Origin of the sequence: Bradyrhizobium sp. i1.15.2, from assembly GCF_040548425.1 — a bacterium.
In the GTDB taxonomy this organism is placed as follows: domain Bacteria; phylum Pseudomonadota; class Alphaproteobacteria; order Rhizobiales; family Xanthobacteraceae; genus Bradyrhizobium; species Bradyrhizobium canariense.
This window is the reverse complement of record NZ_JBEPRQ010000010.1, coordinates 53337-108292: the sequence shown is the minus strand read 5'-3', so window position 1 is coordinate 108292 and position 54956 is coordinate 53337. Positions and strand designations below refer to the sequence as shown.

Annotated in this window: 55 protein-coding genes (2 of these 55 cut by a window edge); 32 read left to right on the top strand and 23 right to left on the bottom strand. The window is 64.4% G+C overall.

The annotated features are described in order from the left end of the window. Nucleotides 1-1148, top strand: partial view of an MFS transporter gene (locus ABIB80_RS19825; protein ID WP_007591597.1) — the 3' portion only. Its footprint begins 79 nt before the window's first position; only the last 1148 of its 1227 coding nucleotides appear in the window; its start codon lies beyond the left edge, outside the window; the stop codon is at nt 1146-1148. Nucleotides 1149-1165: 17 nt separating this feature from the next. After that, nucleotides 1166-2398, top strand: a complete 1233-nt coding sequence (locus ABIB80_RS19820; RefSeq protein WP_007591598.1) for an NAD(P)/FAD-dependent oxidoreductase — start codon at nt 1166-1168, stop codon at nt 2396-2398. A 71-nt stretch (nt 2399-2469) separates the two neighbouring features. Here the strand turns inward: ABIB80_RS19820 and ABIB80_RS19815 are convergent, their stop codons facing one another. Continuing rightward, complete coding sequence (locus ABIB80_RS19815) at nt 2470-3306, bottom strand: helix-turn-helix transcriptional regulator (RefSeq protein ID WP_007591599.1); 837 nt, start codon at nt 3304-3306, stop codon at nt 2470-2472. A gap of 89 nt (nt 3307-3395) precedes the next feature. Here ABIB80_RS19815 and ABIB80_RS19810 point away from each other — a divergent pair, with 89 nt between their 5' ends. Continuing rightward, nucleotides 3396-4274, top strand: a complete 879-nt coding sequence (locus tag ABIB80_RS19810) for an SDR family oxidoreductase (protein ID WP_007591600.1) — start codon at nt 3396-3398, stop codon at nt 4272-4274. Between the two features lie 26 nt (nt 4275-4300). On the opposite strand, the gene ABIB80_RS19805 is transcribed toward ABIB80_RS19810, so the two are convergent. From ABIB80_RS19805 to ABIB80_RS19795, 3 genes are all read right to left on the bottom strand, one after another. Then, nucleotides 4301-5635, bottom strand: a complete 1335-nt coding sequence (locus ABIB80_RS19805; RefSeq protein WP_007591601.1) for a dicarboxylate/amino acid:cation symporter — start codon at nt 5633-5635, stop codon at nt 4301-4303. 84 nt (nt 5636-5719) lie between these two features. Next, entirely contained in the window at nt 5720-6274 is a 555-nt protein-coding gene (locus tag ABIB80_RS19800; RefSeq protein ID WP_063992558.1) for a biotin transporter BioY, read from the bottom strand. Nucleotides 6275-6361: 87 nt separating this feature from the next. Next, on the bottom strand, nt 6362-7549 hold the full coding sequence (locus ABIB80_RS19795) for a pyridoxal phosphate-dependent aminotransferase (RefSeq protein WP_007591605.1): 1188 nt from the start codon (nt 7547-7549) through the stop codon (nt 6362-6364). 216 nt (nt 7550-7765) lie between these two features. Here ABIB80_RS19795 and ABIB80_RS19790 point away from each other — a divergent pair, with 216 nt between their 5' ends. The 10 genes from ABIB80_RS19790 (at nt 7766) to aat (ending at nt 17714) form a co-directional block, all read left to right on the top strand. Beyond that, nucleotides 7766-9169 carry a M48 family metalloprotease gene (locus ABIB80_RS19790; RefSeq protein WP_007591606.1) on the top strand — a complete coding sequence of 468 codons (1404 nt, stop codon included), beginning with the start codon at nt 7766-7768 and terminating at the stop codon, nt 9167-9169. A 108-nt stretch (nt 9170-9277) separates the two neighbouring features. Further along, complete coding sequence (locus ABIB80_RS19785; RefSeq protein WP_007591607.1) at nt 9278-10045, top strand: DsbA family protein; 768 nt, start codon at nt 9278-9280, stop codon at nt 10043-10045. A gap of 248 nt (nt 10046-10293) precedes the next feature. Continuing rightward, complete coding sequence (locus ABIB80_RS19780; protein WP_007591608.1) at nt 10294-11169, top strand: DUF1236 domain-containing protein; 876 nt, start codon at nt 10294-10296, stop codon at nt 11167-11169. A gap of 228 nt (nt 11170-11397) precedes the next feature. Continuing rightward, nucleotides 11398-11865, top strand: a complete 468-nt coding sequence (aroQ, locus tag ABIB80_RS19775) for a type II 3-dehydroquinate dehydratase (RefSeq protein WP_007591609.1) — start codon at nt 11398-11400, stop codon at nt 11863-11865. A gap of 37 nt (nt 11866-11902) precedes the next feature. Continuing rightward, nucleotides 11903-12391: an acetyl-CoA carboxylase biotin carboxyl carrier protein gene (gene accB, locus ABIB80_RS19770; protein WP_007591611.1), complete on the top strand. Its 489-nt coding sequence runs from the start codon at nt 11903-11905 to the stop codon at nt 12389-12391. Between the two features lie 60 nt (nt 12392-12451). Continuing rightward, nucleotides 12452-13810 (top strand): acetyl-CoA carboxylase biotin carboxylase subunit, encoded by a 1359-nt coding sequence (accC, locus tag ABIB80_RS19765; RefSeq protein WP_007591613.1) that lies wholly within the window; start codon nt 12452-12454, stop codon nt 13808-13810. 105 nt (nt 13811-13915) lie between these two features. Continuing rightward, on the top strand, nt 13916-15433 hold the full coding sequence (locus ABIB80_RS19760) for a sensor histidine kinase (RefSeq protein ID WP_007591615.1): 1518 nt from the start codon (nt 13916-13918) through the stop codon (nt 15431-15433). Continuing rightward, on the top strand, nt 15430-15870 hold the full coding sequence (locus tag ABIB80_RS19755) for a response regulator (protein WP_007591617.1): 441 nt from the start codon (nt 15430-15432) through the stop codon (nt 15868-15870). Before ABIB80_RS19760 ends, ABIB80_RS19755 begins: the two co-directional genes overlap by 4 nt. Beyond that, nucleotides 15867-16982: a sensor histidine kinase gene (locus tag ABIB80_RS19750; RefSeq protein ID WP_007591619.1), complete on the top strand. Its 1116-nt coding sequence runs from the start codon at nt 15867-15869 to the stop codon at nt 16980-16982. Before ABIB80_RS19755 ends, ABIB80_RS19750 begins: the two co-directional genes overlap by 4 nt. Before the next feature lie 51 nt (nt 16983-17033). Further along, nucleotides 17034-17714: a leucyl/phenylalanyl-tRNA--protein transferase gene (gene aat / locus ABIB80_RS19745; RefSeq protein WP_007591620.1), complete on the top strand. Its 681-nt coding sequence runs from the start codon at nt 17034-17036 to the stop codon at nt 17712-17714. A gap of 61 nt (nt 17715-17775) precedes the next feature. Here aat and ABIB80_RS19740 read toward each other — a convergent pair whose 3' ends face one another. Next, a complete protein-coding gene (locus ABIB80_RS19740) occupies nt 17776-18822 on the bottom strand; it encodes a DUF2155 domain-containing protein (RefSeq protein WP_007591621.1) in 1047 nt (348 codons plus the stop codon). A 206-nt stretch (nt 18823-19028) separates the two neighbouring features. Between ABIB80_RS19740 and lipP1 the strand changes: the two genes are divergently transcribed. After that, a complete protein-coding gene (gene lipP1 / locus ABIB80_RS19735) occupies nt 19029-19976 on the top strand; it encodes a LipP1 family hormone-sensitive lipase (RefSeq protein ID WP_354128153.1) in 948 nt (315 codons plus the stop codon). 13 nt (nt 19977-19989) lie between these two features. Beyond that, nucleotides 19990-21006 carry a hypothetical protein gene (locus ABIB80_RS19730; RefSeq protein ID WP_007591623.1) on the top strand — a complete coding sequence of 339 codons (1017 nt, stop codon included), beginning with the start codon at nt 19990-19992 and terminating at the stop codon, nt 21004-21006. 78 nt (nt 21007-21084) lie between these two features. On the opposite strand, the gene ABIB80_RS19725 is transcribed toward ABIB80_RS19730, so the two are convergent. Beyond that, nucleotides 21085-21261, bottom strand: coding sequence for a hypothetical protein (locus ABIB80_RS19725; RefSeq protein ID WP_007591624.1), 177 nt, complete (start codon nt 21259-21261; stop codon nt 21085-21087). 164 nt (nt 21262-21425) lie between these two features. Then, the gene (locus ABIB80_RS19720) at nt 21426-22367 is read right to left on the bottom strand and encodes a GlxA family transcriptional regulator (protein ID WP_007591632.1); all 942 of its coding nucleotides are present in this window, start codon (nt 22365-22367) and stop codon (nt 21426-21428) included. A 91-nt stretch (nt 22368-22458) separates the two neighbouring features. On the opposite strand from ABIB80_RS19720, the gene ABIB80_RS19715 reads away from it, so the two are divergent. Next, nucleotides 22459-23145: a DJ-1/PfpI family protein gene (locus tag ABIB80_RS19715; RefSeq protein ID WP_007591634.1), complete on the top strand. Its 687-nt coding sequence runs from the start codon at nt 22459-22461 to the stop codon at nt 23143-23145. 493 nt (nt 23146-23638) lie between these two features. Here the strand turns inward: ABIB80_RS19715 and ABIB80_RS19710 are convergent, their stop codons facing one another. Then, nucleotides 23639-24046 carry an NADH:ubiquinone oxidoreductase subunit NDUFA12 gene (locus ABIB80_RS19710; RefSeq protein ID WP_007591635.1) on the bottom strand — a complete coding sequence of 136 codons (408 nt, stop codon included), beginning with the start codon at nt 24044-24046 and terminating at the stop codon, nt 23639-23641. 247 nt (nt 24047-24293) lie between these two features. Between ABIB80_RS19710 and ABIB80_RS19705 the strand changes: the two genes are divergently transcribed. The 3 genes from ABIB80_RS19705 to ABIB80_RS19695 all read left to right on the top strand — a co-directional run bounded on the left by ABIB80_RS19705 (nt 24294) and on the right by ABIB80_RS19695 (nt 27876). Next, on the top strand, nt 24294-24965 hold the full coding sequence (locus ABIB80_RS19705; protein WP_007591636.1) for a BA14K family protein: 672 nt from the start codon (nt 24294-24296) through the stop codon (nt 24963-24965). Nucleotides 24966-25204: 239 nt separating this feature from the next. Further along, nucleotides 25205-25627 (top strand): response regulator, encoded by a 423-nt coding sequence (locus ABIB80_RS19700; protein ID WP_007591637.1) that lies wholly within the window; start codon nt 25205-25207, stop codon nt 25625-25627. After that, nucleotides 25624-27876 (top strand): CHASE3 domain-containing protein, encoded by a 2253-nt coding sequence (locus ABIB80_RS19695; RefSeq protein ID WP_007591638.1) that lies wholly within the window; start codon nt 25624-25626, stop codon nt 27874-27876. The genes ABIB80_RS19700 and ABIB80_RS19695 overlap by 4 nt, the downstream gene beginning before the upstream one ends. Here the strand turns inward: ABIB80_RS19695 and ABIB80_RS19690 are convergent. Continuing rightward, complete coding sequence (locus ABIB80_RS19690; RefSeq protein WP_007591639.1) at nt 27873-28808, bottom strand: arginase family protein; 936 nt, start codon at nt 28806-28808, stop codon at nt 27873-27875. The two genes, ABIB80_RS19695 and ABIB80_RS19690, sit on opposite strands and share 4 nt — an antisense overlap. Nucleotides 28809-29145: 337 nt before the next feature. Between ABIB80_RS19690 and ABIB80_RS19685 the strand changes: the two genes are divergently transcribed. Together ABIB80_RS19685 and ABIB80_RS19680 are read left to right on the top strand one after the other, a co-directional pair. Continuing rightward, the gene (locus tag ABIB80_RS19685; protein WP_007591641.1) at nt 29146-29373 is read left to right on the top strand and encodes a hypothetical protein; all 228 of its coding nucleotides are present in this window, start codon (nt 29146-29148) and stop codon (nt 29371-29373) included. 429 nt (nt 29374-29802) lie between these two features. Beyond that, nucleotides 29803-29997, top strand: coding sequence for a hypothetical protein (locus tag ABIB80_RS19680; RefSeq protein ID WP_007591646.1), 195 nt, complete (start codon nt 29803-29805; stop codon nt 29995-29997). 414 nt (nt 29998-30411) lie between these two features. On the opposite strand, the gene ABIB80_RS19675 is transcribed toward ABIB80_RS19680, so the two are convergent. Then, entirely contained in the window at nt 30412-31374 is a 963-nt protein-coding gene (locus ABIB80_RS19675; protein ID WP_007591648.1) for a LysR family transcriptional regulator, read from the bottom strand. 267 nt (nt 31375-31641) lie between these two features. On the opposite strand from ABIB80_RS19675, the gene ABIB80_RS19670 reads away from it, so the two are divergent. Then, on the top strand, nt 31642-32613 hold the full coding sequence (locus tag ABIB80_RS19670) for a Bug family tripartite tricarboxylate transporter substrate binding protein (protein ID WP_007591650.1): 972 nt from the start codon (nt 31642-31644) through the stop codon (nt 32611-32613). Nucleotides 32614-32833: 220 nt separating this feature from the next. Further along, a complete protein-coding gene (locus ABIB80_RS19665) occupies nt 32834-33316 on the top strand; it encodes a DoxX family protein (RefSeq protein WP_007591652.1) in 483 nt (160 codons plus the stop codon). A 43-nt stretch (nt 33317-33359) separates the two neighbouring features. Here ABIB80_RS19665 and ABIB80_RS19660 read toward each other — a convergent pair whose 3' ends face one another. From ABIB80_RS19660 to ABIB80_RS19640, 5 genes are all read right to left on the bottom strand, one after another. Further along, nucleotides 33360-36545 (bottom strand): efflux RND transporter permease subunit, encoded by a 3186-nt coding sequence (locus tag ABIB80_RS19660; RefSeq protein ID WP_007591654.1) that lies wholly within the window; start codon nt 36543-36545, stop codon nt 33360-33362. Further along, nucleotides 36542-37957 (bottom strand): efflux RND transporter periplasmic adaptor subunit, encoded by a 1416-nt coding sequence (locus tag ABIB80_RS19655; protein WP_007591656.1) that lies wholly within the window; start codon nt 37955-37957, stop codon nt 36542-36544. Before ABIB80_RS19655 ends, ABIB80_RS19660 begins: the two co-directional genes overlap by 4 nt. Further along, complete coding sequence (locus tag ABIB80_RS19650) at nt 37954-38361, bottom strand: FixH family protein (protein ID WP_007591658.1); 408 nt, start codon at nt 38359-38361, stop codon at nt 37954-37956. The genes ABIB80_RS19655 and ABIB80_RS19650 overlap by 4 nt, the downstream gene beginning before the upstream one ends. A gap of 92 nt (nt 38362-38453) precedes the next feature. Beyond that, the gene (locus tag ABIB80_RS19645; protein WP_007591660.1) at nt 38454-38807 is read right to left on the bottom strand and encodes a hypothetical protein; all 354 of its coding nucleotides are present in this window, start codon (nt 38805-38807) and stop codon (nt 38454-38456) included. Between the two features lie 161 nt (nt 38808-38968). Beyond that, a complete protein-coding gene (locus ABIB80_RS19640) occupies nt 38969-39865 on the bottom strand; it encodes a DMT family transporter (protein ID WP_007591662.1) in 897 nt (298 codons plus the stop codon). A gap of 504 nt (nt 39866-40369) precedes the next feature. Between ABIB80_RS19640 and ABIB80_RS19635 the strand changes: the two genes are divergently transcribed. From ABIB80_RS19635 to ABIB80_RS19615, 5 genes are all read left to right on the top strand, one after another. Continuing rightward, nucleotides 40370-40564: a hypothetical protein gene (locus tag ABIB80_RS19635; protein WP_007591663.1), complete on the top strand. Its 195-nt coding sequence runs from the start codon at nt 40370-40372 to the stop codon at nt 40562-40564. Nucleotides 40565-40625: 61 nt separating this feature from the next. Further along, complete coding sequence (locus ABIB80_RS19630) at nt 40626-44390, top strand: vitamin B12-dependent ribonucleotide reductase (protein ID WP_354128152.1); 3765 nt, start codon at nt 40626-40628, stop codon at nt 44388-44390. A 31-nt stretch (nt 44391-44421) separates the two neighbouring features. Next, on the top strand, nt 44422-44667 hold the full coding sequence (locus tag ABIB80_RS19625; RefSeq protein ID WP_007591667.1) for a DUF4160 domain-containing protein: 246 nt from the start codon (nt 44422-44424) through the stop codon (nt 44665-44667). Next, nucleotides 44648-44896: a DUF2442 domain-containing protein gene (locus ABIB80_RS19620; RefSeq protein ID WP_007591670.1), complete on the top strand. Its 249-nt coding sequence runs from the start codon at nt 44648-44650 to the stop codon at nt 44894-44896. Before ABIB80_RS19625 ends, ABIB80_RS19620 begins: the two co-directional genes overlap by 20 nt. A gap of 292 nt (nt 44897-45188) precedes the next feature. Next, nucleotides 45189-45704 (top strand): ParB N-terminal domain-containing protein, encoded by a 516-nt coding sequence (locus ABIB80_RS19615; RefSeq protein WP_007591672.1) that lies wholly within the window; start codon nt 45189-45191, stop codon nt 45702-45704. A gap of 135 nt (nt 45705-45839) precedes the next feature. On the opposite strand, the gene ABIB80_RS19610 is transcribed toward ABIB80_RS19615, so the two are convergent. Continuing rightward, nucleotides 45840-46346 (bottom strand): hypothetical protein, encoded by a 507-nt coding sequence (locus ABIB80_RS19610; RefSeq protein ID WP_007591674.1) that lies wholly within the window; start codon nt 46344-46346, stop codon nt 45840-45842. 380 nt (nt 46347-46726) lie between these two features. Further along, the gene (locus ABIB80_RS19605) at nt 46727-47017 is read right to left on the bottom strand and encodes a hypothetical protein (protein ID WP_007591676.1); all 291 of its coding nucleotides are present in this window, start codon (nt 47015-47017) and stop codon (nt 46727-46729) included. Between the two features lie 345 nt (nt 47018-47362). Here ABIB80_RS19605 and ABIB80_RS19600 point away from each other — a divergent pair, with 345 nt between their 5' ends. Further along, entirely contained in the window at nt 47363-48418 is a 1056-nt protein-coding gene (locus ABIB80_RS19600; RefSeq protein ID WP_354128151.1) for a hypothetical protein, read from the top strand. 102 nt (nt 48419-48520) lie between these two features. On the opposite strand, the gene ABIB80_RS19595 is transcribed toward ABIB80_RS19600, so the two are convergent. Both ABIB80_RS19595 and ABIB80_RS19590 read right to left on the bottom strand, forming a co-directional pair. After that, nucleotides 48521-48991, bottom strand: a complete 471-nt coding sequence (locus ABIB80_RS19595; protein WP_354128150.1) for an SMI1/KNR4 family protein — start codon at nt 48989-48991, stop codon at nt 48521-48523. Between the two features lie 177 nt (nt 48992-49168). Beyond that, nucleotides 49169-50179 carry an acyl-CoA desaturase gene (locus ABIB80_RS19590; protein WP_007591681.1) on the bottom strand — a complete coding sequence of 337 codons (1011 nt, stop codon included), beginning with the start codon at nt 50177-50179 and terminating at the stop codon, nt 49169-49171. Between the two features lie 204 nt (nt 50180-50383). Here ABIB80_RS19590 and ABIB80_RS19585 point away from each other — a divergent pair, with 204 nt between their 5' ends. Next, nucleotides 50384-51178: a transglycosylase SLT domain-containing protein gene (locus tag ABIB80_RS19585; RefSeq protein ID WP_007591683.1), complete on the top strand. Its 795-nt coding sequence runs from the start codon at nt 50384-50386 to the stop codon at nt 51176-51178. 107 nt (nt 51179-51285) lie between these two features. Here the strand turns inward: ABIB80_RS19585 and ABIB80_RS19580 are convergent, their stop codons facing one another. Beyond that, nucleotides 51286-51561 carry a hypothetical protein gene (locus ABIB80_RS19580; RefSeq protein ID WP_083869795.1) on the bottom strand — a complete coding sequence of 92 codons (276 nt, stop codon included), beginning with the start codon at nt 51559-51561 and terminating at the stop codon, nt 51286-51288. A gap of 284 nt (nt 51562-51845) precedes the next feature. On the opposite strand from ABIB80_RS19580, the gene ABIB80_RS19575 reads away from it, so the two are divergent. After that, entirely contained in the window at nt 51846-52091 is a 246-nt protein-coding gene (locus ABIB80_RS19575; RefSeq protein WP_007591687.1) for a hypothetical protein, read from the top strand. A gap of 3 nt (nt 52092-52094) precedes the next feature. Here ABIB80_RS19575 and ABIB80_RS19570 read toward each other — a convergent pair whose 3' ends face one another. Next, nucleotides 52095-52742, bottom strand: a complete 648-nt coding sequence (locus tag ABIB80_RS19570; RefSeq protein ID WP_007591689.1) for a hypothetical protein — start codon at nt 52740-52742, stop codon at nt 52095-52097. 301 nt (nt 52743-53043) lie between these two features. After that, nucleotides 53044-53580, bottom strand: coding sequence for a helix-turn-helix domain-containing protein (locus tag ABIB80_RS19565; protein ID WP_007591691.1), 537 nt, complete (start codon nt 53578-53580; stop codon nt 53044-53046). Between the two features lie 214 nt (nt 53581-53794). Here ABIB80_RS19565 and ABIB80_RS19560 point away from each other — a divergent pair, with 214 nt between their 5' ends. Beyond that, nucleotides 53795-54145: a zinc ribbon domain-containing protein YjdM gene (locus tag ABIB80_RS19560; protein WP_007591698.1), complete on the top strand. Its 351-nt coding sequence runs from the start codon at nt 53795-53797 to the stop codon at nt 54143-54145. A gap of 127 nt (nt 54146-54272) precedes the next feature. On the opposite strand, the gene ABIB80_RS19555 is transcribed toward ABIB80_RS19560, so the two are convergent. Next, nucleotides 54273-54956, bottom strand: the 3' portion of a protein-coding gene (locus tag ABIB80_RS19555; protein ID WP_007591700.1) for a DMT family transporter. It continues 234 nt past the right edge of the window; the window shows 684 of its 918 coding nt (coding positions 235-918); the start codon falls outside the window, past its right edge; its stop codon occupies nt 54273-54275.

The following is a 54956-nucleotide window of genomic DNA, read 5'->3' as shown; positions in this document are numbered from 1 at the left end:
GCGCGGCGATCTCGCTGGCGCTGGCGCAGATCGGCAAGGACTTCAACCTCCAGGCCGCAGATCTCGGCATTGTCATCAGCGCGTTCTTCCTCGGCTACGCCGCGATGCAGGTGCCGGGCGGATGGCTCTCCGACCGCTTCGGATCGAAATATGTGGTGATCATCACCATCGTGATGTGGTCGCTGTTCACGGCGTTCACGAGCCTTGCTTGGTCGCTCACCTCACTGATCGCGATCCGCTTCCTATTCGGTATCGCCGAGGGCGGCTTCCCGCCGGCGAGCATCCGCGCAGTCGCGGAGGTGTTCAACAAGGACAGCCGGCCGAAGATGTCGGCGCTGCTGCTGTCGTCCAACTATGCCGGCAGCATGATCGCGCCGCTGATCATGGCGCCGTTGATCCTCTGGCTCGGCTGGCGCCATGCCTTCAACGCGATCGGCATTGCAGGCATCGTCTTTGCGGTCGCCTATTTCGTCTTCGTCCCGTATCTGGGCCGCCTGGGCGCGAACGATCCGAACCTGTCGGGGGCGAAGGCCGAGAGCCGTGCGCCGATGCGCGAGCTCATGAAGAATCCGCTGCTGTGGCAGCTGATGGTGGTGTGGTTCGGCCTCAGCTGCGTCAACAAGGGCCTGGATTCCTGGATGCCGCTCTATCTGCTCCAGCAGCGCGGGCTCGACCTCAAGACCGTCGGCATCGTGGCGCCGATCCCGTTCGTGATGGCGACGATCGCGACCGCGATCGGCGGCTGGGTGATGACGACCTTCTTCGCCGAGCGCGAAAAATATCTGCTGATCGGCGCTTCCGCATTGACCGGCATCTTCCTCTACGCCATGTACAAGGCGGAGACGATCGCGATGCTGATCACCTACCAGTCGGTGGTCTATTTCTTCAAATCCTTCGTACTGGCCTCGGTGATTGCGCTTCCGACCAAGCTGCTCCGCGACGACCAGATCGGATCCGGCATCGGCATGGTCAATCTCGGCGGCCAGAGCGCGGGCTTCGTCGCACCCGTGGCCATCGGCTTCATCGTGACCGGAACCGGATCGTTCGATGCCGCCTTCGGCTTTCTCGTGGCGATGACGGCGTTATCAGTCGTGGTCGCCGCAACCATCAACACGGCCCAGCCGAAGCTCATGCCGCAGACGGCCTGACAGGAGAATTTCTTCCGATGCAAAGCGCGATCGTCCTCGGCGGCGGCATGATCGGCGTCAGCGCGGCGCTGCACCTCCAGCAGCGCGGCTGGTCCGTCACGCTGATCGACCGCAGGGAGCCGGGCCGTGAGACCAGCTACGGCAATGCCGGCATGATCCAGGCGGAAGCGGTGCGCCCCTATCCGATGCCGCGCGACCTCGCCACGCTCCTGAAGATCGCGACCGGCCGCACCAACGACGTGCGTTACAGCCTGTCATCTCTTCATCTTCATATCGAACCCCTGCTCCGCTATTGGTGGCATTCGGCGCCGAAGCGACATCGTGAGGCGATCGACGCCTGGGCACGGCTGATCGCCTACGCGACGGCGGAGCACGACATCCTCATTCGCGAAGCCCATGCCGACAATCTGATCCGCCGCGCGGGATACCGGCACCTGCATCGCGACGCTGCCTCGTTCGATCTTGCCGTCAAGGCGGCGGAAGAGGACCAGCGCGAATTCGGCGTGAGGTTTCGTGCGCTCTCGGGCGCCGAGCTCGCCAAGGCCGAACCTGTCCTGCGCGACGACCTGCCCGGCGCGATCCATTGGCTCGACACCTGGACCGTGTCTGATCCCGGCGCGCTGGTCACGGCCTATGCCAATCTGTTTGAGCGCCTCGGCGGCGCCATCGTGCTCGGTGATGCCCAAAGCCTGCAGCAGACCGCCACCGGCTGGTCGGTCAAGACAGACCATGGGCGGGTCGACGCCGCCAACGCCGTGGTGACGCTCGGGCCGTGGTCGCCCGATCTCCTGCTCAAATTCGGATATCGCATTCCGCTGGTGCGCAAGCGCGGCTACCACATGCATTACAGCGGTGGCGCCTCGCTCGATCTGCCGCTGGTCGACAAGGCCGGTGGCTACGCCATGGGTCCGATGGCGAAGGGTATCCGCATCACCACCGGCGCGGAGTTGACGGGCCTGGACGCGCTCGCAACGCCCGTGCAGCTCGCCAGCGCGGAAGCCTCCGCGCGCGAGCTGATCGACCTCGGCAAGCGGGTCGAGCCCGACCCATGGTTCGGCACCCGCCCCTGCACGCCCGATATGCTGCCGGTGCTCGGCCCCGCCCCACGCCATCCCGGCCTCTGGATGAACTTCGGCCACGGCCACCAGGGCTTTACGCTGGGACCCGCGACCGGGCGCCTCCTCGCCGAGATGATGAGCGGCGAAACACCGGCGATCGATCCGACGCCGTACCGGCCGGAGCGATTCTAGATCAGGGTTGACGGCAAGCACCGCGTGCGCGTCGCCAGATGCAGGTTGAACGCGCGAGTTCGCAACTTCCGTCAGTCGGCGCGCTCGGCGAGCAGTGTCCTGATGCGTTCGGCGTCGTCGGGAGTCGCGGGGTTGTAGACGATCATGCTGAGATCGGAGCGTCCCTCGACGATAAAGCTCGAATATTCGAACGACATCGTGCCGTGAACGGGGTGCCGCAGCCGCTTGGTGCCGTCGCCGTGGTAACGCACGTCATTGTCGCGCCAGAGCGCGGCGAATTCCGGGCTGGTCCGGCACAGCTCGTCGACAAAATTGGCGACATGCGAGACTGCGCCGGCCCGCGCGGCGTCCGCCCGGAAAGCCGCGACCACGAAGCGCGCCACGCTGTCCCAATCGTATTGCGCGGCGCGCACGCGCGGATCGCAGAAGATGAAGCGCAGGATGTTGCGCTGTCCCGGCGGGATCGCGCCGTAGTCGGTCAGCACGGCGCTTGCGGCACGATTCCAGGCGACGACGTCCCAGGTCGCGGTCCGCACCAGCGCCGGGCTGAACGCGAACGCATCGAGCACCCGCTGCAACCGCGGCGAGACGCCTTCGCTCGCCTGGTAGCGCACCTCGGGCGGACGGCCGAGGCCGATCAGGAACAGGTGCTCGCGCTCGACATCGGTCAGCATCAGCGCTCGCGCGATGCGGTCGAGCACATCGGGCGACGGCGCGCCGCCGCGGCCCTGCTCGAGCCAAGTGTACCAGGTCGGGCTGATATTGGCGCGCTGCGCCACCTCCTCGCGGCGGAGTCCCGGCGTACGCCTGCGGCTACCCGCGAAGCCGAACGCGGTGGCATCGAGCCGGGTGCGGCGGTCCTTGAGGTAGGCCCCGAGCAGGTTTTCGGCTGAAGCGGTCTCGCTCATCCTGTTAGCTATTATACCCCGATAACGTCACTACTTTACCCGGATAATCCTAGCGCGGATGGTCGTCTCCACCAACCCTGGAGATACTCATGCGTGTTTTCGTCACTGGCGCCACCGGCTTCGTCGGCTCCGCCGTCGTTCGCGACCTGATCGCTGCCGGCCACCGGGTCACGGGCCTCGCCCGCTCCGACGCGGGAGCCGCGACGCTCGCCGCGATGGGCGCCGAGATCCACCGCGGCTCGCTGGAGGATCACGCGTCCTTGCGCAGCGGCGCGGCCGCCTCCGACGGCGTCCTGCACCTCGGCTTCAACCACGACTTCTCGAAGTTTCTGGACAATTGCGAGCTCGACCGCCACGCGATCCTGGCGATCGGCGAGGAGCTCAAGGGCTCCGGTCGCCCTCTCATCGTCACCTCCGGCGTCGCGCTGCTTGCGCCCGGCCGCCTCGCCACCGAGGACGATGTGTCGGCGCAGCGCTTTCCGCGCGTGTCGGAAGCGACCGCGCTGTCGCTGGCCGGCGTCCGCGCCGCCGTTGTGCGTCTTCCGCCCTCCACGCATGGCGAGGGCGACCACGGCTTCGTTCCGATCCTGATCAACCTCGCGCGCCAGAAAGGCGTATCGGTCTATGTCGGCGATGGCAGCAACCGCTGGCCCGCCGCGCACCGCTTCGATGCCGCGCGCGTCTACCGGCTGGCGCTGGAGCAAGGCGCAACCGCGAAGCACTATCACGCGATCGCCGAGGAAGGCGTGCCGTTCAAGGCGATTGCGGAAGTGATCGGCCGGCGGCTCGGCGTGCCCGTGGTGTCCCAATCGCCCGAGGAAGCGACCGCGCATTTCGGCTGGTTCGCACAGTTCGCGGGCGCCGACGTTCCGACCTCGAGCGCGAAGACGCGTGCTGCTCTCGGCTGGTCGCCGCAAGAAAAAGGGCTGATCGAGGATCTCGACCAGCCCTATTACTTCAAGATCTGACGGCGCCCGGCACCGTCAAATGCAGATCAGTCCGTCGTGACAGCCGTTTCCATGTCGGTCGGATCGATCTGCCTGGCGAGGTTGGCGTTGAGCTTGTCGCGATCGAGTTCGCCCTCCCACCAGGCGACGATCACGCAGGCAACGCCGTTGCCGCACAGATTGGTCAGCGCGCGGCACTCACTCATGAACTTGTCGATGCCGAGCACGATCGCCATGCCCGGCACGAGGCGCGGATCGACCACGGCGAGCGTCGCCGCCAGCGTGATGAAGCCCGCGCCCGTGATACCGGAGGCGCCCTTCGAGGTCAGCATCGCCACCACCAGAATGGTGAGCTGCTGGCCGAAGGTGAGATCGAAGCCCAGCGCCTGCGCGATGAACAAGGTCGCCAGCGTCATGTAGATGTTGGTGCCGTCGAGATTGAACGAATAGCCCGTGGGCACCACGAGGCCGACCACCGATTTGGAGCAGCCCAGGCGCTCAAGCTTTTCCATCAAGGACGGCAACGCGCTTTCCGAGGACGAGGTGCCGAGCACAATCAGCAGCTCGTCCTTGATGTAGGCGAGGAACTTGAAGATGGAGAAGCCCGCGAAGCGCGCGATGATACCGAGCACGACGAACACGAACAGCGCCGCAGTCAGGTAGAATGTCGCTATCAGGCCGATCAGGTTGAGGATCGCCCCGGTGCCGAACTTGCCGATGGTGTAGGCCATCGCGCCGAAGGCGCCGATCGGCGCCGCGCGCATCACGATGGAGATGACGCCGAACACCGCATGCGCGGCGTCGTCGATGAAACTGCGGATGGTGTGGCCGCGTTCGCCGAGCCCCATGATGGCGAAGCCGAACAGCACCGAGAACAGCAGCACCTGCAGGATCTCGCCTTGCGCGAAAGCGCCGACGACGGTGTCCGGAATGATGTGCAGCACGAAGTCGACCGACCTCTGGCCTTCGGCCTGCTTGGCGTAGTTGGCGACGGCCTGCGCGTTGGCGGCGGCGCCGCCGAAGCCCGCACCCGGCTTCACCAGATTGCCGATGATGAGTCCGATCACCAGCGCGAAGGTCGAGACGATCTCGAAATAGACCAGCGCCTTGACGCCGATGCGGCCGACCTTCTTGGCATCCTGGATATGGGCGATGCCCGAGACCACGGTGCAGAAGATGATCGGCGCGATCACCATCTTGATCAGCTTGATGAAGCCATCGCCGAGTGCCTTGATCCACTCATTGGTGGCGACTGACGGCCAGAGCCAGCCGACGATGGCGCCGAGCACGATCGCGATCAGCACCTGGATATAAAGTACCTTGTACCACGGCTTGGCGGCGGGCGGCGCGACCGGCGCCCCCACCATCGTTGTCGTCGTCATTGTTTCACTCCCCCTCAAAACGCCGGGCCAGCCAAGATCAACTTGGCCGGCCCTGTCAATCGGAACTGCTCGTTATTGCGCGCTTTACCCGCGATCGACCACCCGGCGTATCGCCGGCATCAACGTCGCGCCCAGCGCGTTCTTGACCAACGACGCCGCAACGAACGGCATCAGGCCGACCTGCCAAGCCTTTGCGGCGCCAAGGCCGAGGCCAAAGGCCAGCCAGCCAAAGCCCGCGGCCAGAATGAGGATGTGGCCGACGGCCATGGCCGCAAACAGCAGCATGACGCTGCGATCCCAGCCGCGCTCGGCGAGCCAGCCGGTGACGAAGGCGGCGCCAATGAAGCCGAACAGATAGCCCGCGGTCGGGCCGACCAGCGGTGCGATTCCACCAACGGGACCGGCGAACACCGGCAGGCCCATTGCGCCCTCGGCGAGGTAGGCAATCATGGTTGCGCTGCCAAGCCGCCAGCCATAGGCGGCGCCGATCATCAACACGACCAGCGTCTGCAATGTCATGGGCACGTAAGGCAGCGGCAGGTTCACCTTGGCTGACAGCGCCATCAAGGCGGTGCCGAGCGCAATCAGCACGACGGCGCGCAAGGCGCCGACGGTTTCACCGGGCCGGACTGGCCACATCAATGCGGCGAGAGGAGAATGCGTGGCGGTAGACGGGACGGAACGGTCAGACAAGTTGCACTCCAGAAGGCTGTCGAAAACTGGCGGCTATTTAAGCCAGTGAGCGATCCGGTCAACTGCTTCCCGCATCTCCGCAGCCGAACGCGCATAAGAGAGCCGTATGAATGAACGGCCATGGATGGGATCGAAATCGAGCCCCGGCGTGACCGCGACATGGGCCTGTTCGAGCATCTGCTTGGCGAAGTCGAAACTGTCTGAGGTGAAATCCGAGACATCCGCATAGAGATAGAACGCGCCGTCGGCCGGCAGAAACCTGGTCAGGCCGGCCTTGGGCAATCCCTCGATCAGGATGCGCCGGTTTTCCTGATAGCCGTGCTTGATCTCCTCCATCTCGGCCGCGCCGTCGAAGGCCGCTTCGGCCGCGATCTGCGACAGCGACGGCACCGAGATCGACAGGTTCTGCTGCAGCCGCTCGATCGGCCGCACCAGAATCTCGGGCACGACCATCCAGCCGACGCGCCAGCCCGTCATGCAGAAATACTTCGAGAACGAGTTGATCACGAGCGCGTGGTCCGACAGCGCCGCAGCCGTCACCGCGGGAAACGCGTAGTCGAGCCCGTGATAGATCTCGTCCGAGATGAAACGGATGCCCGCGTCTTGCGCCGCAGCGATCAGGCCTGCGAGCGCCTCGCGGGACATCATGGTCCCGGTCGGATTGGCCGGGCTGCCGACCAGCACGCCCTTCAGCGGCGCCTTGCGATGGGCGACCAGCAGCGCCTCGCCGGTCAGCGCATGGCGCGTCTCGTTCGTAGTCTCGATCAGCACCGGCTCGCAGCCGAGCGCGGTGAGAATATGACGGTACGGCGGATAACCCGGCACCGTCACGGCGACGCGGTCGCCCGGCTCGAACATCGCCAGGAAAGCCAGAATGAACCCGCCGGAGGAGCCGGTGGTCACCACGATTCGCTCGGGGCTGACATCGCAGCCATAGGCATCGCGATAATGCCGCGCGATGCGCGCGCGCAAGGAGGGGATGCCCAGCGCGGAGGTATAATCGATCCGCCCTGCCTCGAGCGCCGCATGGGCGGCCGCAATCGCGGTCTTCGGCGCGCCGGCGGCGGGCTGGCCAACCTCCATGTGGATGACATGGCCCCCGGCCGCCTCGATCCGGGCCGCCGCGGCCATCACGTCCATCACCATGAACGGGGGAACATCGCTACGGCGGGAGGGCTCAAGCCACTGCCCCAACCGGTTCCTCAAGGTCGCATCGTGCATCGATTTCTGCTATTCGCTGGCGGACTGATCCGTCCGGCCTGAGAACGGGGTTCTTGCGCCCCAGACTGGCCGCATTGTACGGCTCATAAGGGGAACGGCTCAAAAGGGCATATCGCGTATCCGGTCCGCCGCCAATCGCCAAAACCAATCACTGAACTGCTCGACCAAGAATGCTTGACCAGCCTGCTGACAAGATCCTTTGACCCAGACCGCTTGATGTTGTTCCAGATCGCATTGCGCAAGAAGGCCACCGCCCTCATCTCCCTCCTCGCGGCGGCTGCGATCGCGCTGACGCCGTTCTCGGCCGCGCATGCGCAGGCCAAGGGGCCGCCGGTCCTGCGCGACACCGAGACCGAGCAGCTGCTGCGCGAATACACCCGCCCGATCCTGCGCGTCGCCGGTCTGGAGAAGCAGAACATCCAGATGGTGATCGTCAACGAGGGCTCGTTCAACGCGTTCGTCGCCGACGGCCGCCGCATCTTCGTCAATTACGGCGCGATCCTCCAGTCGGAGACGCCGAACCAGATCATCGGCGTGCTCGCGCACGAGACCGGGCATCTGGCCGGCGGACATCTGTCCAAGCTGCGCGAGCAGCTCGCCAATGCCCAGACCCAGATGATCATCGCCATGCTGCTCGGCGCCGGCGCGATGGCCGTGGGCAGCACCCGCGGCAGCGGCAGCGCCGGCAACAATGGCCTTGCCAATGCGGGAGCCGCCGCCCTCGCCGGCCCGCAGGAGATGATCCGCCGTACGTTGCTGTCCTACCAGCGGCAGCAGGAGGAGAACGCCGATCGCGCCGGCGTGAAATTCCTGACGGCGACCCAGCAGTCGCCGAAGGGCATGTACGAGACCTTCAAGCGCTTCACCAGCGAGAGCCTGTTCGCAGCACGGGGCGCCGATCCCTATCTCCAGTCGCACCCGATGCCCGCCGAGCGCGTCGCTTCACTGCAGGAGTTCGCCAGCGCCAGCCCCTATTGGGACAAGAAGGACGATCCCGCGCTTCAGCTGCGCCACGACATGGTGCGCGCCAAGATCTCCGCCTTCATGGAACGGCCGGAGACGGTGTACCGCCGCTATCCCCTGACCAACGACAGCCTGCCGGCGCGCTACGCCCGCGCCATCAGCACCTATTTGCATGGGGATTTGCGCAGCGCGCTCACCCAGATTGACGCGCTGATCCAGGTCCAGCCCAACAATGCGTATTTTTACGAGGTGCGCGGCCAGGCCCTGCTGGAGGGCGGCAAGCCGGCCGAGGCGATTCCGGCCCTGCGCAAGGCTGTCGCACTTTCGAACAACGCGCCCCTCATCGAGATGTTACTTGGGCAGGCTCTGGTTGGGTCCGATAATAAGGCCTACACCGATGACGCCGTTCGGATTCTCCGGGCCGCGGTGGCACGGGAACCGGAGGCCGTGCTCGGCTACATGCAGCTCGCGATGGCCTATGGCCGGAAGGGCGACTATGCCGAGGCCGATCTGGCGTCGGCGCAGGCCGCTTATCTGCGCGGCGACAACAAGACCGCCCGCGAGCTTGCGACGCGCGCGAAAACCCGTTTCGCCGTCGGCACACCCGGATGGGTCAAGGCCGACGACATCGTGGCGTCGAAACCGCCGCGCAACTGACCAGAACGACGCCTTACGCCACGACGCCTTACGAAACGACGTCACGACACCGAGCTTAAGTCCGCCGGGACGTTTTCCGAAACCTGCTTTGGATAAGAGGATTTGCCTATGCCTTCGCTGCGCCTGCTTGCTCCCGCGCTGTTTGCGCTCGCCATGTTCGGCGCAGCCGTGCCCGCGTCGGCCGACAGCTTCTCCGATGCCCAGCGCACGGATATCGAGGCGATCGTCAAGAACTATCTCGTCACCCATCCCGAGGTGCTCGAGGAAGCGATGACCGAGCTCACCAAGCGCCAGGCCGCGGCTGAGACGCAGAAGCACGAAGCCAGCGTCGCCCAGAATTCCGATGCGATCTTCAATTCGCCGCGCCAGGTCGTGCTCGGCAACAAGGACGGCGACGTCACCTTCGTCGAGTTCTTCGACTACAATTGCGGCTACTGCAAGCGCGCGATGGGCGACATGCTCGACCTCATGAAGGCCGATCCGAAGCTGAAGGTGGTGCTGAAGGAGTTTCCGGTGCTGAGCCAGGGCTCGGTCGAAGCAGCCCAGGTCGCCGTCGCGGTGCGCATGCAAGATCCCTCCGGCAAGAAGTATCTCGATTTCCACCAGAAGCTGCTCGGCGGTCGTGGGGCGGCCGACAAGGCGCGCGCACTTCAGGCGGCCAAGGAAGCCGGCCTCGACGTCGCGAAGATCGAGAAGGACATCGGCAGCGCCGAGGTACGCACCACCATCGAGGAGAACTTCAAACTCGCCGAAGCGATGGGGATGAACGGCACGCCGAGCTATGTCATCGGCAAGCAGATCGTTGTCGGCGCCGTCGGTGTCGAAAGCCTGAAGGAAAAGATCGCTGTGGCCCGCTGCGGCAAAGCGACTTGCTAATTAGCCGACTTGTTAACAAGGCGACCTGCTGACAAGGCGACTTGCTGATAAGCGATCTGCTCTACAACTCACGCATGCAAAAGGCCGGCTGAAACGCCGGCCTTTTCATTGCGCCGAAATCTGGCGCGCGCATTCATCTGGCATTCAACAAACAAAAGCCCCGGAACCACCGAAGTTCCGGAACAACTCAAATCTCCTTTCGTTGTCGGCGCGGGCAATGACGCAATTGAACACGTGAGGAGAATTCCATGTCTAACCGCTTTATGATCTCGGTTGCCACACTCGCGCTCGTCGCGGGCACCGGTCTGGCGAACGCACAGGGCACCATGAACCGCGACAGCGGTGGCGGCGCCGGTGGTGCGCAGATGCAGCATTCGCAGCCTTCCGGCGGCGCCGCCGAACGCGGCGGCTCGATGGGTAAGGAATCCGCCCATGAGAAGGGCACCGTCGGCCAGGCTGGTGGCTCCAGCAGCATGAAATCCGGCACGTCCGCCGAGGACAAATCCTCCGGCGCGACCAAGGACGAGCACTCCGGCCGCGAGATGAACAAGAACGCGGCTGAGGACAAGTCCGGCGCTACCAAGGGCCAGCGCACCGACGAACGCGCGCAGGGTCAGCAGGACAAGTCCAAGAGCATGAGTCAGGACACGAGCAAGGACTCGAGCAAGACCGGCGCCAAGGACCAGAAGGACATGAAGGCTGAGGGCGCCAAGAGCGGCACCAGCAGCACCAACAATGCCGAGAACCAGAAGGGTACCGAGACGCGCACCAACCAGAACGCTCAGGGCCAGACCGGCACCAGCACCAACCAGAATGCGCAGGGTCAGAGCAGCACCAACACGACGGTCGGTCAGGCCGGCGCGGGCGCCAAGCTCTCGACCGAGCAACGCACGCAGATCACCTCGGTGATCCGCGAGGAGCATGTGCGTCCGGTGACGAACGTGAACTTCTCGATCTCGGTCGGCACTCGCATTCCGCGCGAGGGCGTCGAGCTGCACACCCTGCCGTCCCGTGTCGTGACGATCTATCCGGAATGGCGGACCTATCGCTACGTCCTGGTCAAGGACGAGATCGTGATCGTCAATCCGGACACCTATGAGATCGTGGCTGTCCTGAACACGTAAGACGATACCCGGCAACCATCGGGGGCGGGCAGCAATGCCCGCCCCTTTGCCGTTCGGCCGGCAGCCATGCTTCGGACTGGTTAACAAGCAATTTCCGTAGCTTGCGCACAGATTTTTGCACCCCGGATGAGGCATCTGAAGCCACCTCGGAGGTCCTTCAAGGCTTCCCCTCACGCGCTTTGTTACCTATAACCCCCGCCACGCCGAAGCACCTCTTGCGGGATTGGAATGGCCGAACCAGCAACCGACACGATCCTTGTCCTGAACGGGCCGAACCTCAACATGTTGGGGACGCGCGAGCCCGAGAAGTACGGGCATGCGTCGCTGGCCGACGTTGAGGCGCTGTGCCGGGAGACGGCGGCCACGTTCGGCCTCAAGGCCGACTGCCGGCAATCCAACCGCGAAGGCGAGCTGATCGACTTCATCCACGAGGCACACGCCCGCAAGATGAAGGGCATCATCATCAATGCCGGCGGCTATTCGCACACATCGATCGCGCTGCACGACGCGCTCCTCGCGGTGCAGATCCCGACGGTCGAAGTGCACGTCACCAACATTCACGCCCGCGAGAATTTCCGTCATCACTCCTACACCGCGCGCGCGGCCTTCGCCTCGCTCTGCGGTTTCGGCATCGAGGGCTACCGCCTTGCCATTCAGGGCCTTGCCGCCAAGCTCGGCATCAAGCCCAAAGCCTGACGCTCCCCCTTCACACAGAACATTCGGATCAAACAACATGGCGCGCCAGCCAGACGACAAAGCAGCCGCAAAGTTTTCCAGCGAGGATTCCGCCCTCGTCCGCGAGCTCGCCTTGCTGCTCGATGAGACCAGCCTCACCGAAATCGAGATCGAGCGTGCCGGCCTGCGCCTGCGCGTCGCCCGCAACATCAGCGTCGCCGCGACCATGCCGATGCAGATGGCGGCCGCTCCCGCTGCCCTCCCGGCGGCCGCAGCTGCCGCCGCGCCTGCCGCTGCCGACCTGTCGAAGCATCCCGGCGCCGTGACCTCGCCGATGGTCGGCACCGCCTATTGGGCGCCGGAGCCCGGCGCCAAGCCGTTCATCGAGGTCGGCAGCAAGGTCTCGGTCGGCCAGACGCTATTGATCATCGAAGCCATGAAGACCATGAACCAGATCCCCTCGCCGCGCGCCGGCACGGTGACGCAGATCGTGATCGAGGACGGTCAGCCGGTCGAGTACGGCGAGCCGCTCGTGATTATTGAGTGACGGTCGAGGGCGACCTCATCGCCCTCGCCGCTTTCCGCGCGTCAGTCCAATAAGGACACCATGTTCGACAAGATCCTCATAGCCAATCGCGGCGAGATCGCCCTTCGCATCCTCAGGGCCTGCAAGGAGCTCGGGATTGCGACCGTCGCCGTGCACTCCACCGCCGACGCCGATGCCATGCATGTGCGCCTGTCGGACGAGAGCGTGTGCATCGGACCGCCGGCGTCCAAGGACAGCTATCTCAACGTCCCCGCGCTGCTCGCGGCCTGCGAGATCACCGGTGCCGATGCCGTGCATCCCGGCTACGGCTTCCTGTCGGAGAACGCGCGCTTCGCCGAAATCCTCGCCGAGCATAATCTGCATTTCATCGGCCCGAAGGCCGAGCACATCCGCCTGATGGGCGACAAGATCGAGGCCAAGAGGACGGCCAAGAAGCTCGGCATTCCCGTGGTGCCCGGCTCCGACGGAGGGGTCGGCCCCAACGACGACGCGATGGCGATCGCCAGGAAGATCGGCTTCCCCGTGCTGGTCAAGGCCGCGGCAGGCGGCGGCGGTCGCGGCATGAAGGTGGCCGAGAGCGAGGCCGATCTTCAGGTCGCGCTGTCGACGGCGGCCAACGAGGCCAAATCCGCCTTCGGCGATGCCTCTGTCTACCTCGAGAAATATCTGCAGAAGCCGCGTCACATCGAGATTCAGATCCTCGGCGACGGCCGCGGCGGCGCGATCCACCTTGGCGAACGCGACTGCTCGCTGCAGCGACGCCACCAGAAGGTCTGGGAGGAAGGCCCCTCGCCCGTGCTGACCGCGGCTGCACGCGCCAAGATCGGCGAGACCTGCGCCAAGGCGATGCGCGAGATGAAATATCTCGGCGTCGGCACGATTGAATTCCTGTTCGAGGACGGCGAGTTCTACTTCATCGAGATGAACACGCGCATCCAGGTCGAGCATCCCGTCACCGAGAGCATCACCGACATCGACCTCGTGCTGGAGCAAATCCGCATCGCCGCCGGCGGCGACCTGCCGGCGAAGCAGGAAGAGGTCCAGGTCATCGGCCACGCGATCGAGTGCCGCATCAACGCCGAGAATCCGGAGACCTTTCGTCCTTCGCCCGGCCGCATCACGCAATATCACCCGCCCGGCGGGCTCGGTGTGCGGATCGATTCCGCGGTCTATCAGGGCTACACGATCCCGCCTTATTACGACTCGCTGGTCGGCAAGCTGATCGTGCACGGCAAGACCCGCGGCGAGTGCCTGATGCGGCTGCGCCGGGCGCTGGACGAGATGGTGGTCGAGGGCATTGAGACCACCCTGCCGCTGTTCCGCGCTCTGGTGCGCGAAGACGACATCATCAACGGCGACTATCACATCCACTGGCTGGAACAATATCTTGCCGGCAAGGCGGAACCCGCCCCGAAGTAGCCGTCCCTGCCTATGGAACCCTTTGGCCCCAATCGCGTTTGGCACGATGGGGACAGTTCCGAGGGGGCGTTTTGAAGTCCGCAATCCTGATCGAGCGAGACCGTCGTGATCGCTGACGCGCAGCGACGGCGTACATTCTGGCAGATCCTGCTGTTCGCAGCGGGACTGCTGGTGCTGACCGTGATCAGCGCCGGCTCCGTCTACCTCGTCAACAAGGCGAGAGACGACAGCAAATGGGTGATTCACACCATCGAGGCGGAGAACCAGATCAACGCGCTCCTGCTGGAAATCCGCCGCGCCGAGAGCACCGCCCGGGGCTACCTTCTGACACAAGGCGAGGATTTCAAGGTCGACCATGACAAGGCCGTGGCAGCGATCATCCCGGCTCTCGACAGGCTCACGCGCCTGATCGGCGACAATCCGGAGCAACGCCAAAGCATCGAGAAGCTGAGCGCGGCGATCGAGACCAGGCTCGGCCAGTTCGTGCAGGAGATGGATTTCATCCGGAAGGGCGAGCCGGAGAAGGCCGCAGCACTGGTCCGCGAGATCGCCTCCACGGACACCACGGCCGCGATCGCCAATGTCGCGACCGGGATGATCCAGGAAGAAGAACGGCTGTTCCGGCTCCGAACGGTCAATTCGGACCACAGCCAGACCCTGGCCGCGTCGATGACCGGCATCGGCTCCGGCCTCGTCGTGCTGCTGGCCCTGATCTCGATCTGGCTGGTGCGGCGCTCGGCCCTTGCCCGCGACGATGCCGAGGGACGCCTGCGCGATGCCAATGTCAATCTGGAGGCCGTGGTAGACGAACGCACGGGCGATCTGCGCGAAGCCAACAACGAGATCCAGCGCTTTGCCTATATCGTCAGCCACGATCTGCGCTCGCCACTCGTCAACATCATGGGCTTTACCAGCGAGCTCGAAGAGCTCGGCGGCGACATTTTCCGCCGTATCGGCAGCCTCACCCATGTCCCGGCCGACGGGCCGCCGTTGCCGGACGGCGAGATCGCACTCGAAGGTCCGGACAAGCAGCTGTCAGAGGATTTTTCCGAAGCGCTGGGCTTCATCAAGTCGTCGATCGCCAAGATGGACCGCCTGATCTCGGCGATCCTCAATCTCACCCGCGAGGGTCGGCGCGAGTTCCAGCCGCAGAAGATCGACACGCGCGAGCTGATCGAAGCCATCGTGTCGACGCTGGCGCATCAGGCCGCCGAGGCGCAGGCGGACATCCATGTCGCGCCGCTGCCGGATCTCGTCAGCGACCGCCTGGCGCTGGAGCAGATCTTCTCCAATCTGATCGACAACGCCATCAAATATCTCAAGCCCGGCGTCGCCGGCGAGATCAGAATTCGCGGGCGCACCAAGCTCGGCTACGCTATCTTCGAGATCAGCGATAACGGCCGCGGCATCGACCCCAAGGACCACCAGCGGATCTTCGACCTGTTTCGCCGCGCCGGAACCCAGGACAAGCCCGGTCAGGGCATCGGTCTTGCGCATGTGCGTGCACTTGTGCGTCGCCTCGGCGGCACCATGTCGGTATCATCGGAACTGAATACGGGCAGTACCTTCACCATCACGCTGCCCATCACCTGGAACGCCAGCAACCGGAACGCGGATCAATGACCCAACCCGTCAGCATCATCATGATCGAGGACGACGAAGGACACGCGCGGCTGATCGAGCGGAACATCCGTAGGTCCGGCGTCAACAACGAGATCATCTCCTTTGCCAACGGCACGGACGCGATGAAACATCTGTTCGGCCCCGATGGCAGCGGGCTCGTGCAGAAGGGCAATGCGCTCCTGATCCTGCTCGATCTCAACCTCCCCGACATGACCGGGATCGACATTCTGAAGCAGATCAAGGAGAACAAATATCTGAAGGCCTCGCCCGTGGTGGTGCTGACCACCACCGACGATTCCCAGGAAATCAAACGCTGCTACGAGCTCGGCTGCAACGTCTACATCACCAAGCCCGTGAACTACGAGAATTTCGCCAATGCCATCCGGCAGCTCGGCTTGTTCTTCTCGGTCATCCAGGTCCCGCCCGCCGCCTCATGAACCAGCGCATGCCCACATTGCTCTACATCGACGACGACGGGGCGCTTGCGCGCCTGGTCGATCGCGGCCTGACACGGCGCGGCTTCAAGGTCGTTCACGCCGCGAGCGGCGAGGAAGGCCTCGAGCTCATCCGCCGCGCGGGTGCGCAGGACAGCATTGACGGCGGCATCGACGTCGTGGCGCTCGATCAGTACATGCCAGGCCTCGACGGACTGGAGACGCTGGAGCAGATCATGGCGATCCCAGGCGCGCCGCCGGTGGTGTTCGTCACGGCGTCGCAGGATTCCAGCATTGCGGTGACGGCGCTGAAGGCGGGCGCGGCCGATTATCTCGTCAAGGACGTCAAGGGCGACTTCATCCCCCTGCTTCACGTCGCGGCCGAGGGCGCGCTGCGCCAGGCCGAATTGCAGAAGGCGCGCGAGGAAGCCGAAGCCGAGATCCATGCCTCGCGCGACCGCTACGCTGCTCTTGCAGCCGAACGCGAACTGCTGCTGCGCGAGGTCAACCACCGCGTCGGCAACTCGCTGCAGATCATCGCCTCCCTGCTGCACCTGCAGGCCAGCTCCGCCGCGCAGGACGAGGTCAAGGCTGCGTTGACCAATGCGATGGGCCGCGTCGCCGCGGTCGCGCAGGTGCACCGCCGCCTCTACACCTCGCAGGACCTGAAGAGCGTGGTCCTGAACCAATATCTGGACTCGCTGCTCGAGGATCTCAGGCGGTCGGCCGAGGGCAACCGGATGTCGCGCCTGACGCTGAAGGCCGAACCGATCGAGATCGATCCGGACCGTGCGGTCGCCGTCGGCATCATTGTCAACGAGCTGGTGATGAACGCGGTGAAATACGCCTACCCTGACGGCGCCGGCCCGATCCATGTCGAGCTGACCTCGCAGGGCGACGATCTCCTGCTGTCGATCAGCGACGATGGCGTCGGCGACAACGTCAAGGCCGATCCGCGCTCCACCGGCATGGGCCAGCGCATCGTCGCTGCCATGGCCACCAAGCTCGACGCTTCGGTCGAGCGCGACCCCACCCATTCCGGAACCCGAATCATGTTGAGGTTCCGCCGTGTCCCGGCTGCCGCCGACAAGCCGGCTGCTGCCGCAGCGAACTGATCTGCTCCCGCCCATCGCAACCGCATTGCGATCCTGCTATTGTCGCGAGCCATGACTTCGCGCGACTCTGCCCCATCTGAAATCACGCCAGCCGTGCTGCTGCGCGCCTATGCCTGCGGCATCTTTCCGATGGCCGAAAGCGCCGATGATCCGACCCTGTTCTGGGTCGAGCCCGAGTTGCGCGGCGTCATCCCACTCGACGGATTTCGCGTGGCCTCGCGGCTCTCGCGCACCGTGCGTTCGGATTCATTTCGTGTGACCGTCAATACCGCCTTCAAGGCCACGATCGCCGGCTGCGCCGCGCCGCAGGCCGGGCGGGAGGACACCTGGATCAACAAGCGCATCCGCGACCTCTATGGCGGGCTGTACGAGCTCGGCCATTGCCACAGCGTCGAGGCCTGGCAGGGCGAAGACCTCGTCGGCGGGCTCTACGGCGTCAGCCTGGGCCGGGCTTTTTTCGGCGAGAGCATGTTCCACACTGCGCGCGATGCCTCCAAGGTCGCGCTGGTGCATCTGGTCGCGCGGCTCATCCATGGCGGCTTCGAGCTGCTCGACACCCAGTACGTCACCGAGCACCTGAAGAGTTTCGGCGCGGCCGAGATTTCGCGGCGGCGCTACACCGCGCTGCTCGACAAGGCGCTCGCGGGCGAGCCCGGCGATTTCCTGAGGCTCTCCGCCGGTGAAGCGATCCCGGGTGCACGCGCGCTCGAGATCATCGCCGCGCGGCAATAATCAGCAATTGCCTGCCAAACCCGGGGCGATTGGCCTAGCGACCAAACGCTGGGGATTTGGCCTAGCGGCCAAACCCGGGGATACCGAACAGACCCGGCCGCTGCTCGGGCGGCGGAGGTGGCGGCGGCGGTGCCGGCTGCTGCTGCTGGATCGGCGGCAATTGCTGCGGCGGACGCTGCTGCACCTGCTTGGGCGCGGCCTTCTTCTGCGCGGGCGGCGGCGGTGCTGCCGGCTTGGTGCCGGGATCCGGTGCCGCGGTCGCAATCGTTTGCTGCGGCTCTTTGCAGTCGGTGAGCCAGATATCGTAGATCGGGTGCTCGACGCCGTGCAGGCCCGGACTTGCCGCGTACATCCAGCCCGAAAAGATGCGCTTCACCTCACCCTGCAAGGTGATCTCGTCAACCTCGACGAAGGCGTCGGTGTTGGCGGCCTCGGTCGCCGGCCGCGTGTAGCAGGCGTCGGTTTTGACGCGCAGCGCACCGAACTGCACCGTCTCGCCAATCTCCTCGTCGAAATTGATGATGCGCCCGGTGATCTTGTCGAGGCCGGAGAAGGTCGCTTTCTTGTTCACGATCTTCTGGGCCGGCGGCTCGGTGACGACCTCGTCGCCCGGCTGAAGGCTCGCCGGCGTCTGCGGGACGGCGCCGCCCGGCCCGCCCTTCTGCTGGGGCTGGCGTTGACCGGGCGCACCCGGGGCGCCTTGCGGATTGGTCGGAGCGACCGCGACGGGCGGCGGCTGGTTTGGCGGAGCGGCGCTAGAACCGGGCGGCGGCGCCAGAGGCTGGGTCTCGACAGGCCCCGGCATCACATTGCCCTGCCGACCCGGCGGCGGCGCCATCGGACGCGATGGCAGCACACGGCCCTGCGGCGGCAGCTCCGGCACCTCTTCGTCGTCATCGGGAATCTGCGGCTGCGGCTGGGGCTGGCCACGCGGAATGTTACCGGGCGGCCGCAGCGGCGGCGGATCGGAGAAGATCGTGCCGATCTGCGCCTGCGCCGGCGTCGCAGCCGTCAGTGCGGTGGCGGCCAGAAGCGCCGCAAGACCTGTCAGAGTAAATGTTCGAAACATCTCGCGCGGCTTCAACAGCGAATCGGGCTTGCTGGACATTCTACAGGGGATACCGCCGCTCGCAGGCCATCCGGTTAACACGGCGAATACGGCGGGGGAAGGGCGGCACCCCTGCCCTTCCCGGCCCGGTCTGGCCAGATCGGCCCCCGGATGGGATAGTCGAGCACTCCTCCCAGGGGTCAGGCGGGCATCGCCCCCGAAAACGACGTCCAACGAACAATCAGAAACCCGCAAGGTCGCTTCCCATGCCCGTTGTGCTCGATCCCGATGCCGCCGCCGTCTACAAGGCCTTCCAGGAGGCCGGCCGGCCCGCCTACGAGAGCCTGACCGCGCCGGAAGCGCGGGCCTATTACGCGCAGGCGCGCTTTGCGACCAATCCCGAGCCACCGGACCTCGCACGCATCACGCCGCTGTCGATCCCGGCACCGCACGGCGCCATTCCCGCACGCCTCTATGTTCCGAAAGAGCCGCGCCGGCATGATGGCTTGTCCCCAGCGCTGGTGTTCTTCCACGGCGGCGGCTGGGTGATCGGCGATCTCGACTCCCATGACGTCGTCTGCCGCCAGCTCGCCGACGCCGGCGCGCTGATCGTGATCTCGGTGGACTACCGCCTCGCGCCCGAGCACAAATTTCCCGCCGCCATCGATGACGCGATCGCCGCGACCAAATGGGTCGCCGCCAACGCGCGCGAACTCGGCATCGACGCCTCCCGGCTTTCGATCGGTGGCGACAGCGCCGGCGGCAATCTCGCCGCAGTCGTCGCGCTCGCCGCGCGCGATGGCAACGGTCCCGCCATCGCGGGCCAGTTGCTGATCTACCCGGCGACCGATTTCGCGATGACGCACGGCTCCCACAGCGAGGCCGAGACCAGCGTGCTGCTGACACATTCGGTGATCCGCTGGTTCCGCGACCATTATCTCAACGGCGCCGCCGATATCCACGACTGGCGCGCCTCGCCGGCACGGGCGACGAACCTGGCCGGCCTGCCGCCGGCCTATGTGCTCACCGCCGGTGCCGATCCCCTGCGCGACGAAGGCAACGAATATGCCGAGCGGCTGAGGCAAGCGGGTGTGCCCGTGGCTACCAAGCATTATCCCGGCCAGTTCCACGGCTTCTTCACCATGGGAAAATTGCTGCGAGAGGCCAATGTCGCCGTGAGCGAGATCGGCACGTGGCTGAAAGGATTGGGCTGAGACGCCATTCCCGATGACGCCCGCTCTTCAAAGCATCTTCGCCCTCCCCCTGCGCGGGCTGACATGGCTTGGCGGTCAGGGCACCCGCGCGGTGGCGGCCGTCGTGTTCATCGCGCTCGCCGTGCCGCCGCTCGGGGCGTTGCTGCGCCCCTACGTCACCGAGGCGATCTTCGTTCTGCTCTGCATCTCCTTCATGCGGGTCGATCTCGCCGCGCTCACCGGCCATCTCCGCCGGCCGGCGCTGGTGGCGGCCGCGACCGTCTGGACCATGATCGGCGTGCCTGTGATCGTCGGGCTGATCGTCCACGTCACCGGGCTCACGGCGCGCGCGCCCGACCTTGCGCTGGCCTTGATGCTGCAGAGCATGGCCTCGCCGATGATGGCCGCGCCGGCGCTGGCCGCGCTGATGGGCCTCGACGCCACGCTGGTGCTGGTCACGCTGGTGATCGCGACCGCGCTGGTGCCGTTCACGGCATCGCTGTTCGCAAGCCTGTTCCTCGATGGCATGCTCAGCATCTCGCCGCCTGCGCTGGGGCTGAAGCTGCTCGGCATCCTCGCAGCATCGCTGCTGGCGGCGACTGTGATCCGACACATCTTCGGTGCGGCCGCGATCCAGCGCCACAGGCAGCCGATCGACGGCTTCAACATCGTCATCCTGCTGGTCTTCGCGACCGCGATCATGGGCGACGTCGCGAGCGATCTCGTCGCCCGGCCGGTCTCCACCATCGGCTTCGCCGCGCTCGCCTTCGCGATTTATTTCACGCTGCTCGCCGTCACCACGCTGCTGTTCCGCCGCATCGGCTACGAGCGCGCGCTGGCGCTCGGGCTGATGGTGTCACAGCGCAATCTGGGCCTGATGCTCGCCGCGACCGCCGGCGCGCTGCCGCCCACCACCTGGCTCTATTTCGCGATGACGCAGTTTCCCATTCACCTGGCGCCCTACATGCTGATGCCGATCGCGCGGCGCTTGACGGCGCGCGCACAGGCCTCGGGCGCCGCGGCAACCGGCGGCAAGGCCGCATCGGGCTGAATCAACACGCAAGTCTTGCCAACACGCAAGTCATGCCCGCTCTGCCGTCGCGAACCGCTGGTGACCAGGCGAATGTCGTCACGCAGGACGCCAATGTCCCTTGTGAATGTCGAACTTCACGGCGCCTTCGTCACGCATCTTCAACAGGAGCGATTGACAGTCGTCCTGGTTCTTGATGTTCACGCGCTTCATGACTTCGAAAGTCTTCAGGGGCTTTTCGCGAAGGGCAATCAGAATCTTTTCTCGATCAGTCATTGGAGTTCCTTGCATCGGTATCGGCGACGGTACGTGTTGTAGACATCGTCTACAACGGGTGCATTCGCTTGACGAGGTCCGTTCCGGGCCAAAAGGCGGAAGACCGGGCATTATGCAAGTCTGCTCACCCGCTCAAGCGGGCTCTCTAACTCGATCAATTCTCCCTACCCGGCCCTTGCCGCGCGCCGCAGCGCTTGCGGCGGCTGACCGAAGGCGCGGATGAAGGCGCGCCGCATGCGCTCGGGATCGCCGAAGCCGGTCGCCTCCGCGACGAGCTCGATCGCCTCGCGCGAGGACTGGACGCGCTCGCGCGCGACCTCGATGCGCAGCCGTTCGATGGCCTTCGAGGGCGTCGTGCCGGTCTCGGCGGCAAAGGCGCGGGCAAAATGCCGCGCGCTCATGCCGGCGCGGTCGGCGAGATCTTCCACCGTCAAGCGGGCGTCGAGGTTCTCGCGCGCCCAGGATAGCAGCGCACCGAAGCGGCCGTTCGGCGTCTTCAATTCCAGAAGTGACGAGAATTGCGACTGGCCGCCGCTGCGGCGATGATACAGCACGAGCTGCCGCGCGACCTGTTGCGCGATCTCTTCGCCATAATCCTCCGTCACCATCGCGAGCGCAAGGTCGATGCCCGCCGTGATGCCTGCCGACGTCCACACATTGCCATCGCGCGTGAAAATCTGGTCCGGCTCGAACTTCACCTTGGGATAGCGCGCGACGAAATCCCGCGTGCGTCCCCAATGCGTGGTGGCGCGACGGCCGTCGAGCAGACCCGCTTCGGCCAGCACATAGGCACCCGAGCAGACGCTGGCGACCCGCACGCCGCGCCGCGCCAGCCGCTGCACGAAGGCACGCGTGACCTCGCAGCGCGCGGCATCCGTCACGCCCGCGCCTCCCGCCACAACCAGCGTCGTGATCGCATTCGCCGACTTGAAGTCGCGCGCCATCATCTCGACGCCGGACGAGCTGCGCACGGGCCCCGCGTTCACCGCCAGCACGCGGATCCCGGTCACCGTCTTTCCCGTGCAGCGCGCCGCGATCTCGAACACCGAGATCGGGCCGGCCGCATCGAGCAACTGGAAGTCCGGGAAGATCAGGATGCCGATCATGGTCATGTCCGAAAGCGAGGGAAATACGCCATTTTGGACGGAAGGGCATCATGAGAGGCTGCGTCCGTCAAGCTCATAATTGGAGGCTCTCATGTCGTCCCCGTTCCAGATCGGTCTCTTGGTGTTTCCGCGCGTCACCCAGCTCGATTTTACGGGTCCTTTGCAGGTGTTCTCGTCTCTGCCGGGCGCGAAGCTGCATCTGATCTGGAAACGGATCGAGCCGGTGCCGAGCGATACCGTGCTGACGCTGACACCGACCATGACGTTCGCCGGTTGCCCGCAGCTCGATGTGATCTGCGTGCCCGGCGGCCGCGGCACCGACGATCTGCTCAATGACGAGGAGGTGCTCAACTTCCTGCGCAGGCAGGCCGAAGGCGCCAAGTATGTCACCTCAGTCTGCACGGGATCGCTGGCGCTCGGCGCTGCCGGCCTCCTGAAGGGCTACCGCGCCGCCACGCATTGGAGCGCGATGGAGATGCTGGGCCAGTTCGGCGCGACGCCGACCAAGACGCGCGTCTGCATCGACCGCAATCGCGTTACGGGCGGCGGCGTCACCGCCGGAATCGATTTCGCGCTGACGCTGGTGTCGATCCTGGTCGACCGCACGACGGCGGAAGCGATCCAGCTCGGGATCGAATACAATCCGGCGCCTCCGTTCAATTCCGGTTCGCCGGATACTGCGTCAGCCGACGTGCTGGAGCAGGTCAAGCAACGGATCGCGCCGAACCAGGTCCGCCGTCTCGAAGCCGTCCAACGGGCGGCGGAACGGGTGATGTAGTTGCTCGCGTGTCCCGGACGCGGCGCGGCACGCAGTGACGCTCCGCAGAGCCGGGACCCAGGAAGCCACGCGGGTGCTGATGCATGGGCCCCGGCTCTGCAGCGCATCGCTGGAGAAGCGCTGCGCTGCGTCCGGGGCACGAGACATCCACAAGCCCCAACAGAAAAAGGCCGCCCGGTTTCCCGAGCGGCCTTTCCTGTCTTACGGCGGCTGCACATTTCATCGGGCGATTTCGGAGCTTCCAGACCGGGGGCCTATCTCCCGATCGAGTCCTGGTCGGCGGCCGCTGCATTTCGGGACAGTCGCGAGCTGTTGCCCGAACCGAACGCGATGGTCTCCCATCTCCGTAAGATGCGACCATTGAGCCGCATCGCTCGCGTGGCTGCAATCAGCGCGCGGGACTCATCCCCGCTGTTCCCGTTGTCCACAGCAAAGCGAGGCGGATGCGGGTGCATCCACTCCCACGACAAGAATTCAGACCGGGATCAGACGCCTAGCTCGGCGTCCAGGGCTGATAGTCGCCGGTCGCCTTCGGCCGCTTGCCGCTGGCGAGCGTCGAGCCCGAGGGACGGTAGGCGTTGGCCGTGCCGGTGAGATTGGGCTGGTGCGGCTTTTCCCACTCGCGCGGCTGGTAATTGTCCTGCGTCGGCGGCACGTCGACGGTGTGATGCATCCAGCCGTGCCAGGACGGCGGGATACGGCTGGCCTCGGCATAGCCGTTATAGACCACCCAGCGCCGCTCGAAGCCGAGCGTCGGGTCGATCACCCCGCCACGGGTGCGATAATAGAGGTTGCCCTGCTCGTCCTGGCCGACCAGCTCGCCATAGCGCTTGGTCCAGAGTTGGGTGCCAAACGTCTGGCCATTCCACCAGGTGAAAAACTTGAGGAAGAACTGTTTCATGCGGCAAGGGCCCTGCTTCGTCGGGTCCTGATGCCATCCGGACGGCGAAATGTCCAGTTCGGCGCGGGCGGCGGTGCCCCGCTGCAGATGCGGTCTACCGGCACGGAACGCTGCCGCAAATCGGACGCGATCCGTTCATGCCGGATACAGCGTCGCCATGAGAACTTTTCGTCGCACGCAAACCCCCGTGATCCCAGGAACTCCGGCCCTTTCATGGGGTTTGCTTCCGGGAAAAGGAGTTTTGATCATGAAAAGTCTGAAAGTCTTGAGCGCGGCTGCGGCAGTGGCGTTGGTTCTCCCGTTGGCGACGCCGAGCTTCGCCCAGAGTCGGGCCGCAGCGGTCGGAGGCGGAGCACACTTTGGCGGCGGTGGCGGCGGTGCCCACTTCGGCGGCGGCGGCGCTCACTTCGGTGGTGGCGGGGCTCACTTTGGTGGTGGCGGCGCCCGCATGGGCGGCGGCAATTTCGGCGGCGCGCGGATCGGTGGCGGCGGTGGCAATTTCGCCGCCGGCGCAGCGGTACGTCCCGGCGGTGGCAGCTTCGTAGGCGGCATGGCGAGCCGACCGGCCTTCTCGCCGTCCTACAGCGGGACACGCAGCGTCGCGACTGCGGGCAACTGGCAGGGCGGTAGCGGCAATTGGAGTGGTCGTCACTGGCATCACCGTCACGGCGGCGGCTTCTGGCCCGGCTTCGCAACGGGTGCTGCGATCGGCGGACTCGGCTCCTACGCCTATTACGGCGGCGGGTATTATGACGATCCCTACTACTATGGCGACAGCTACTATGATGAACCGTCAGTGGCAGTCGTGCCCGATAGCGGTGGCGATTCCGCGGGCTACTGCGCGCAGCGCTACAAGTCCTACGATCCGGCGTCGGGCACCTATCTCGGCTATGACGGCCAGCGTCATCCCTGCCCGTAACACGACCTGCTGCACTTGAAGAAGAAGGCGTCGCAGCGATGCGGCGCTTTTTTCATTCAGGCACGTCACCTGTGTCGCTCGCCTCGTCTTCGTCATCGGCGATGCCGCGCACAATCGATGCGAGTGGACCTCTATTCACCGCACCGTGCATATCCACCCTTATCCAATCCCAAATTGACCCGACGCGCGATTCACCTGTATCAACTTGGCTGTGGGGACTTCGATGACTGGGAAGTGTCATGCCGCGCATTCTCGTGGTTGATGACGATCCGATGGTCGGCGCGACCATCGAGGTCCTCCTCCAACGTCAGGGCTTCGACGTCACGTTGACTGACGGCGGAGAAACGGGTTTGGCTGCGCTCGAAACTCAGAATTTCGACGTGATGCTGGTCGACATCTTCATGCCGCACATGCGCGGCTTCGAGTCCATTCGCATCTTTCACGAGCGCGCGCCGGCGGTTCCGCTGATCGCGATGTCCGGCTACGCCTTCGCGTCGTCCGCCTCGCCCTCTCCCGACTTCCTCCGGATGGCGCTGGAGCTCGGCGCGACCCGCTGCCTGCGCAAGCCGTTCACGCCGGACGCGCTGCTGACCACGATCCGGGAATGCATCGCCGAGCCGGGCGATGGCTCACAGCCGAAGGACAAGAAAGAAGCCCCTTGATCCCAACGCAGCGCGTCATTCTCGGTGCTGGACTTGCCATCCTCCTGATCATCACCGCAGCCTCGATCGGCCTCGACGTCAAGTCACGGTCCGATGCGGCCTGGGTCAATCATACAGTCGAGGTGCTGAAGAAGATCTCCGACCTGCGCGTGCTGATGCGCAGTGCCGAGAGCGCCGCACGCGGCTACGAGATCTATCGCAACCCGAGCTTCAGCGAAGAATTCCAGGCGGTGCACGCCCGGATCGCACCGGCACTCGCCGATCTCAAGCGCAGCGTGCGCGACACTCCCGAACATGTCGCGCTGCTCGAGGGCACCGAGCCGCTGGCGCTGCGCCGGATTGAGATCGCCGCCGAAGTGATGCGCCTGCGCGCCGGAAACGATCAGGCCGGGATTGCCGCGGTCCAGGGCAAGGGCGAGGGCCGTGGCCTCATGGACACGGTGATGGGCAATTTCGATCATTTGAGCGCAGAGGAAGAACGACTGCTCGCGGCGCGCTCCCAGGATTCGCGCCGCACCGGCATCGTGCTGCTCGGCATCGACGTCGCCGGCGCGCTGGTGATCCTGCTGCTGGTCGTGATGATGATGCGTGAGAGCCGGCGCACCGAGGGAGCACTCAAGAGCACGCTATTGGAGACTACGGCCGCCAAGCAGCAGCTCGAGGCCGCAGTGGCCGAGCGCACCGAGCATCTGGTCACCGCGCATGACGAGCTGCGTCTGTCGGTCAACGTGCTCCAGAGCACGTTTCACAGCATGGCGGAGGCGGTGCTGGTCATCGATGCCGAAGGCAATGTCCTTCTGTCCAATCCCGCCGCGGAGCGCATGCTACTGCACCGGACCGGCATGAACCTGCGCAATCTGCGCGCGCTGTCCAGCGTGTTTCACGGCGACGGCGTCACCCCGCTCAAGCCCGACGAGCTGCCGTCGGCACGCGTGCTGCGCGGCGAGCCGTTCGAGAATATGGAGATGATCGTCCGCCCGCACAGCGGCAATCCTTCCCGCCATCTCATGATCAGCGGCCGGCCGATGCTGGACGGGCAAGGCAACGTCTCCGGCGCGGTGCTGGTTTATCACGACGCGACCACGTCGCGCGAGACCGAGCGGCAATTGTACCAGTCACAGAAGCTGGATGCGATCGGCAAGCTCACCGGCGGCGTCGCGCACGACTTCAACAACATGCTGACCGTGATCTCCGGCAATACCGAGACGCTGGTGGCAAGCCTGAAGCAGCAGCCCGAGCTCCAGCGCGTGGCGCGCCTGATCGACGAGGCCGCCGAACGCTGCGCCGAGCTGATCCAGCATCTGCTCGCCTTTGCGCGCAGGCAGCCGCTGCAGCCGCGCAACGTCGAGATCAACGCCGCGGTCGCGGACATCGCGAAACTGCTGCGCCCCACCCTCGGCGAGCAGATCGAGATCGAGACCGTGCTCGAACAGGGGCAGATGACCGCGCACATCGATCCGTCCCGCCTCACCAATGCTCTGCTCAACATGGCAATCAACGCCCGCGACGCCATGCCGAACGGGGGCAAGCTGCTACTCGAGGCCCACCGCGTCGTGCTCGACCAGGCCTATGCGCAAAACAATCCCGACGTGCGGCCCGGCCCTTACGTGATGCTCGCCGTCAGCGACACCGGCACCGGCATGCCGGCCGAGGTGCAGCAGCAGGCGTTCGAGCCGTTCTTCACCACCAAGGAGGTCGGCAAGGGAAGCGGCCTCGGCCTCTCCATGGTCTACGGCTTCGTCAAGCAGTCCGGCGGCCACATCAAGATCTACAGCGAGGAAGGCCACGGCACCACGATCAAGCTCTATCTGCCGCCGGGCGAAGGCATGGCCGAGGTTGCCCCCACCACGACTCCGCAGGCGGAAGGCGGCGCCGAGACCATTTTCGTGGTCGAGGATGATCCGCTGGTGCGCAACTTCGTCACCGTGCAGCTCCAGAGCCTCGGCTACCGGACCGTCGCCGCGCCCGACAGCAAGGCCGCGCTGGAGTTGATCCAGGCCGGCCAGCCGTTCGACCTGCTGTTCACCGACGTCGTCATCCCCGGCGGCATGAGCGGGCGCGCGCTCGCGGACAAGGTGGCGACGATCCGCCCCGGCGTGAAGGTGCTCTACACCTCCGGCTACACCGACAACGCCATCGTCCACCATGGCAAGCTCGACGACGGCGTCATGCTCCTGACAAAACCCTACCGCCGCAACCAACTCGCCGAGATGATCAGGAAGGCGCTCGGAAACATGCCGGCCGGCTAGCGTTTGTGCTTGGCAACACATCCAATGGCGTTGCAGATGATCCGCGCTGCGCAGATCGCCCCAATGTTCTGCACATCACGCTCCGGCACCAATTCGACCAGATCGAGACCGACAATTCTGGCCTTCGAGGCGACGCCCGCGATCATGTCTATGACGTCGAAATAGGACAGGCCGCCAGGCTGCGGCAGAAGCACACCCGGAATGACGGACGGATCCAGGCCGTCGCAGTCGATCGTGATCAGGCAATTCGCGTTTTCCTCGATGGCACTCAGGACGACATGAACGCCCCGGCTTTTGACCTCTCGTGCTGTAAAAATCCTGGAGCCCCAATTCCGCGCGCAACTGAGCTCCTGCGAGCCCGAGCCGCCGATACCCCGTAAACCAACCTGCACAATGCGTTCGACCCAAGGCAACTCGCTGGCGCGCCGCATCGTACTGGAAAAAGTATGTGCTGAGCCGTCGCGCCGGTCCTTCCAATCCAGATGCGCGTCGATCTGCAGGATGGTCAGCTTGCCCATGTCTTCGAACGCCCCGAAGAACGGTATGGGCACTGAATCATCTCCGCCCAGCAGCATGGGTACCGCGCCGGACCTCAGGATCTTTTTGGTGGCCGTCCTGATTGCATTCCGGTTTTGCTCGGAGGCATCGGGTGACGTGGCAAGATCGCCGCCATCAACGACCCGGATTTGCTCCGGGTCGAGCAGGATTCCGTCCTGGTCGAAATCCCACCTGGCAAGGTCGGTCTGGTAAACGCGCAACGCATTGCGAATGGCCGCTGGGCCGTTCGCGGCATGGCTCGTCCTGCCCTTCAAATGCGGCGTGGCATCCGCAGCTCCGAAGATGACAATGTCGGCTTCGCCAAGAGTCAGCGGAACAGGCAGAGCAAGGTCGCACGCCGCGACGCCGAGGAATGTATTGCGCTCGCTCGCCATAACCGTCTCGATAGGGGCACTCAGTCCGGGCGACAGAGCTAATCCGCAACGCTTGGACCAGTTCCTGACTTGCTCTTGGCCTGACGCCGAGCCGAACGGTCGAAGCCGCTCTCGCCTAGGACGTGACCTCGTAAACGTCGGGCTTACCAAGGCAAAGCGGAAGCTCCCACCCTGGGCGTGATCCGCGGCTTGTGACCACAGCGGACTCTCGCGCGTCGAGCTGCCCCTAAAGGAGTGGACGAGTCGGCGGGCCGCTTTCTTCTGGAACCAAATTAAATTGATTTAATTTAGTTATTGTGATTTAATTTTTGGGCTTACCTCTGGACGGAGAAAACGCATGCCGGATCAGGACGACCGTCGCGAGTTCTTAAAAACCTGCGGAAGGTTCGCGGCGGTGACGCCTCCAGCCATCACCCTACTCCTGTCGACATCCCTCACATCGGATGCAATCGCGAAGTCGGGCGCAGGCGCGGTCCACCACGACCATCACCATCACGGTAACAACGGCTGGGGCAACGGCGGCGGAGACGGCAGCCCCAACGGCAAGGACGATAGAGGCCGCTGAGACGACGACACACGGCCTCCGGAAGGAGACACAATGCAGCCCAGGCGCCGCGACGTAGATTGGCATTTCGCCGGCTTCGTTGTTTCGATGATCTGGCTGGCGGTCGTTGCTGCCGCTCTTCTTGCAGTGCTCTTCCGAGGGCACCCTTGAGGAGTTATGAAGTACATTTTCATCGCGGTCGGCTGCTGGCTGCTGCTGAACGTGCTCTTCGTTGTGCTAGTCACTCCGCCGCGTAGGCGCCGGCCGCGACAGCTTGCTCGCACGATTGATGCAGTCAAGAAATTCATTTTCAGCAGACGGCAGCCCCCTACCTGACGAGGGCAGTGCCGCGCTGCAAAAAACGACAGTAAGGCTGGCTGTTTATTTCCAGCGACGCCGCACCGCAGCTCGCTGTATCGTTCCGTTTTTCCAACAGCGGATTTGATTGCCATGCACCACATCCAGAGTACGCATATTGCCGCGATATTGAAACTGACCGCCCAGCAGCTTGAAGCACTCCGCACCCGCCCAGAGATCCAAAAGGAATATTCCGAAATCCTCGTTTTGAGAGAGAAAATAAAACTGGCGACCGATCTGAAGAAGGCTCGCCGGCAGCTCCTTACTCGGTGCCTGCCAAGCGCCTGAAGCGAGAGAACTCCACCCGTTCCTTGCGCTGTGAGGCTCGAGCAAGGAGCTGCTCGTTGGCATTCCCGCTTGTGGACCCTTGCGGTCATTCCGCTGTACAGGTCTGCGTCGGAGCGGTGAACAAATGCCGGGAATGTTCTATGGCCTGTTCAGCTTTCTGGTGCAGGCTGGATCGCCTTTGGGCAGGGTTGGCAATCCCGTCCGAGGCGAAGCCGGTCGGCCGGCCCGCTGCACGACCCGACTGACCGGAAGAAGGCGGAAAGTCCACTGCGCCCGCCGGCAACATAGGAGATCTCCGCGCGAGTGGCCTTCTGGTATGATGCTTCTCTCTGAGCAACGGCTTCGGACAGCAGGAGTTAGCTAGAACTGGCCGTCGATCGATGCCGATCGGGTTCAGCCCCAGAGTTCAGGTCCTTACCAACCGCGGCGATGCACGGGGTTTTGCCCCGTGTTGGCATGAAGCACCGTGAGCTCATGAGGATCGAACTCGGCAAACGCCTCGCGCATGAAGCGCAAGAATGCCGCCACGCGCGGAATGCCGGCGCTGCCACGCCGGTATAAAAGATGAATGCCGAAGCTTGGCGGGCATGACCATCCCGGCAGCAGTCGCGTGAGCCGACCCGACGTCAGGAAAGCCGGATCGAAGCAGGCCATGTAGATGACGCCGACGCCTGCACAGGCCGCCACGATCAGGCCTTCGCGATCCGGTGTGACGAACGAAGGTCGGATTTGGATCGTTTCGAGCATCCCATTGCGTTCGAATTTCCAATGGTCGACGGAACCAATCGACCAAGCTGGACGAAACAGCAGACAGCGATGATTGACGAAGTCGGCAGGCTGCTCCGGTGCGCCGAAACGACGGACATAGTCCGGCGAGGCATACGCGGCCGGCTTACCCTGACCGAGCCGTTGCGCCACCAGCCGGGACGGCGGAGGTTCGCCGACATGCAGCAGAACGTCGAGGTTTTCAGACTGCATGTCGCGGGGATCCTGGGTCAGCCGCGTCTCGACGAGCAACTCGGGGTATCGATCGTTCAGATTGGCCAGCCTCGGCATCAGGACATAGCGAGCGAGAGGCGCCTGCACGCCTACCCGCACAATTCCGCTGATCCGCCCATGCCTCTTCGTGTAGCCTTCTGTTAGCTCGGTAATGCGGGCAACAATGTCCACGGCCCTGCGATAGACGTCGATCCCTTCCTGGGTGAGCTTGAGCTGACGCGTCGTCCGGTTGAACAAGGGGACCTTAAGCTCGCGCTCCAGCTCGGCGATACCGCGACTGACCGCCGACGGTGTCAGCTCCATGATCCGTGCCGCCGCAGCAAAGCTGCCGCTGTCGGCGGCGCAGATCAGCATTTCGAGGCGACGGCCGCGATTCAAGACGAAACCTCACAAGCTTGGCGGTACCCGTATTCGTGATATTAACTCACGACTGAAGTTCGTCAAAGCTTCTCGACGCGACCGGCCCTGGTGCCTACGCTGCATCCCAGAATTTGCATTGTCGAGGAAGCGTGATGAGGAAGCCAGCTTTAACGACATGTCGCCGGGCTCCCGACGGGCTAGGCGTTTCGAAGTCGTCAGTCGACGGCTGCCTCGTTTTGTAACCAAAGCGGTCCGGCTCATATCCTGTGTCTTGAGGAGAATGTCATGCGTCGTCAGCGCTGGACTTTGTTGATGTTGCTGCTTTGCAGCCTGACGCCTGTCCTGCCAAAGGCAGCCATGGCCGAATGGCCCGAGCGGGCTGTGAAGATCGTGGTGACGTTTCCTCCAGGCAGCGCCAACGACGCGGCAGCACGTATTTTCGCGGATGCGTTGTCCAAACGGTGGGGCAAACCGGTGATCGTCGAAGATCGAACGGGTGCCGAAGGGACAATCGGCGTCGGCGCGTTCGTTTCAGCGCAGGACGATCACACCCTGCTCTATACTGTAATCGGTTCGGTGACGGTCGCGCCGCTGCTGATCGACAAGCTTCCTTATGATGTGGATCGCGATCTGCTGCCGATCGCCTCCACTACATCGATCGTTCTCACTCTCACGGTTAGCAACGGCATTGGCGTCGGTACCATCCCGGAATTAATCGACGTCCTCAAGGCGCAGCCCGGCAACTATGCCTGGGCTTCGGCTCCCACGCTGCCGAGATACGTGTTTGCGGGCTTTCTCAAGCGTCACTCGCTCTCGATGAACTATGTGAGCTATCGCGACGGAGCTCAGCCGCAAGCCGATCTGGGAGAGGGCAGAATCCAGGTGCTTGTCACCTCGCTGACGGCATCCCAATCTCCCGTGCAAACCGGCAAGGCGCACTTCTTGGCGGTGATCAATCCAAGCAGAGCTGCGCTATTGCCTGAGGTGAAAACCGTGCGCGAGCTTGGCTACCCCGAACTCGAGATCGATGGTCTCGCCGGAATCTATGGCGGCCGCAACATGCCGGAGATCGTAAAGGCGCGGATTGCGGCCGACGTTGCCGCCATCTGTGCAGACAGCGAGGTTCGTCGCAAGCTCGAAGCCGGCGGGCACAACGTGCTTGCCGGAACCGCAAGCGAATTGAGGGCCGGAATCGAGCGGCAGCGGAGTTGGCTCGCCGGAATACGTCAGTTGGTCGATATCCGTGACGCAAGATAACAGGCAGGAGATCCCGACGATGTCGTCACCGGCAGCACTCACACTTCTCGACTGATCCAGTCGCATCGGATCTTGCGCAGCTCGGCCAGGCTAATCGCGCAGCTTTCCTGGCCGGCGATTTCTTCGCGTCCGTCCCAGGCATTTGCGAAAGCCTCGACTTGAGTTGCATCAAGGACGTCTGCCGCTTCGACGTTTAGGCTTGTTCGAAAGGAGAGCAGCCATGTTCATAGCGCCCGACGATTTCCGGATCAAAGCAGACAACTTCGACCTCATGCGAATGGACAACGTCATTCGCATCGCGTGCGGCGCCTTCTATCTTCCTCACGTCGCCGGAAAGTTCGTCGGCTTCGGCGTTCTCAACCCGGCCATCGTCAAGTTCTTCGCGTCTGCTGGCTTGTCGCCGCCCGAGGCCTGGGTCTACGTCGCCGCCGCGGCCGAATTGTCGGTCGCCATTGCGCTGACGCTTGGCATCTGCACGCGCTTCGCCGCGCTCGGTTCGGTCGGGCTGATGGCCGTGGCGGTCTATTCGCTCCAGACTGTGAAGGGCTTTGGCTGGACCTGGAACACGGGCGGATACGAATATCCGGTGTTCTGGGGCATCTGCTCCCTCGCTTTGGCCGCGCAGGCCTGGCAGGTCTGGCTGGGCCGGCGGCAGGACGTCGCCCCGGCTGGCAAGCTGGTGCGGATTGTCGCCGCGGAGTAATGGCCCCACCGCCTCGCCAGCACCACCGCCGCCAGCGTGAAGATCAGTGCTGCAATCTGCCCCGCTCTCCTGTTCGTTTGTCGGTCACCTTGGCCAGCCCAAAACATCCCTGTTCGTCACCTGGCAAGCCAATACCCTTTACAAGCCCGAATATGGCCGGGATGACGATCAGCGTGAGCAGGGTCGACGAAATCATCCCGCCGATCATTGGCACCGCAATGCGCTGCATAATCTCCGAGCCCGTCCCGGTGCTCCACATGATCGGTAGCAGGCCCGCCATGATCGCGACGACTGTCATCATCTTGGGGCGTACGCGCTCCACCGCGCCATCCATGATGGCGTCATAGAGGTCGCGGCGGGTCAGGGCCCGCCCCTCGGCGGCACGCCTGGCCGCGGTCTCAGCCAGCGCCTGATTGAGATAGATCAGCATGACGACGCCGGTCTCTGCGGCGACGCCAGCGAGCGCAATGAAGCCAACGGCGACCGCCACTGAAAGGTTGAAGCTCAACCACCACATCAGCCAAAGCCCGCCGACCAGCGCGAACGGCAGCGAGAGCATCACGATCATCGTCTCCGCGATCGAACGAAAGTTCAGGTACAGCAGCAGGAAGATGATCAGCAACGTCACGGGCACGACGATCTTCAGCCGCGCGGTTGCGCGCTCCAGATATTCGTATTGACCACTCCACATCACGTAGTAGCCCGGCGGAAACTTGATGCTGGCCTGCACAGAGGCTTTAGCGTCCGCGACGTAGCCCCCGAGGTCGCGATCGCGGATGTCGACGTAGATGTAGGTCGCGAGCTGGCCGTTCTCGGTCCGGATCGAGGTCGGCCCGCGCGCCGGCGCGACCTTCGCGACCTCGCCGAGCGGTACCGCGCCGCCGGCGGGCATCGGCACCAACACATCGTTGGCGATGGCCTGCGGATTGTCGCGCAGATCGCGCGGATAGCGCATGTTCACGGTAAAGCGCTGCCGCCCTTCCACGGTCGTGGTCACGGTCTGGCCGCCGAGTGCAGTCGCGATCGTGTCCTGAACGTCCTGGACCATGATGCCGTAACGCGCCAGCGCGGCACGGTCCGGGGTGACTTCCAGATAGTAGCCGCCGATACCGCGCTCGGCGTAGGCCGATGAGGTGCCCGGCACGGCCTTGAGGACCTGCTCGATCTGCTTGGCGAGCTTATCGATCTCGACCAGGTCGGTCCCGATCACCTTGACGCCGATCGGCGTTCGTATGCCCGTGGACAGCATGTCGATGCGGGCCTTGATCGGCATGGTCCAGGCGTTGGAGACCCCAGGAAACTGCAGTGCCTTGTCCATTTCGGCGATCAGTCCATCGATGGTCACACCGGGCCGCCACTCCTGCTTGGGCTTGAGGTTGACCACCGTCTCAAACATCTCGGACGGTGCCGGATCGGTCGCCGTCGCGGCGCGCCCTGCCTTGCCGTAGACCGAGGCCACTTCCGGAAACGAGCGGATGATCCGGTCCTGGGTCTGCATCAGTTCGCCGGCCTTCGTGACCGAGATGCCCGGCAGCGTCGTCGGCATGTAGAGCAGCGTGCCTTCGTTGAGGTTCGGCATGAACTCGGTACCGAGTTGTCGCGCCGGCCAGATGCTCACGGCCAGAATGGCGAGCGCGAGCACCACCACCAGCGTCTTGGCGCGCATGACGCCCTTGATCACCGGGCGGTAGATCCAGATCAGGACGCGGTTGATCGGATTCCTGTGCTCCGGAACGATCCGCCCGCGCACGAAGATCACCATCAGAGCCGGCACCAGCGTCACCGACAGGAGCGCAGCGGCCGCCATCGAGAACGTCTTCGTGAACGCCAGCGGGCTGAACAACCGCCCCTCCTGCGATTCCAGCGTGAAGATCGGCATGAAGGACACAGTGATGATCAGCAGGCTGAAGAAAAGTGCAGGCCCCACCTCCGAGGCGGCGGCGATCAGGACGTCGATCCTGGGCTTTCCCGGCTCGGCGCGTTCGAGGTGCTTGTGGGCGTTCTCGATCATGACGATGGCCGCGTCGACCATGGCGCCGATCGCGATCGCGATCCCGCCGAGGCTCATGATGTTGGAGCCTAAGCCCAGCAGCTTCATGGCGCCGAACGCCATCAAGACCCCGATGGGCAGCATCAGGATCGCGACAAGGGCGCTACGGACGTGCAGCAGGAACACGATGCAGACCAGCGCGACCACGACGCTTTCCTCGAACAGCGTGTGCTTGAGCGTGTCGATGGCCGCGTAGATCAGGTTGGAGCGATCGTAGACCGGCACGATCTCGACCGACTTCGGAAGGCTGGAGGCGATCTCCCGGAAGCGCTTCTTGACGTTCTCAATCACCTCCAGCGCATTGACGCCGAAGCGCTGTAGTACGATGCCGCTGGCGACCTCGCCCTCGCCGTTCAGCTCCGTGATGCCGCGCCGCTCGTCGGGGCCCAGTTCGACACGCGCGACGTCGCGCAGCAGCACCGGCGTCCCGTTGTTCGTCTTCAGCACGATGTCGCCGAGGTCGTTGGTCGACTTGATGTAGCCCTTGCCGCGGATGACGTACTCGAACTCGGACAGTTCGACGGTCCGGCCGCCGACGTCGGCATTGCTGGCGCGGATGGCATCGCGCATCTTCTGCATGGTGATGCCGCGGTCGCGCATGCGTTGCGGATCGAGGATCACGTTGTACTGCTTGACGAAGCCGCCGACGCTCGCAACCTCGGCGACACCCTCGGCCTTCGCCAGGGCGAACTTCAGATTCCAGTCCTGGATGGTGCGGGTGTCGGCGAGATTCAGCTCCTTCGACATCACGGCATACTGGTAGACCCAGCCGACGCCGGTCGCGTCGGGGCCGATCGTGGGGCTCACGCCGGCAGGCAGGCGCGCGCTGGCGCCGTTGAGGAATTCCAGCACGCGCGAGCGCGCCCAGTAGATGTCGGTGCCGTCCTCGAAGATGACGTAGACGAAGGAGACGCCGAAGAAAGAGAAGCCGCGCACGACCTTCGATTTCGGCACGGTCAGCATCGCCGTCGTCAACGGATAGGTGACCTGGTCCTCGATCACCTGCGGGGCTTGGCCCGGGTACTCCGTGTAGACGATGACCTGGGTGTCCGAGAGATCCGGGATAGCATCGAGCGGCAGATGCAGAAGCGCGTACAGCCCCGCCGCGGCGGCGAAGCCGGTCCCGAACAGGACCAGCAGCAGGTTGCGGGCGGACCAGGCGATGAGACGCGCGATCATTGCTGCGCCCCCTCGGTAAAGCCCTTCAGCGCGGCCTTCAGGTTGCTTTCGGCATCGATCAGAAAATTCGCCGAGACCACCACGGCCTCGCCCTCCGCGAGACCCTGACGGACCTCCACGAAGCCGCCGCCCCGGTGGCCGAGCCTGACCTCACGAGGCTCCAGCCGACCCTGGCCCTTATCGACGAAAACGGCTTGCCGGCTGCCGGTGTCCATCACCGCGCTCTCCGGCACTGCGAGGACGGCATCGCCGCTGCCGGTGTCGATGTCGGCGTCGACGTACATGTCGTGCAGCAGGATCAGGTCCGGATTCTGCAGTTCGATCCGCACGCGCGCCGTCCGGGTCTCCTTGTTGATCTCGGGGTAGATGACCTGGACCTTTCCCGTGAACTCCCGTCCCGGAAAGCTCCGCGCCTTGACCGTGACGGGCTGGCCCGTGGCGATCATGCCGAGGTCGCGTTCGGCGACGTCGATCAGGGCCCACACCATCGAGTGGTCAGCGATCCGGAACAGGACGCCGCCCGGCTCGACGCGCATGCCCTCGATGGCGTTGCGCTCCAGCACGATGCCGTCGCGCGGCGAAGTCCATCCGATCGACGTCGGCACGGTCCGGCTCTTCTCGATCGCCGATATCGCAGCATCGGGCACGTCCAGATTCATCAGGCGCTGGCGCGATCCACGGCCATACTGAACGTCGCCGCTGGTCGTCTTCGAGGTGATGGTGGTGAGGTACTCGGCGGCAGCAGAGGAGACGGATGGGCTGTAGACCTCCATCAGCGGCTGCCCCTTGATCACGTGAGATCCGGTCGTGACGTCGGCGACCTTCAGGATGAAGCTTTCCGCCCGCATGGCGACGACGGAGATCCGCCGCTCGTCCAGCGCGATCGTGCCCGGCGCCCTGATGACGGTCCGGATCACGCGCATCGCTGCGGGCTCCGACTTGACGCCGGTCCGCTGGATCTTGCCGGGCGAGAGTTTGATCGACCCGTCGTCGCTGTCGTCGCCCTCGTAGACGGGGATGTAGTCCATTCCCATCGAATCCTTCTTCGGCGTCGGCGATGTGTCCGGCAGGCCCATGGGATTGCGGTAGTATTTGATCTTGCGCTCTCCGGAGGCGCCGGCCGGTGTCGCCGGCGGCGGGGCTGCCACCTGCTCGTCGTCGAAGCCGACGTCGGCGCCTGCGGGCACCGCGCGGAAATCCCGGCCATCCCGGGTCTTTCTCGGCACCAGCGAGTACGACGGTTTGCCGTCCGGATCCTGGTAGTAGATCGCGGCGCCGCTCTCCTCGGCCGCAGCGGGGCCGATCACGGCGGCGATTCGCGCCGTCGGCCGCTGCGGGCCGGCGACGACGAACGCGATGCCCGCCGCCGCGATCAACGCGGCGGCCAGGCTTGCTGCGATGGGGCGGGTCACTTCTGCGCCGTGATGACGAGCTTGTTCTCGACGGTGCCGGTCTCGCCCTGGACCTTGGCTCCGAGCGAAAGCTGCCACCGCCCCGCCATGCCGAAGGTCGCCTTGAAGCGGTACGTGCCCGGCTCCGTCCCCGGCATGGGCGCGACCTTGGTCGCCATCTCCTGCATGCCGTCCGGAGCCATGTCCAAACGGCTGGCGAAGATCACCGCATCCGGCACCGGTTTGCCGGTCTTGGTGTTCACGAGCCGGACGGTGACGACCTTGTCTGGCCCGGCCTGCACCGATTGGTCGACGAGCTCGAACTTATAGTCCTTGATGTCGGCCAATGCGGCCGAGCTTGCGCCGCCGATGGCCGCAGCGATCAACGCGGCCTGGACGGCGCGCGCGAAGGTAGACGTCTTCATGTTGTATCCTCGATGTCCTGAATTCGCCGCCGAGGCGGCGCGCGTCATCCGCGCGCGCGAGGCGCACGGACGCGATCGGCGTCAAGCGCCGCTCAGGCCAGGGTTCGAGGGGGTTGGTCGGGAGGTGGACGGACCAAACCGTCGCCGACCAAATCGTCCGCCACCGAGTGGGTGGTCCGGATCGCGTGTCGCAGCGGCAAAGCGACGGCCTCGGAGGGTCCCGCCTGGGTCGTCTTCAGGACGCACATCGCAACCAGCGGGCAGTCCAGGCAGTCATTGCTCTTCTGGTCGTTGGGGCAGCAGGGCATGTCGGCCGACATCGACATGTCGCTCATGCCGTCAAGACGAGCTTGCGCAGCGGCCGCCGGCGCCGCCAAGGGCGCCAACGTCAAACCGACGGTCACCAAGACCGCGAACGCAACTCTGAGCACTCGCCGCAGATTCATGGTCCCAACATCCCACGGGGAGCGGAACTTTGAAAGCTCGCCGCCTTCACATGTTCGAAATCGTCAGCCGCAGCAAGGCTGCAGAAGACGCAGCAGTCGAGGCCGATGTTCGCGGTAAACCGGACATCAGGCGGCCAGCCGCTTCATGAGTCCGCATCCTATTACCGCGTCGCCAGCACCACCGCCGCCAGCGTGAAGATCAGTGCTGCGATCTGTCCCGCGCCCAGCGGCTCGTGGAGCGCGATCGCGGATGCCACGACGCCGATGACAGGCACTGCCATGGTCCCGATCGCGGCGACCGAGGCCGGCAGGCGCGCAAGGGCAGCGAACCAGCTGACATAGGCGATGCAGAACTGCACCACGGTCGAATAGACCAGGAGCCACCATCCGACCGGCGTCACCAGCTCCAGATGCGTGGTCTCGACGGCGAGGCCGATGATCGTGATCGGCAGGCAGCCGATCCCGATCTGCCAGGCCGCGGCCGTGATCGGCGGCAGTCGGATCGGGTACTTCTTCGAAAACACAGTGCCGAGCGCGAAGCCGAGCGCGCCGCACAGCGCCATGACGATGCCCGGCAGCTTGTCCGCGGTGGCGGCAAAGCCGTTGCCGCCCATGATCGAGGCGAGGCCGGCAAAGGCCATCACCAACGCGATGGTGCGCAACAAGGTCGGCCGCTCGCCCAGCACCGGCCAGGCGATCAGCGAGGCCCAGACCGGCATGGTGTAGGCGATCAGCGCGGCTTCGCTCGCCGGCAGCCACAGCAGCGCCAGGCCCATCAGCACCATCCAGCCGGTGACGTTGAGGAGCGCGGCGGTGACGAGCCGAGGCCAGATCGCGCGCGGGACGCTGAGGCTGTCAGCGCGCATCAGCGCCAACGCCGCCAGCAGCACCGCGCCGAGCACGCCCGTCACCCCGCGCAAGGTCAGCGGCGGCAGCTCGGACAACAGGAATTTCGTCACCGGCCAGTTGAAGCCCCAGCCCACCGAGGTGATGGCGAGGAACATCAGGCCGGCCGGGGCGATGCGCGCTCGCAGCACCGGCCGAGTCGAATCAAGCATGTGGGTAGTCCGGCAAAATCTGATCGAGCTTGGCGCGGATTCGCCCCTCCCACCACCACCCCGGCGGGCATGCCTGCCCTCACCTTCCGTAGCCCTACGTGAGTCCCCCGGAGGCAAGCCCGCCATTCAAAAATATACCTGCCCTGTGAACAGCGGGGTGAAGCCTCAGCGGCGCCCCAAGATGGAAATTTTTTCGGTTGGGAATCCCTGAGGACTCACTGATACTTGGCTCAATAACAGGCGCGGGCCTGCCCCCTGTTATCCCCCACAATCCACCATATTTAGTATTTGATTCAGGAACTCGCACTAGTTCTTGACGGGCGTAACGGAGAGTCCTAGTTTTCGATCCGTTCGGCGCGAGTGTGTTTGCGTCCCGCCGGCACTCCCCCAAAGGGTCTGCAAAACAGCACTCCGCCAAGCCAGACAAAGGCAGCGGGATACGGGCTTGTCTGCCCGGCGAGAGCGGATCTTTCGGGCGCCTGAACGGGCTGGAAACAGGCTCGGATGGCAATGGTTGAAGACGTGACGTTGTGGGGCGTTGAACGCATGTCGGGCTCATCCCTTTGGGGCGGATGGGTCTGGACGTGCCGGCGGATGATCGGTGCGCGCATCGAGCAATCGCGTCGGGAGAAAATGGGCCGGGTCTACCGGCTGAACTGCGATGCCAAGGGCCAGGCGGCCTCGAGCACCGCGAAATGAAATGATGACCCGGCACGCCTGAACGGAGGCGGTCTGGTCAAAGATAGGACGGGGCAAGACCATGCGGATTGAGCGGCGCCACACCACTTCGGGACAGTCACCTTACGCCGGCATCGAGTTCCGGCTGACCACGTCGGAGATCAGGAATCCCGACGGCTCGGTCGTGTTCAAGCTCGACAATGTCGAGGTGCCGACCGCGTGGTCGCAGGTCGCCTCCGACGTCCTCGCCCAGAAGTACTTCCGCAAGGCCGGCGTTGCCGCGCGCCTGAAGAAGGTCGAGGAAGAATCCGTTCCCTCCTTCCTGTGGCGCTCCGTGCCCGACACCGAGGCGCTCGCCCTCCTGCCCGAGAAAGAGCGCTTCGTCAGCGAGCTCTCGGCCAAGCAGGTGTTCGACCGTCTCGCCGGCTGCTGGACCTATTGGGGCTGGAAGGGCAAGTACTTCTCCTCCGACGAGGACGCCCAGACCTTCTACGACGAGCTCCGCTACATGCTGACCATGCAGATGGTCGCGCCGAACTCGCCGCAATGGTTCAACACCGGTCTGCACTGGGCCTATGGCATCGACGGCCCCGGCCAGGGCCATTATTACGTCGACCCCTTCACCGGCAAGCTGACCCGGTCGAAATCCTCCTACGAGCATCCGCAGCCGCACGCCTGCTTCATCCAGGGCGTCGGTGACGACCTCGTCAACGAGGGCGGCATCATGGACCTCTGGGTCCGCGAAGCCCGCCTGTTCAAATACGGCTCCGGCACCGGCTCCAACTTCTCGCGCCTGCGCGGCGAAGGCGAACGCCTCTCCGGCGGCGGCCGCTCGTCCGGCCTGATGAGCTTCCTCAAGATCGGCGACCGCGCCGCGGGCGCGATCAAGTCCGGCGGCACCACGCGCCGCGCCGCCAAGATGGTCGTCGTCGACGTCGATCACCCCGACATCGAGACCTATATCGACTGGAAGGTGAAGGAGGAGCAGAAGGTCGCGGCTCTCGTCACCGGCTCCAAGATCAACCAGAAGCACCTCAAGGCGGTGCTGAAGGCCTGCGTCAACTGCGAAGGCTCGGGCGACGATTGCTTCGACCCCGAGAAGAACCCGGCGCTCCGCCGCGAGATCAAGCTGGCGCGCCGCAGCCTCGTGCCTGACAACTACATCAAGCGCGTCATCCAGTTCGCCAAGCAGGGCTACAAGGACATCCAGTTCGACGTCTACGACACCGACTGGGATTCGGAAGCCTACCTCACGGTATCCGGCCAGAACTCCAACAACTCGGTCTCGCTCAAGGACGACTTCCTGCGCGCGGTCGAGACCGACGGCGACTGGAATCTCGTGGGACGCACCACGAAGAAGGTCACCAAGACGCTGAAGGCGCGCGACCTCTGGGAAAAGATCGGCTACGCCGCCTGGGCGTCGGCCGACCCGGGCCTGCACTTCAACACCACCATGAACGACTGGCACACCTGCAAGGCGTCCGGCGACATCCGCGCCTCCAATCCGTGCTCGGAATACATGTTCCTGGACGACACGGCGTGCAACCTCGCCTCCGCCAATTTGCTGACGTTCTACGACATCCCCTCCAAGCGTTTCGACGTCGAAGGCTACGAGCACCTCTGCCGGCTCTGGACCATCGTGCTCGAAATCTCGGTGATGATGGCGCAGTTCCCGTCGAAGTCGATCGCCGAGCTCTCCTACGAGTTCCGCACGCTCGGCCTCGGCTACGCCAATATCGGCGGCCTCCTGATGACCATGGGCCTGTCTTATGACTCGAAGGAAGGCCGCGCGATCGCCGGCGCGCTGACCGCGATCATGACAGGCATCACCTACAAGACCTCGGCCGAGATGGCGTCCGAGCTCGGCACCTTCCCCGGCTACAAGAAGAACGCCGCGCACATGCTGCGCGTGATCCGCAATCACCGCCGCGCCGCCCATGGCCAGTCCAACGGCTACGAGGCGCTCAGCGTCAATCCGGTGCCGATGGACTTGGTGTCCTGCCCGCAGACCGACCTCGTCACCCATGCGCAAGCGGCCTGGGATGCGGCGCTCGAGCTCGGCGAGAAGCACGGCTATCGCAACGCCCAGACCACGGTGATCGCGCCGACCGGCACGATCGGCCTCGTGATGGATTGCGACACCACCGGCATCGAGCCTGATTTTGCGCTGGTGAAATTCAAGAAGCTCGCCGGCGGCGGCTACTTCAAGATCATCAACCGCGCGGTCCCCGCAGCGCTGCGCGCGCTCGGCTATCGCGAGAGCGAGATCGCGGAGATCGAGGCCTACGCCGTCGGCCACGGCTCGCTCTCCAACGCGCCGGGCATCAACGCCTCGACGCTGAAGGCCAAGGGCTTCACCGACGAAGCCATCGCCAAGGTCGAAAAGGCGCTGCCGACCGCGTTCGACATCAAGTTCGCCTTCAACAAATGGACTTTTGGCGAGGACTTCATCCGCGACCAGCTCGGCATCGGCGCAGAGGCGATCGCGGCCCCCGGCTTCGACCTGCTCCAAGCCGTCGGCTTCACCAAGCGCGAGATCGAGGCGGCCAACGTCCACATCTGCGGCGCGATGACGGTGGAAGGTGCCCCGCACCTCAAGGCCGAACATTATCCGGTGTTCGACTGCGCCAACCCCTGCGGCAAGGTCGGCAAGCGCTATCTCTCGGTCGAGAGCCACATCCGCATGATGTCGGCGGCGCAGCCCTTCATCTCGGGTGCGATCTCCAAGACCATCAACATGCCGAACGACGCAACTGTAGAGGACTGCAAGTCCGCCTACATGCTGTCGTGGAAGCTGGCGCTGAAGGCCAACGCGCTCTATCGCGACGGCTCCAAGCTCAGCCAGCCGCTCAACTCGCAGCTCATCAGCGATGATGAGGACGAGGACGATGCGGTCGATCATCTCTACGAAAAGCCGATGGCGGCCCGCACCGCCCAGGTCTCGGAAAAGATCGTCGAGAAGCTGGTCGAGCGCATCATCGTGATGCGCGAGCGCGAGAAGATGCCGGATCGCCGCAAGGGCTACACCCAGAAGGCGGTCGTCGGCGGCCACAAGGTGTATCTGCGCACCGGCGAGTATGACGACGGCCGTATCGGCGAGATCTTCATCGACATGCACAAGGAAGGCGCCGCACTGCGCTCCTTCATCAACAACTTCGCCATCGCGGTGTCGCTGGGTCTCCAGTACGGCGTGCCGCTCGACGAATATGTCGACGCCTTCACCTTCACCCGCTTCGAGCCGGCGGGCCCGGTGCAGGGCAACGACAGCATCAAATATGCGACCTCGATCCTCGACTACGTCTTCCGCGAGCTGGCGGTGAGCTATCTCAGCCGCTTCGACCTCGCCCATGTCGATCCCAGTGAGACCGGGTTCGACGTGCTCGGCAAGGGCGTCGAGGAAGGCAAGGAGCCTGATGATCACGGCCAGCGCGCCTCCAAGCTGGTGTCGCGCGGCCTCACCCGCTCCCGCACCGACAACCTCGTGGTGATGCGCGGCGGCTCGACCGCGGTCGCGCAAGGCAACGACAGCGCACCGGCGGGCGGCAGCAAGGTCACCTCGCTCGCCTCCCACGGCGCGGGCCGTGCCGGCGACGTCCTGGAAGGCGCGGTCGCGCTGAAGCAGGAAGTGGCCCACGACCTCTCGCCCACCGAGAAGTTGGAAGCCCTGCAATGGAGCAAGGCCGGCAGCGCGCAAGTCGCAGTGCCCAGCAAGGCCGAGCGCCGCGCGGAAGCCAAAGCCAAGGGCTATGAGGGCGAGATGTGCAGCGAGTGCGGCAACTTCACGCTGGTGCGGAATGGCACGTGCATGAAGTGCGATACGTGCGGCAGCACGACGGGGTGCAGCTGATACCAATAGCGCAAGCCGCCCGGAGGCATTGATGCCAGTTGCATTACGCCAGGGCGGCTTGCGTTACTACTTCTTCTCAAATGAGGGGCAGCCACCCGAGCTGCCCCATATTCATGTCAAAGGCGGCGGCCGGGACGCCAAGATTTGGCTTGAGCCTGGCATATCAATAGCCGACAGTTATGGCTTCAATCCGCGGGAACTTTCGAATATCCTGCGCGTCGTGGAAGACAATCGCGATCTTCTCCTGAAGGCCTGGCATGACCATTTCGGCAACTAGCGTTCGCTTCGACGAACACACGATGTGGGTCGAACTGTCCGATGGAAGGACACTCGGGATCCCGCTTGCGTGGTTTCCGCGCCTGCTCCATGCAACGCCAGACGAACGCAACCAGGTCGAGCTCAGCCGCGTCGGCCTGCACTGGGAAGCACTTGACGAAGATATCTCCGTTGCCGGCCTTCTCGCGGGACGCGGCGATGTCACCCGCTCCCCGGAACACGCCGCCTAAGTGGCCGATCCGCCCTGCGGATGCGTCGCCCGGAAGCTGCAGGCAAGCCCGAGGTCTACGACAGCGACATGTGCTCGGTATTGCGGCGACAGCACGTAGGATGGGTGGAGCGAAGCGATACCCATCGCCGCCAAATCCCCAGAAGGGATGGGTTTCGCAAGGGCTCAACCCATCCTACGAGCTCATCAACACCCTGCCGCCGAAATTACCTTTGCGGTCGAGCCCTTCCCTCCTAAACTCCGACCACCGCCGGCATCGGTTCCGACGGGCCCGGTAGAAGCGGAGTCAAGTAATGCCCAAACCGGAAAGCTTCCCGATCGAGAAGATCTTCGTTCCCACGAAGCAGAAGAAAGCCATCAAGCCCGAGACCGTCGGAGAGATCGCTGAAAGTATGCTGGACATCGGACAACAGGAACCCATTTCCGTCCGGCTCGACGGAGACCGCCTCGTTCTGGTCGAGGGACTGCATCGGCTCGAAGCCTGCAAGGCGCTCGGCGAGACGACGATAATCGGTGTCATCGTCCCGGCGGAGGTCGCTCAACACAGGCCGCTGCTCTCCGAAGGACCCGCAGTCGAGGCAGAGCGCATCAAGATGGCGCGATTGAAACAGCTGCGCCTCGAGAAGGAAGCTGCGGAAGCATCTATGGCTGGCTCAAAGAGCGTCAACGGAACGGAACCGCCGCGCACCCGTCCGACGAAAGGCGTTCGCGACAATCCGAAGGCATCACCGGGCCGGACCGTGGGATCGACACCGAAAACATTGTCGGACTGGATCACGCAGCAAAAGGGCCACGGCGGCCGCTATTGATTGTTGGCTCCAGCTCGGGTGGAGCGAAGCGATACCCATCACCGCTCGATCGGCGAGAGATGATGGGTCTCGTAAGGGCTCAACCCATCCTACGACCTTGAGCTCAACCCACCCTACGCGCTATCTACGCCCGCCTCACCGTATCTCGCTCATCGACACCTTGGCGGCGATCCCGTTCAACTCGGGCTGTTGCGATGCGAACTCCTCGTTGGACGATGAGCCTAGCGAGACGTCGACCATTCTGCGCTTGACCTGTTCGCATGTCTTGCGGACGTCTTCGGTGAACAGCGCACATTCTTCGATGCGCCTGAAGATCTTCCGACCCTCTTCACGATACTCCGCCGCCGTTTCTCGCATGAAGGCGATCGCATCATGGACCTGGGCTGTCAGCGCCTCGCATTTTTGCGCGGCGTCGATCAACTCGGTGCCCATGGCCTCGATCTCTTTTGCAGCGGACTCATAGTCCCGAACGACCGCCTCTGCACTGAGCGCGCCGACGCGCGTCACGCCCGCGGTGTGCTCGACGTAATCAGGCAGCGCAATGGAAGCAAGAGAGCTTCCCGAGCGTATCGATGCAATGTCCTCCTCAAGCTGGACCAGGTTCACTCCGTCCCGCCTGCGCAATTGTTCGACATTTGCCATTATTGATCCTCCCATACGCACCCAGAACCCCTAACAGCATTGGGTTTATTACGGGGATAAGCTCCGTTCTACCCTGATGTATCCTTGACAGCCGCAATTTTGCCGCTTTTTCCCGGTCGCCGCGAATGCACGCAGCGATCGACTTTTCGGCGTTCAACCTCTCATGGTGGCGGCCGGCGAAGATGGCACGCACGCCTCGCTAGAAGTCGAGCTGTCGAGCAACAGACGCGCCAATACGCACGGTGAAGCGAGCACAGCCCGGATCCCGTGTGTGCGGGCCCGGAACTCGGATCACCTCTCCCCGCTCGGAGAGAGGTGCTCCGCGCACAGCCGACCCATCGGTGCTCTGGCCGCTGCGCCAAGACCGGCTACAAGACCGGCTAGTAGCAGGGCGGGTAAGGTTCGTAGCCGCAGCGGCGATAGCCGCCGTAGGCTCCGTAAGCCCCGTAAGCTGCCGCACCAACCGCAGCAGCTCCGACGCCCACGGCAACTCCGCGGCGCACGGCTGCACCACGATAGACGCCACCGCGATAGACACCGCCGTGATGAACACCAACTCGACCAACCCCGACGCCTCTTCGATACGCGAAGGCGTCGGTCGAAACAGTCGCGATGCAGGCGATGCCAATGATTGCGGATGCGGTAAGTGAAACGATGGTTCGGCGCGACATGTCCACTCTCCTTCCTGGATTGGAACGGTGCGTCAGCGTAATTCTCCAATCAGCGGGTTTTGTTGATTTAGAACAATGCGGGCCGTTGCGATCTGGCGGCCGAGTTCATAACGAGACAGCGAAACTGTCACGCTGACCTACATAGGGCATCAGCGGGAGCCACACCGATTTCGCTCATGTACCTGACGCTCCCGACGCATGCCGGTTCGGCAACGCCCACGCCCGCCCCCGAGCCCGCCATAATTTCTCCTTCGCACGCGCGTTGTGTTGGACGGCGGCGAGTCCTATCGTTCCGATCGGACTGCCGCACTCCCATTGACGCCCGACTGGATCGAGAGCGCATCGGTGCCCGAGACGAACGACCCCAAACCTGACGACCACAAGCCTGATGCCCCTAAGCCGGACGCTCCCAAGCCGGACGAGGTGCGCGCCGATGGCGGGCTGGCGCGGGCTTACGACCGGATCAAGAGCGCAGAGCAAGACCTTGCGCGGCTGGACCGGCTGGTTTCCGGAATGGAACGCGGCAGCGAAGGCCCGCGGGTCTCGCGAGCAAGCGCCGGTGCGGAGACTATCCAGGCTCCCAAGGACAAGATTCCCGAGGACAAGACTCCCAAGGCCGCGGCGCCGGCGCCAGATAGCGAGGTTCGCAACCAAGGCCTGAAGGGAGATCGGCCCATGCTGCGTGCTCTGGTCGGTCTCGTGCTGGCGATCGGCATTCTCGGTGCAGCCTTCGCTTCGCAATATAGCGATCAGGCCAGGTCGATGACCAAATCGATCATGGCGCGATGGGCTCCACCGGCCGCCACTCGGCCTCCGCAAGCGTCCGCGGTTGAAAGTCCGGCGCAACCGGCGGCCGTGCAGCTGGCTGCCGCGGATGAGCCCGGCACGGTGCCCGCGCCGCCGGTCGGCAAGGACACTGAGAGCAATGCAGGGTTTGACGCTTCAAGACCCGACGCTCCAAGGCCCGACGCTTCAAGAACTGGCGCCACAGCACCTGACCCCTCGTCGTCCGATCTCGCGCAATCGCTCAAGACCATCACCAGCGAGCTTGCGAGCATGAACGGAAAGCTCGAGCAACTGAAGAGCCGCAACGAGCAGACGCTGCGCGAGCAGGCCGACACCATTCAACAGCTCAAGGCGGCGCAGGAGAAGGATGCGGCGGCTAACGCACGCCTCGCCGCACAGGTCCAGGCGCTGCAAAAGGAGCCGACGACGTCATCCGCATCTTCATCCGCACCCGCGAAACCCGCCGTGCGGAGCGCAATCAACAACGATACCGCTGCGCCTGCCCGGCCGCACGCGCAGGCGGCCGCACCCCGGCGGCCCAGGCCGCCGTCGCGCGGGCCCTGGATGCCCCCGCCTTATATGGTCGATCCCTACTACGGCGATCCGGATTGGTGAGCCCGCGGGATGGGTGGAGCGAAGGGATACCCATCGCTAGCCAATCGACAGAAGCGATGGGTTTCGCAAGGGCTCAACCCATCCTACTAGCTGCATATCCATTCACCCCTCTCCCAAGCCGAGGATGAAGGTTTCAAGATCGGGCGCGAGTTCGTTTGTGTTCGGGAAATCGGCGAACATGTCGCCACCGTCCACCGGTTCATGCTCGTGATCCCAGTAGAAGACCTGCCCATAACTGTCCTCCTCCAGACTCAGCAGGAACAGGTCGCCGCCGGGATCGGGTGCGAAGGGGCAGCTCAGCCGGGGGATTCGTTTCATGCTCCGATACACATCGTAATTGTCGATGACGCCGTAGCTGTCGGTCGGATGCGTCGTGAATAGCACGTCCAAAACGGTGCGGTCGTTGCGCCAAGGCAGCTCGACGCCGCAGCGGTCGAAGCCGCCGCCGTCCGATTGCGCCAGCAGCTCCTTGTAGGGCGCGGGCAACGGCGCACCGATGTGTTGCTCCAACGCGCGGATGGCGTTGGAGGGCGCCGGTGTCCGTCGGTCGTCCATGAGATCCAGATAGTTCATCGGCCTAAACTTCGTGCCCCGTGGGCCATCAAAGCGCCCGCGCTAGTGAGCACACCACTAGATCGGTGTGGCCAAATCCATGGCGTAGTCGAGCACCGAGCCCGAAGGATGGGTAGAGCACTTGCGAAACCCATCGTGCGATGACGGCGATTGGTGGGTCGCTTCCGCTCTACCCATCTACGGCCTGATCGCTTCGGTATCTGCCACTGAACGTTCTCCGCCGTCTGAACCGCCAGAGGGACGCGTCCTGCTCCCAGCCGCGAAAATGTCGTGCACGAGGCCAAGCTTCCCGAGTCCCAGAATGATCAGGCCGTTGATGTCGATCTCGTACCAGGCGTGCGAAATGTAGGCGTCGCGCGGAAACCGGTGATGGTTGTTGTGCAGGCCTTCACCGAAGGTGAGGATCGTGGTCACGAACTCGTTGGTGGTGCCGTCGTCGAGATCGAAGCGGCGGTAGCCGTAGCGGCCGTCGCTGTGGCAGACCGAGTTGACCAGCGATGTCGCCATGGTCATGAGGTAGCTGCGGAACAGGCCGGAGAACAGGATGCAGCCGGTCATCGTGTGCACGCCGCCAAAGGCGTAGCCGATCGCGCCCGGAATGATCACCGCCGAGAGCGCGTACCAGTACCAGCGCGTCCTGGTGAAGAACATGGCGATCGGATCGGCCAGGATATCCTTGGCGTAGTATCCGGCATCGGTGGTGGCCTGATCCCACACCCAGCCGCCTTGCGCATGCATCATCCCCTTGGCGAAGGTGACATAGGGATTGCCGTCGCCGTCATAGTAAGGGCTGTGGACGTCGCCCGGCTTGTCGGAGTGAAGATGGTGCCGGCGATGATTGCTCACCCATTTCAGGATCGAGCCCTGCACCGCCATGGTGGCGATGGCCGCGAACAACGTCCGCATCACCGGACCGCAGCGGAAGCTGCGGTGGACGAAGTAGCGATGCATGAAGCCGATCCCGACCGTGGATAGCGCGAACGTGCCGGCGAAGACCGAAACCTCCACCCAGCCGATGCCTTGCCAGAACGCCCAGACCAGCGCCGCGATCGAACCGCCGATCATGATGACGAAGGAGATGTAGGAATCGCGAAACTTGGCCTCGACCACCGGCCCTTCGACCAGCACGCCCGGCGGCATTTTCCGCTCCGCAACTTCCGCCGACACCACGCTTTCAATGACGGTCATTCCAACGATCCATTCACACAAAATTAACCCTGTTGCGGCGCACAGTACAACCTCGGGTTATTTCCATCAAGGATACGAGCTGCCGTGGGAGTACGGAGCGGCGACTTGAAAAGACGCGACCAGAGAGAAAAGAAGCCGGATTTCAAGGGCTGGTGACCGCGTTAACCAGCTACAAAGCCTCCGCAATGCACTCCCAGAAGACCGATGCCAGCACGAAGCAAGCCCCTCCTCTCTCGCCTTCGCAAGCTCAGGCGACGCGCGCGATGGCTGCGAAAGACATTCGCCCGCGCACCGCGCATGGTTCGGATCGCGAGCGGCGTGGCGATGCTGCTGGCGGTCGTCGTGCTCGTGAACATCGCCTATCAAACCATGCGCAAGCCGACCGAGCTGTTCGTCCTTGTCGGCCACGCGCTCGACAAGGAGCCATCGGAGACCTGGCGGCAATACGGGCCGCTGTTCCGCAAGCATGCCACCGCGACGATCACGCCCGAATTGCTGGCCGCACTGGCGCAGGTCGAGAGTTCAGGCAATCCGCTCGCGCGCACCTACTGGCGTTGGCAATGGAGCCTCAATCCGCTCGCGATCTACCGGCCCGCCTCCAGCGCCGTCGGCCTCTTCCAGATGCTGGACGCAGCCTATGCCGACGCCGCGCGGTTCTGTATTCGCAGTAACGCGGTCACGGAAGCCGGCTGCGGCTCTCCCTTCCTCTATGTCCGCGCGATTCCGAGCCACGCCATCGAGCTCGCATCGGTGTATCTCGATCGCAATGTCGCCGATGTTCTCGCCCGTGCGGGTGATGTGAAGGCGAGCGCGCGCGAGCGGCAGGATCTGGCCGCCTTCATCCATCTCTGCGGCGCCGGCCCCGCCACGGCCTACGCACGCCGCAAGTTTGCGATGATCGCCGACGAGCGTTGCGGCGATCACCTCGTCGCGAGCTATATCGCCAGGGTCAACGCGATGAAGCGGCAGTTTCAGCGGCTTGCGGCCGACGACGATTAAGGACGTAGCCCGGATGAGCGCAAGCGAAATCCGGGATTCGTGCCATGCGGGCGATCGTGCGATGCGGATGGTCCGGATTACGCTTTCGCTCCATCCGGGCTACGGGATCACCACCAATACGGCCACCGCCAACCCTCATACCGCACCCACGACGACACCAAAGGCGGTCCGTACGGATCGACCCGGTCATCTTCCGGGCGATAACGATAACGCGGAACAATATTGTAATCCCACGGCGTCGGCCTGAGCACGGGGACATCCACCCTCAGCCGTTGTTCATCCACCACGCGAGCCTTCCGCGTCCGGGCGTCGGCATCCGATATTCCGAGATTGCACAGCACCAGGGCGGTTCCGAGCGCACACGCGACAGTCATGATCTTCATGCGTTGGTCTCCTTGCCCCAAGAGTGCAAAAGGACGCCAAGCAAGGCAAGCGAATTTGCGATCAAGCTTTGCCGGAATGACCGATGCCGGCCACACCGCCTCCGTCGGCTTCATCCTTCTGCTTGTCCCACCGGCTCTGCTCCGCCTCGGCGCGCTCTCCAGCGCAGCGTGCTGCGCTTTGATCGACTCCGCTCTCCCCAGGATTGCAAACAGCGATCCAACACGCTAAACGTCTGGCGATTGAAGCAAATCGATTCCAGCCTCTGGGGGATATGTACAAGCCGATGGCATTTTTCGTCGTGGCGTTTTTGTCCCTGGGTATCTCGATGGCCAAGGCTGCCCCCGTTTACGAGTGTGGCGGCAACGCTGCGTGCCAGGCCAAGCGCGAGCGCATGTCCCAGGACGCTTACGATCGCAACATCGGCCGGTGCCTGACCGCAGCGGGCGCCACGCGCGAGCAGTGGCGCGCCCATGCCGTGCCCCGCGCGCAGGCAGACAAGGTCCGCGCTTGCCTCGAAGCGCGCGGCTGAGCCCTACTCCCGCGCACGTCGCACCGCCTCCGTCAGCTTCATCCGCTGCTTGTCCCACCGGCTCTGCTCTGCCTCGGCACGCCCATCGAGCGCAGCGCGCTCCGCGTCGATCGCCTCCGCCCGCTCCTCGTGCTCCCGCCTCGCCTCGTCCAGCGCCGCCTGTGCACTCGCGACCGCTTTCTCGCGGCGCGCGCGCTCCTTGGCGCGAGCGATCTCCTCCTTGCGGCGCTCGGCTTCCCGCCGGCGCTCTTCCTTCGCGAACGCCGCGGCGGCCTTGCGCGCCTGTTGATCGTCGATCTTGCGGGATGGTTGCTTTGCAGCGTTTGAAGGACTCTTTTTCGGCTTGGATTTCGGCCTGCGCTTCGGCTTGGCCGCGTCGTCAGCGAGATCGGTCGGCAACTCGGAATGCTCGGTGAACGCCCCATCCGATCCGACCGGACGCCTGAGCACCACGCCCGGCTTCTCCATGGTCGCCGCGACGATGTCGGGGTCGTCAGTCTCCTTCGCGGCGCCCTGATGAAACAGATTGGACCTGGCGCCCCAGGCGTCCAGCGCTGCCTTCATCGAGGGCGCGGCGATCGCCTGGTCGTAGAAGCCGAGCGACGTCTGGAAGGTCTTCAGTTTTCTTTTTGGTTTTGCTTTTTTCGGCATGTCGCTCCGCAGCTGGCGAGCCACCAGCTTCCAGCGGCGCCATCATGCCATACTGCTCCTGTTTTGCCCGACGAGTCAAATTCGATTCGGTATCGCCGAAGTGGATTTGAGGCCGTAGCCCGGATGGAGCGCAGCGTAATCCGGGACCGGTGCCCCCGCAGGATTCCCGGATTGCGCTGCGCTCCATCCGGGCTACGGCCCAACACCGACGACTTTTCGGATTTCCAACACTCTGAAATCCCTCGGGATTTCTACTGTGCATGGGGTTGTTTTCGACGTTTTTGTTTTGAAGCGGTGCCGATTACGCCGCGTCGACATCCTCCGGCGCCGGCCCCGCGACGAGCCCGTCGAGGCCGACCATCAGCAGATCGGCGATGTGCATCAGCTGGTAGAGCGGAATGTCCGCGAGGCCCTGCTCGGCCAGCGACACGAAGGCCGGCGTGGCGCCGACGAGCTCGGCGAGCTGGCCTTGCGTGTAGCCGCGCTTTTCGCGCGCAGCCTTGAGGCGCGCACCGATCCCGAGCCGGTGCCGGGACTGCTCGTCCGCGGTCATCATCACGGCCTGCTCATCCGCGCTTGCATAGCCGTCCACGAACGCGCTGCCGATCAGCCTGCCCTTGCGCCAGGCGACCCGGCAGTCCTTGCGCAGTCCGCTGCTGAAGACCAGCGTGAACTGCTCGGCCACCCAGAGCGAGGCGTTGAGGCCGAGGCGCGCGCCGGTGCCGGAGACATCGCGAATCGTGCAGGGTGCGCTGATGGTCTTGCCGGTGCCGTTGTCGAACTCGACAATGCCGGTCCGCAAAATGTGATGTCTGACTGCGGCGCGGTGCTCGCTCATGACGGGACGTGGCTCCTGGACGCTCCTTGCGCAGCGACGTCGAACCGACGCAGCCGCAAAAATCCCGGACCTCGATACCGCAGATTTTTTCCTGAACTCCTAAATTTCCAAGGGTTCCCCAAGGACTGAAAGCCATGGTAAAGGATTTGCTCCCAATCCATCTTTTTCCGGCGGAAAGCGTGCGGCGCGCCCGTGACGGGCGACGAGGCGAACGATGACCGACGCGATGAAATGCCCGACCTGCAACTCCGAGCACGCCTATCAGGATCGCGGCCTCTGGGTCTGCCCGGAATGCGGCCATGAATGGAGCGGCACGGCGGAGGCCGCCGCGGATGCCGCGCAGGAGGCCGGCGTGCGCGATGCCAACGGCAATGCGCTCGCCGATGGAGACAGCGTCATCGTGATGAAAGATCTCAAGGTCAAGGGCTCGTCCTCCGTCGTCAAGGGCGGCACCAAGGTCCGCAACATCCGCCTGCAGGACGCCACCGACGGCCACAACATCGCCTGCAAGATCGACGGCATCGGCGCGATGAATCTGAAATCGGAGTTCGTGAGGAAGGCGTAAGCCGAGCCCCCGGACTCGCCAGGGCAAATCCGCTAGCGAACGCGCCGAGCGGCTCGGGCGGGAGCTGACCTGTCGCGGCGTCAAGTTTACCGCCATCGAATGGTAAGCGCCGTGCGGAGGCCGCAATCTATCGCTGCCGCTGCGCCAGATAGAATCCGCACAGCACCGTCACCAATCCCGCCGTCTGCAATAGTGTCGGTGGCTCGCCGAGCAGGAGCCAGCCGGCGAGCACCGTCAGCGCCGGCACGCAGGCGGGGACAACGGCGGCGCGGGCCACGCCGAGGCGTTGGACCGAGACGGCGAACAGATAAAGCGCAGCGGGACCTGCAAGCACGCCCTGCGCCAGCGCCTGAATGGCGTTCTCACCGATACCGATCGCCGCGATCCGCGCGAGCCCGCCGGTCATGAGGTAGATCGGCAACAGCAGCAGCGACAGCACGTTGATGACGAGCGCAGCCGACACGGCGGAGACACGCCAGTGGCGCAGCAGCGCGCCGAAACCTGCGAACATCAATCCGGTCAGCACGAAGGTCAGATCGCCGAGCACGCCGTCGACGCCGATATGGCCGATCGATTCCGCGCCGATCACACCGAGCCCGCCGACGATGACGACAGCGCCGGCGATGCGCGACGCGGAAACATGCTCCTTCAGGAACAGGGCCGCGAGCAGCAGGCCGCCGAGCGTCGCACAGGAGGGCTGGATCACGCTGCCATGGCCGAGCGGCACGAACAGAAAACCAGTGTAGGAGATCAGCGACATCACCGGGCCGCCGAGCACCATCAGCACAAGGCCCCTGCCCCAACCGATGCC

Excerpts from the sequence above, each read along its gene's own strand:
- ABIB80_RS19820 (WP_007591598.1), top strand. The coding sequence starts at position 1,166 with ATGCAAAGCGCGATCGTCCTCGGCGGCGGCATGATCGGCGTCAGCGCG.
- ABIB80_RS19815 (WP_007591599.1), bottom strand. The coding sequence starts at position 3,306 with ATGAGCGAGACCGCTTCAGCCGAAAACCTGCTCGGGGCCTACCTCAAG.
- ABIB80_RS19810 (WP_007591600.1), top strand. The coding sequence starts at position 3,396 with ATGCGTGTTTTCGTCACTGGCGCCACCGGCTTCGTCGGCTCCGCCGTC.
- ABIB80_RS19805 (WP_007591601.1), bottom strand. The coding sequence starts at position 5,635 with ATGACGACGACAACGATGGTGGGGGCGCCGGTCGCGCCGCCCGCCGCC.
- ABIB80_RS19800 (WP_063992558.1), bottom strand. The coding sequence starts at position 6,274 with ATGTGGCCAGTCCGGCCCGGTGAAACCGTCGGCGCCTTGCGCGCCGTC.
- ABIB80_RS19795 (WP_007591605.1), bottom strand. The coding sequence starts at position 7,549 with ATGCACGATGCGACCTTGAGGAACCGGTTGGGGCAGTGGCTTGAGCCC.
- ABIB80_RS19790 (WP_007591606.1), top strand. The coding sequence starts at position 7,766 with ATGTTGTTCCAGATCGCATTGCGCAAGAAGGCCACCGCCCTCATCTCC.
- ABIB80_RS19785 (WP_007591607.1), top strand. The coding sequence starts at position 9,278 with ATGCCTTCGCTGCGCCTGCTTGCTCCCGCGCTGTTTGCGCTCGCCATG.
- ABIB80_RS19780 (WP_007591608.1), top strand. The coding sequence starts at position 10,294 with ATGTCTAACCGCTTTATGATCTCGGTTGCCACACTCGCGCTCGTCGCG.
- aroQ (WP_007591609.1), top strand. The coding sequence starts at position 11,398 with ATGGCCGAACCAGCAACCGACACGATCCTTGTCCTGAACGGGCCGAAC.
- accB (WP_007591611.1), top strand. The coding sequence starts at position 11,903 with ATGGCGCGCCAGCCAGACGACAAAGCAGCCGCAAAGTTTTCCAGCGAG.
- accC (WP_007591613.1), top strand. The coding sequence starts at position 12,452 with ATGTTCGACAAGATCCTCATAGCCAATCGCGGCGAGATCGCCCTTCGC.
- ABIB80_RS19755 (WP_007591617.1), top strand. The coding sequence starts at position 15,430 with ATGACCCAACCCGTCAGCATCATCATGATCGAGGACGACGAAGGACAC.
- ABIB80_RS19750 (WP_007591619.1), top strand. The coding sequence starts at position 15,867 with ATGAACCAGCGCATGCCCACATTGCTCTACATCGACGACGACGGGGCG.
- aat (WP_007591620.1), top strand. The coding sequence starts at position 17,034 with ATGACTTCGCGCGACTCTGCCCCATCTGAAATCACGCCAGCCGTGCTG.
- ABIB80_RS19740 (WP_007591621.1), bottom strand. The coding sequence starts at position 18,822 with ATGTCCAGCAAGCCCGATTCGCTGTTGAAGCCGCGCGAGATGTTTCGA.
- lipP1 (WP_354128153.1), top strand. The coding sequence starts at position 19,029 with ATGCCCGTTGTGCTCGATCCCGATGCCGCCGCCGTCTACAAGGCCTTC.
- ABIB80_RS19730 (WP_007591623.1), top strand. The coding sequence starts at position 19,990 with ATGACGCCCGCTCTTCAAAGCATCTTCGCCCTCCCCCTGCGCGGGCTG.
- ABIB80_RS19725 (WP_007591624.1), bottom strand. The coding sequence starts at position 21,261 with ATGACTGATCGAGAAAAGATTCTGATTGCCCTTCGCGAAAAGCCCCTG.
- ABIB80_RS19720 (WP_007591632.1), bottom strand. The coding sequence starts at position 22,367 with ATGATCGGCATCCTGATCTTCCCGGACTTCCAGTTGCTCGATGCGGCC.
- ABIB80_RS19715 (WP_007591634.1), top strand. The coding sequence starts at position 22,459 with ATGTCGTCCCCGTTCCAGATCGGTCTCTTGGTGTTTCCGCGCGTCACC.
- ABIB80_RS19710 (WP_007591635.1), bottom strand. The coding sequence starts at position 24,046 with ATGAAACAGTTCTTCCTCAAGTTTTTCACCTGGTGGAATGGCCAGACG.
- ABIB80_RS19705 (WP_007591636.1), top strand. The coding sequence starts at position 24,294 with ATGAAAAGTCTGAAAGTCTTGAGCGCGGCTGCGGCAGTGGCGTTGGTT.
- ABIB80_RS19700 (WP_007591637.1), top strand. The coding sequence starts at position 25,205 with ATGCCGCGCATTCTCGTGGTTGATGACGATCCGATGGTCGGCGCGACC.
- ABIB80_RS19690 (WP_007591639.1), bottom strand. The coding sequence starts at position 28,808 with ATGGCGAGCGAGCGCAATACATTCCTCGGCGTCGCGGCGTGCGACCTT.
- ABIB80_RS19685 (WP_007591641.1), top strand. The coding sequence starts at position 29,146 with ATGCCGGATCAGGACGACCGTCGCGAGTTCTTAAAAACCTGCGGAAGG.
- ABIB80_RS19680 (WP_007591646.1), top strand. The coding sequence starts at position 29,803 with ATGCACCACATCCAGAGTACGCATATTGCCGCGATATTGAAACTGACC.
- ABIB80_RS19670 (WP_007591650.1), top strand. The coding sequence starts at position 31,642 with ATGCGTCGTCAGCGCTGGACTTTGTTGATGTTGCTGCTTTGCAGCCTG.
- ABIB80_RS19665 (WP_007591652.1), top strand. The coding sequence starts at position 32,834 with ATGTTCATAGCGCCCGACGATTTCCGGATCAAAGCAGACAACTTCGAC.
- ABIB80_RS19660 (WP_007591654.1), bottom strand. The coding sequence starts at position 36,545 with ATGATCGCGCGTCTCATCGCCTGGTCCGCCCGCAACCTGCTGCTGGTC.
- ABIB80_RS19650 (WP_007591658.1), bottom strand. The coding sequence starts at position 38,361 with ATGAAGACGTCTACCTTCGCGCGCGCCGTCCAGGCCGCGTTGATCGCT.
- ABIB80_RS19645 (WP_007591660.1), bottom strand. The coding sequence starts at position 38,807 with ATGAATCTGCGGCGAGTGCTCAGAGTTGCGTTCGCGGTCTTGGTGACC.
- ABIB80_RS19640 (WP_007591662.1), bottom strand. The coding sequence starts at position 39,865 with ATGCTTGATTCGACTCGGCCGGTGCTGCGAGCGCGCATCGCCCCGGCC.
- ABIB80_RS19635 (WP_007591663.1), top strand. The coding sequence starts at position 40,370 with ATGGCAATGGTTGAAGACGTGACGTTGTGGGGCGTTGAACGCATGTCG.
- ABIB80_RS19630 (WP_354128152.1), top strand. The coding sequence starts at position 40,626 with ATGCGGATTGAGCGGCGCCACACCACTTCGGGACAGTCACCTTACGCC.
- ABIB80_RS19625 (WP_007591667.1), top strand. The coding sequence starts at position 44,422 with ATGCCAGTTGCATTACGCCAGGGCGGCTTGCGTTACTACTTCTTCTCA.
- ABIB80_RS19620 (WP_007591670.1), top strand. The coding sequence starts at position 44,648 with ATGACCATTTCGGCAACTAGCGTTCGCTTCGACGAACACACGATGTGG.
- ABIB80_RS19615 (WP_007591672.1), top strand. The coding sequence starts at position 45,189 with ATGCCCAAACCGGAAAGCTTCCCGATCGAGAAGATCTTCGTTCCCACG.
- ABIB80_RS19610 (WP_007591674.1), bottom strand. The coding sequence starts at position 46,346 with ATGGCAAATGTCGAACAATTGCGCAGGCGGGACGGAGTGAACCTGGTC.
- ABIB80_RS19605 (WP_007591676.1), bottom strand. The coding sequence starts at position 47,017 with ATGTCGCGCCGAACCATCGTTTCACTTACCGCATCCGCAATCATTGGC.
- ABIB80_RS19595 (WP_354128150.1), bottom strand. The coding sequence starts at position 48,991 with ATGAACTATCTGGATCTCATGGACGACCGACGGACACCGGCGCCCTCC.
- ABIB80_RS19590 (WP_007591681.1), bottom strand. The coding sequence starts at position 50,179 with ATGACCGTCATTGAAAGCGTGGTGTCGGCGGAAGTTGCGGAGCGGAAA.
- ABIB80_RS19585 (WP_007591683.1), top strand. The coding sequence starts at position 50,384 with ATGCCAGCACGAAGCAAGCCCCTCCTCTCTCGCCTTCGCAAGCTCAGG.
- ABIB80_RS19580 (WP_083869795.1), bottom strand. The coding sequence starts at position 51,561 with ATGAAGATCATGACTGTCGCGTGTGCGCTCGGAACCGCCCTGGTGCTG.
- ABIB80_RS19575 (WP_007591687.1), top strand. The coding sequence starts at position 51,846 with ATGGCATTTTTCGTCGTGGCGTTTTTGTCCCTGGGTATCTCGATGGCC.
- ABIB80_RS19570 (WP_007591689.1), bottom strand. The coding sequence starts at position 52,742 with ATGCCGAAAAAAGCAAAACCAAAAAGAAAACTGAAGACCTTCCAGACG.
- ABIB80_RS19565 (WP_007591691.1), bottom strand. The coding sequence starts at position 53,580 with ATGAGCGAGCACCGCGCCGCAGTCAGACATCACATTTTGCGGACCGGC.
- ABIB80_RS19560 (WP_007591698.1), top strand. The coding sequence starts at position 53,795 with ATGACCGACGCGATGAAATGCCCGACCTGCAACTCCGAGCACGCCTAT.